Origin of the sequence: Stieleria neptunia, assembly GCF_007754155.1 — a bacterium.
GTDB classification, from domain to species: domain Bacteria; phylum Planctomycetota; class Planctomycetia; order Pirellulales; family Pirellulaceae; genus Stieleria; species Stieleria neptunia.
The window spans coordinates 9,687,524-9,745,194 of record NZ_CP037423.1 but is presented as its reverse complement, the minus strand read 5'-3'; the positions used below and the strand labels follow the sequence as shown (position 1 = coordinate 9,745,194).

The window sequence follows — 57,671 nt, the reverse complement described above, 5'->3', positions numbered from 1 at the left end:
AAGCCGGAACAGACTGCGTCGCAACGTCAGCCAGATCAGATGGTTGTGGGGGGACGACATGAAACAGGGGTTGGTCTAGCAGAAAAGAATGTGGGATAGGCTTCCAGCCTGTCGAGACAGACGATGCGGTCTGGAGGTCCAACACGTGGTAAGGTCATACGCTCAGCGCCGCGGTCGCTTCGAAATAGGCTTCCTCCAGCGATTGCGCACCGGGGAATTCCGCCCGCAGTTGATCGACGTCACCGAAGTACTGCAGTTTGCCGCGCTGCATGACGATCAAATGCGTGCAAACGTCCTGGATCATCGCCAACAGGTGACTGGAAATGATGATCGTCGCGCCCGCGGCGGCGCGTTGTTTGATCGATTCAAGCAGGCGTCGAATCCCGGGAGGATCGAGGCCCGTCATCGGTTCGTCCAGCAGCAACACGGCCGGGTCGTACAGGTACGCACAACAGATCGCGAGTTTCTGGCGCATGCCGCGCGAAAGCGTCGTCGCCCCGGCGTTGATCTTGTCGCCGAGCTGGAAATAATCGAGCAATTCGGCGGACTTGGCGCGGTGATCGGGCACGTCGTAGATCCGACCGATGAATTCCAGGTGCTGTGCGACGGTCAGGTCGTCGAACAACGGCGGGTCATCGGGCACGTAAGCCAGACGCCGTTTGAGTTCCATCAGCGTCGTCGCACCACCGTGGGACAGATCGCAGTCTGCGACGCACAAACTGCCGTCGGTCGCAGGGATCAGACCGGCTAAGCAGCGCATCGTGGTGGTTTTTCCGGCCCCATTGGGACCCACCAAACCGCCTATGTTTCCGGGGGCGAGCGAAAAAGAGACCCCGTCGACGGCCAAGTGGTCTTCGTACAGTTTGCGGAGCTCGTGGCAGCGGAGCATCAGGATTTGCAGTTTTTAGGGGACGTGGGCATACAGGCTGTTGAAAGGGTAGGTTACGCTTCAGCATGATGTCGGCGGACTCGAAATGACGTCCGGCGGCGGGCCGGCCCCTTGAGCTGCAAAAATTGGATGAATGAGAAACTCCCATTAAAAAAGCAAATGCAGGGGCTTCCCGCCGAACACCCACGACGGATTGCCTACAACTTCGCTCGCTGGCGTGAAGCGATGGAACTCTCGCACGCAATGTTGATCGATCAAGCGGATGTGCAAGAGCGTTTCGCGTTGCACAAGGATGACTTGAATCGAAAGTACCTTGATCACTGGGGAAAGCGGGTCGGGGTACGGTCTGAACTCAAGACGGCCATCGAGCGGTTTGAATCCCAATGATCAATCCCTATCAAGCTCCCACTGAGATCCAGAACTCCGCCGAGTCCGCAGAGCATCCTTCGGCAGAGTTTCTGGTCACCACGCGACAGCTTCGACATGCCGAGTCCAAGTTTCTGCTGTACCGATGCGGTGGGCGTTTGACGTTGGCATCGTTCGTGATGATCGCGTTGTCGTTCTTGGTCGCGTTTGATGGGCTACTACCATTCGGCCCGTCGGCGGCGACCGGGCAGTTCCAGGTCCCCTTGGTGTTTCGTCAACTCGCCGTGATGGGGCTGGCGACGGTCGTCTATCTGGGATTGATCATCGGTGTACGCAAGGAGTCCAGAGCACAACTTGCGTCGCACGGCATCGTCGAGGGTGCTGGAATTTCGGTTCGCATCATGGATGGATTGCTGCAATGGTCCGGCCCGGGCGGAACCTTCACCGTGCCGTTGACCAAGACTCGGCCGATCCGAACGCGCAAGGGGGTGATCGTGGTGGTCGATCGCGATCTCTATCTGTTCATTCCCCAAGAAGCCGCCTTTGCCGGCGGCCCCTATCGGACCTTCGTACGGGCCGTCGTGGCGTAAGCTTCGCTGCTTGCGATGCTTAGGCCACGATCATCCCGATCACCCCGGCGACGACGACGTAGTACAAAAACACCATCGCGGTGATCCGAATGATGTCACCTTCGCGGCCGACCAATCCCACCACGGCGCAGGCCGCGACGACGTTGTGCACACAAATCGTGTTGCCCGCCGCTCCGCCGACCGCTTGCAACGCGACGATCCAAATCGGATCGGCACCGATGTTTTGGCCGACTTGAAATTGGAACAGGGAAAACATCATGTTGCTGATCGTGTTGCTGCCGGCGACGAACGCGCCCAGTCCACCCACCAACGGTGACAACAACGGCCAGCCACCACCGACCAACGAGGAGACTCCGCCGGCGAGGACTTTGGGCATCGAATCATACCCCGCTTCGCCGCCCGTGCTGTTGATGAACAGTTGAACCATCGGCACGGCGAACAACAACGCCAGCGACGCCGACACGACCATTCGCATCGATCGCGTGGTCGCTTCGAGGACCGCCCGCTTGGACATCCGGTGCAACGGAATCGTCAACAGACAAACCAGCACAAACAGTGCGCCCGGCAGATACAGCGGCGCAACCGGTTTGACGCTGATGGCGGACCCGAACAGATTTTCCGTCAAAGCGGCGTCGCTCGGAATCGTGATCGACTTGAGCCACTGGCCGAGTTCAAGCGAGGGCAACCGCGTCAAAACCAACAGCACGGCGATCATCAAATACGGCGCCCACGATCGCACGATCGACAAGCGGTGACCGGCGTCCTTCAGGCGGATGTCCACGTTGCCGTTCCAATCGGCCGGCCAGTCCGACGCATCGGCAAACTGCCAGGCCGGTTCGGAAGGCAACAGCCAACCACGCCGCGCCAGCGGAACCGTCAACGACAATCCGACCAGCGCGCCGATCAGCGACGGGAACTCGGGGCCCAGCGTGTTGGCGATGATCGTCGACGGAATCGTCATCGACAGCGACGCGAACAACGCGAACGGCCAGATCCGCAACCCTTCGCGCCAGGAGCGGTTGACTCCAAAGAAACGTGTCATCACCGCAACGACCAGCAGCGGAATCAGCAGCCCGCAGATCATGTGGACAAACGCAACCCGGCCACCGACCAACGGCAGCAGCGTCGACCAGATGTCGCCGCCGGCACCGAGTTGATCCCGGGCATAGGCGACGACGGTGTCGCTGCCGCTGAGCCCATTTTTGACCCCGATTAAGATCGGCGTTCCCACCGCCCCAAACGAAACCGGCGTGCACTGGATCAACATACCGCTGACCACCGCCGACTTGGCGGGAAACCCCAGCCCGACCAACAACGGCACGCAAACGGCCGCGGGAGTCCCGAATCCGGCACTGCCCTCGATGAACGATCCGAACAGCCAAGCAATCAAAATGACCTGAACGCGACGATCCGGCGTGATGTCGGTGAAGCCTCTCCGGATCACCGCCAACGCGCCGCTTTCGCTGAGCGTGTTGAGCAGCAGGATCGCCCCGAAGATGATGAACAACAACTGAGCCGTGACGACCAGCCCATTGACCGATGCCGCCGCGATCGTTGCCGTGTCCAGTTTCCAAACAAAGTAGGCCAACACCACCACACTGACGTACGCGATCGGCATCGCCCGGGACGCCGGCATCCGCAACGCGACCAGCAAAACCGCCACCACCAAAATCGGCGTGAACGCGAGCAGAGGGGCGATCGTTTCCATCATGGGTGTCTTGAAAAGAGGTTAATAACTTCTGCAGTCACCCTCCCCCTGGGAGGGTCGAGCGAAGCGAGGGGAGGGTCAGTTGTGTAGTGAGATTCTCGGCGTCACCCTCCCTGGCAGGGAGGGTCGAGCGCAGCGAGGGGAGGGTCGGCTCACGCCATCAACGAGGCTTCGTTCTCGGACGCTGCCCACGCCCGGTTCTCGGTCTGAATTCGTACGGCACCTTCACCGACGCCGCGATCGCACGTGCGACTGCCTCGGGATCTTTTTCAACGTCTTCGGTCGCAAATCGGATCACGTGCCAGCCTTGGTCCTCAAGGAATCGTTGCCGTTCCAAGTCCTTTTCGTATTTCTCCTCGTGATAGCCTCCGTCTATTTCAACCACCAACTTTGGGGCAACGCACGCGAAGTCAACGATATAGGGATCAATGCGGTGCTGCTGCCGAAACTTCAGCCCAGAGACTTGCTTGGCGCGAAGAATGCTCCAAAGCAGGCCTTCGGATCTGGTTTTGTTTTGGCGCATGTCGCGAGCGTGATTGCGCAGTGACTGTGACGTTGGTTTCACGTCTTCGTCTTCATGATTCATTGCGGCTTTCCCAAAACCGAAGTTGAAGTTGGACCGGCGATTTACTGTTCGACCTCCCCTCGCTGCGCTCGACCCTCCTGCCAGGAGGGTGACTTAGAAACTTCCCTGCGAACGTCGAGCGAGGGGAGGAACGGCCCGCAATTCCCTATCGGCTTTTCTCATTCGCCAAGAACCGAAACAACTCCGCTCCGAGTTCCTGAGCCACCTCTCGATTCGTCTCCGCCACATCCTTGGACTCGGTCGGATCGTTGTCCAAATCGTACAACTGCCATGGTGTTCCGAACGGTTTGCCCGAGGGTTTCTCACGTCCGCCCGAACCGTCGCTAAGCACCAGTTTCCATTTCCCGTCACGAACCGCGAAAGTTCCATTGGCGGAATGATTCACGACCGCTGCTCGTCGGAACTGTTTTTCATTCCCTGTCAGCAGTGGGACGATGCTGAAACTGTCCGGCGCGGCCTGATCCGCCGGCGGCAGCTTTGTTCCCGCCAACTCCGCAGCGGTCGCAAACAGGTCGACGTGACAGATCGGTCGATCGCTGCGTGAACCGGGTTGGATCGTTCCCGTCCAGCGGGCGAAAAACGGGACGTGGTGACCCCCTTCCCAGATGTCCGCTTTGGTGCCGCGCCAGGGACCGTTGGCCGTGTGGTTGCCTTCGTAGTACGCCTGGATCGTCTCATCGCTGACGTGATCCGGTTGGTCGGCGTCACTCTGACGCCGCATGAACGAGCCGTTGTCGCTGGTGTAGATCACCAGCGTGTTTTCGGCGAGACCGGATTCGTCGATCGCCTTGATGACTTGACCGACGGTCCAATCGACTTGTGCAACGAAATCACCGTAGGGTCCCAGCTTGGTCGTGCCGGCAAACCGGCCGTGCGGCAAGACGGGTTTATGCGGGGCGGTGAGTGGAAAGTACAAGAAGAACGGCGCGTCTTGGTTGGCCCGGCTGCGGATGTGCTGGGAAGCCTGTGCGGTCAATTCGTCCAAGCAATCGACAATCGAAAAATCCGAACCGAGTTCGCCTTTTCGTAGGTACGCCGGAAATCCACGGGCCGGCTGAATCCGATCGGGTTGCCCGGTGATCTGATGGCCGTCGATGTAGACGTAGGGGGGGAAATCGAGCGAGGCGGGGATGACCAGTGAGCGATCAAAGCCGGCATCGACCGGTGAATAGCTGAGCGGTTTGGTCCAGTCCCATTGACCGCCGTCGTCTTTCTGGAACCCCAGTCCGAGGTGCCATTTGCCGATCACCGCGGTGTGATAGCCGTTGCGTTTCAGGTGCGATGCAACGGTCGGCCGATCCGTTTCGATCAAGGGCGTTCCGTAGCCGTTGAGCACCCCTCGCTTCAACTTGCTGCGCCAACAATAACGTCCGGTCAACGTGGCGTAGCGTGTCGGCGTGCACACCGCCGAGGGGGAGTGCGCGTCGGTAAATGTCATGCCCTCGACCGCCAAACGATTCAGATTCGGCGTGGCGATTTTGGAGTCCGGGTTGAGGGCTTGGACGTCGCCATAACCCATGTCGTCGGCGAGGATCAACACAATGTTCGGCCGATCGGCGGCTTGGACGGTGATCGCAAGGATCAGCGAACAGAAACAAAAAAAGGTCTTCATGGATGTCGTGGGGGCCTGCTGGTCAATCGCGATGTTGGAATGCTACGCGGCGTTATCGAGTTCATGCCACGCATCATACCCGGCTCCGATGTCGTCTGCTGGACTGTTCTCGGCCGCCACAAAGCGTCGCGCCTGCGGAAGCTGGGGTCTGCTGCGACGGTCCAATTCGTTCCCGGCGGCAGCAGTCACAACCGTCAAAGGCGGATCGGTCCTTCCAATCTGCACGGGGTCACGTGGCCGTTGCCCCGCATTGACGCGTCCTGTGGATGAGGCGTGTCGCCGCCATACCTTTGTGACTTAGGTATTCAGAGGTGAGAAACGACGAACACGGGGGTCAGTGGTGTCGTCTTTCGCCAGCCTCGCTCGCGTCCTACTGGATCTTCAACCTTGCCCGCGCATCACCCCACACGCGTTTTCGACTTCTTCTTGCTGGAGGACCGCATCCTGCTCAGTGCAGACGGTCCGGACGCGGGAGAATTGCCGGTCCACGCCGACGTCGAACTTCTTGACGCCGCGATGACGCAGATGCTGCAGTCGGGTGCGCCGAGCGCGTCAGACGGTTTGTTCGGCGCCCATCCGGTCGATTGGGGCGACTCCGAAACCGATCAACCCGATTCGAACGCGCTGTTTGGATCTGCTGCGCCTGATCCGTCGCGTCCGCTCGAAGTGGTCTTCGTCGACGACGGTGTCGAAGATGCCGAGACGTTGTTGGCCGGACTGCGGGATGGTTCCGATGACGGCACACAATGGTTGGTCGTTCGGCTCTCCTCGGACGAAGATGGCATCACCCGAATCACCGAAACACTGGGTGAACTGACGGGCGTCGATGCGGTTCATCTATTGAGCCACGGTGACGGCGGGGGGCTGCAGCTCGGCAACACCCGGCTGGATCTGGAATCCGCCGAAGGCTACGCCGGCGACATCGCCTCCTGGGCCGCGTCGCTCGATGCGGATGCCGACCTGTTGATCTACGGCTGCGATCTGGCCAGCACCGATGACGGTCGCGGATTGATCGATTCACTCGCCGCGCTGTGCGATTGTGACGTTGCGGCCAGCGACGACGCGACGGGCAGTGATTCGCTGGGCGGTGACTGGGACTTTGAATACAACGTCGGGATCGTGGAGGCACAGGTCGCCTTTACCCAGCACGCGCAAGCCGCTTGGGAAGGTGTTTTGGCGACCTACACCGTGACCAACACCAACGATTCGGGGGCCGGGTCGCTGCGTCAGGCGATCACCGATGCGAACGCCAACGCGGGGCTGGACACGATCGATTTCAATATCACCGGCACGGGCACGCACCTGATCACGCCCACGACGATGTTGCCACTGATCACCGAGGCCGTCTACATCGATGCGACGACCGACGACAGCTTTGCCGCCAATGGTAATCGTCCGGCCATCATCCTCGACGGCGCCAGCGCGGGCGGGAGCGACGAGGGATTCCGACTTTCCGCGACCGCCGACGGCAGCACGATCCGTGGCTTTGTGATCCGTGATTGGGGCGGCAACGCGATCGAACTCCAAGCCGGTTCGGAGAATAATTTGATCGCCGGAAACTACATCGGGCGTTTATCCACCGATGGAACCGACGCCGGCGCGGGGAAAGGGAATGGCGGCGACGGCATTCTTGTCGACGGAAGCAACAACACGATCGGCGGTTCGACGGCCGCCGATCGCAACGTGATTTCGGGCAATGGCGACGAAGGGATCGATATCGATCCTGGCGTCACCGGCACCGTCATCCAAGGCAACTACGTCGGAACCGATGCGACGGGGATGGTTGCGATCGGCAACGGGCAATCCGGTGTCGGCAACTGGGGCGGAATTCTCGTCGGGGGTGACAACACGACGGTCGGCGGTACCAACGCGGGCGAGGGAAACCTGATTTCAGGGAATAACTCTTGGGGAATCATCGTCGAAGGGAACAACAACACCGTGCAGGGCAACCTGATCGGCACCACGATCGATGGCTCGTCTCTGCTCGGCAATTCAGGACACGGCGTCTCCTTGGGTGACTTCGCCGGCGGCACGGGCAACTTGATCGGGGGAACCGCCGCGGGCGCCGGAAACGTGATCGCCGGCAACGGCCTGGACGGCATCGCCGCGACCGGGGCGTCGCAAGCCGCGATTCTGGGCAACACGATCTTTGGCAATACAGGCCTCGGCATCGACTTGGATAACGACGGTGTCACCGCAAATGACGCTGGCGACGTCGATACGGGAGCCAATGGTCTGCAGAATTTCCCCGTTCTGACCTCGGCCCAAATGGTTGATGGCACCGACGTCAACATCGTCGGCTCATTCAACGCGGTTGCCAACAGCTACTACCGCATCGAGTTCTTTGCCAGTGTGATCGGCGACGGGACCGGATACGGCGAAGCAAAGCGTTATCTCGGCTTTGCGAACGTGACGACCGACGGATCGGGGAACGCGACGATCAATGCGACGTTGACGGCCAATGTGCTCGCCGGCGAAGTTGTCAGCGCAACGGCGACCAAGAGCAACATCAGCTTTGATGCCTTCACCGAAACGTCTGAATTCGCTCAAAACGTCTCAGTCACCAACACCGCTCCGGTCGCCGCGGACGATGCCTATTCCACCGGTGTCAACACCACGCTGGACGTCGGCCCCACGACGAATAATCTGGCCAATCGATGGCAATTCGACGAAGGCACCGGACAGACCACCGTCGATTCGGGAGCCTTGGGCAATGATGCGACACTGGGGGCAACCGCCGGAGCGGATACGGACGATCCGACTTGGACGACCGGCTACGTGGGGTCGGGCGCGCTGACGTTTGATGGCACCGCGGACTACGTTTCAACCGCCAGCACGGTGCTGAAGACGGCCAGCAGTTTCACCCTGTCGACATGGTTCCAAACGACCACGACAACCGCCCAGCAGCACATCCTGTGGGAAGGCTACAGCGGCGGCAACGGGTATGGTTCGGCACCGGGGACGACCGCTGAGTCGGAAATGGGACTGACGATCGGGACCTACGACCAGGCCAACAAGATTGTCTTCTTCATGGGATATGAAGTCCCCGTCAATGCTGCGGACCCGATCTTCATCGTTTCGAATTCGGACTTCACCGATACGACCCAGTTTCACCACGCCGCGGTAACCGTGACCGATCTGGGCGGCGGCGTCTTCAGCGCGTCGTTGTACGTCGACGGCGTGTTGGAAGGCACCGACACGGGAACCCAGAACGACCGCTCCGCCTGGGGCGCCTTGCAAATCGGCAAACCCGGTGCCAACACTCGGCTGTTTAGTGGTCAAATCGACGAGGTGCGGGTTTACGACACCGCGCTGTCGGCTGGCGAGGTGGAAAGTCTCGCACATTCCGGCGTGTTACAGAACGACACCGACCCCGACGGCAACGCGTATCGCGTCAATACGTCGGTCGTCACGGGCCCCAGCAACGGAACGCTCAGCATCAATGCCGACGGTTCGTTCTCCTACACGCCAAACCTGAACTTCAATGGCGTCGACTCGTTCACCTACCAAACCAACGACGGCAGCCTCGATTCCAACGTCGCGACCGTCACCATCACCGTCAACGACGATCCGGTCATCACCTCGCCGGCTGCAGTCGAAGTGAACGAGAATCAGACTTCCGTCGTGACGGTCACCGCTAACGACCCCGAAGGCGGTACGCCGACCTATGCGATCACCGGCGGCGCCGACCAAGCCTTCTTCTCGATCGACACCAACTCCGGCGTCTTGACATTCATTAGCCCGCCCGACTACGAAAATCCCCTGGATGTCGAAGGCGACAACGTCTACGAGGTTCAGGTCACCGCCAGCGATGCCTTTTCCGGCAGCGACGTCCAGACGATCAGCGTCACCGTCTTGAACGTCACGGACACCTCCTTCGACGGTCCCTCCACCGTGATCTGGTCTCAAAACGGCCAAACCACTCCGCTGGCCGCCGATTTCAACGGCAACGACTTCAGTATCGAAGTCAACACCGCCGACATCGGCGGTCCGTGGCGCGTCATCGACGGAGCGGAGTCGCCCGACCGGGACGAAAAAATTGTCATCGGCGTCGACGCGGCCGGCAATTTGAGCGGTCAGATGTGGGACGGCTCCAGCTGGACGGCCTTTACCTTCAATGATTTTGCCACCGTCTCCGATTCCACCAAGTGGGGATTCGTCATCGAGTACGAATCGATCAGCGGGGATGCCGTGCTGGTCTGGAACAACGGCACGACGGGCACCGACGGACTGTCCTATCGGGTTTGGAACGGAACGGCGTGGTCGGCGACCAACACGATCAGCACACCGATCGCCGGCGAAGCCGAGCAGTTGCGATTCGCTTCCGATACCGGATCCGATGAAATGGTGCTGGTCGTTAGCAACGCCACCAACCAGGACTACGCCCTGGTTTGGGACGGGAACGCTTGGGGGAATGCTCAAACCCTGACCACGACCGCCGGAACCAGTAACACCGAAGTCGTTGTCACCTACGAATCCCAAAGCGGCGACGCGATGGTGGTCTACGGCGACAACACCGCCAACGCTTTGTATCGCGTTTGGGACGGCGGTACCTGGTCTGCCCAACAATCGATTGCGCCGCCCGCCGGCGTGACGGGACAAGTGACCTGGACCAACGTGGCTTCGGACCCGAACTCGGATCGGATCGCCTTTGCCGCCCACACGGACAACAGCGAAACCTGGCTGGCCGTCTGGGACGGGAACAGCTGGGGTGACAAGTTGCTGGCCTCCACGGCGGAGAACGACAACACTTTCCTGAGTGTCGCCGTGGCGTTTGAATCCCAGTCGGGTGATCTGCTGGCCGTTTACTCGGAGAACAACAGCCGCATTAGCTATCGCACCTGGGACAGCGGCGGCGGCTGGTCAGCCGAGACACAAGGAGTCGATCTTAAAGATGATGTGCGGACGCTCACGCTGACCAGTCGTCCCGAAACGAATCAGATCATGCTGACCGCACTCGACGCGGGTGGTGACCTGAACAATCCGCTGTGGGATGGATCCACTTGGAGCGAACGCAATGAAGTCGAAAACAACACCGGCGAAACGACCGTCCAGCCCTTCTTGTTCCTGTGGGACCAAAACCCACCGGAATTCGTGGCCGCCGCCAATGACACCGCGTTTTGGTTCAGCACCGACGGTGACGTGAATTCCAAAGGCGCCGCCGGTTTGAACGCCTGGACGGCCGGTGAAGTCGTTGCCCTGGGCGACCCCGGCCTCGTATTGGAACCGGTCAGTGGTGTGACCTCCGGCACCGCGACGTCGGTGTTCAATCTCGACACGTTCGGCGGCGACACCAAGATCGACGCCCTGCACTACGTCACAGCAGACATTCAGGTTGGTAGCTCCAACTTCAACCTGTACGAAGGCGACGTGCTGTTTTCGACCAGGGACAACGAAACGCTCGTCAGCACCAACACGCTGGCGATCACGGCGAACGACGTGATCGTGTTCCGTGCCGATACGGTGGGCGACTATTCGTCGGGCAGTTTCTATCTGCTGCTGGACGATCCAGTCGTCGCCGACGTGCAAGGGATCTCGCTGGTCGAACAAAACACGACGGTTGGGGACACGGTGCTACAGGCCGGCGATTTCTTGCTGACCTCCGGTACCAGTGGGCTCAATATGTCGCTGCTGCTGTTTGAAACGACCGATGTTGGTGTGGGAACGACAAGCGGTACGCTGCAGACACTGCTGGATGGATCGGATACCAATGTCAATTTGACAAAGTCAATCAACGGCGTCGAACTCTATGAAACCGACGCCGTCGTCGGCGGCCACACCATCCTGGCCGGCACGATCGTCTTCTCCGTCGATGGCGATTCGGGCGTCGGTAGCAACGCACTGGCCGTCAAAAAGCACGACATGGTCGCCTTGTCGGTCACGCAGACCACGTTGGTTGCCGGAGCAGGCAATGGCGCCGCCACGGCGGCTTTGCTGATGGATGGCTCGGATATCGGATTGACCTCCGGAGCCGAAAAGCTGACCGCCATCGCGGCGTTCCCGAATAATCAAACACCGACCGACATCGCGCCCGATAACCCAACGGTCAACGAATTCACCGACACTTCCGGCGGCGTCAGCGTCGCCACATTGGCCACCTCGGATGTCGATGTGGGCGAGACATTCACGTATTCGATCATCGGCGGGGCCGACGCCGCGAACTTCTCCATCGGAGGCGTCTCCAGCGACGAACTGGTGCTGACCGATGGAATCCTGGACTACGAGTCTAAGTCGTTCTACAGCGTGATCGTCCGCGTGACGGACTCCGCATCGAACTATTACGACGAAACCTTAATCGTCAACGTCAATGACTTGAACGATGCACCCACAGTCGCGGCCAACACCGGCACGACGGTGCTGGAAGGTTCGACCGGGACGGCGATCACGACGGCGATGCTCAACGAAGGCGACGTCGACGACTCCGGTGCCGGTTTGACTTACACGATCACCGACGTGACCGACAACGGGACATTGTACCTGGCCGGATTCGGCGCCTTGGGATTGAATGACACGTTCACCCAGGCCGACATCGATGCCGGTGATGTGACCTACGACCACGACGGCAGCGATACCGCGAGCGACGCGTTCAGTTTCTCACTGGCCGACGGAGGGGAAGACGGTGCAACACCCGCGACGGGAACGTTCAACTTCACTGTCACCGCCGTCAACGACGCACCGGTGGAAGCCTCCATCGAGGGTAGTGCGCTCGCCTACACCGAAAACGACGGCGCCGTGGCGATCACGTCGACGCTAGCCTTGACCGACAGCGACGACACCAACCTGGAATCGGCCGTCATCCAGATCACCGCCAACTACACCAATGGTCAAGACGTATTGAGCTTCATCGATCAAAACGGCATCAGCGGGGTTTGGAACGCCGGCAGCGGGACGCTGACGCTGACCGGCACCGCAACCGTCGCCCAGTATGAAGCGGCGCTACGCAGCATCACCTACACCAACAACAGTGACCTCCCGTCGACGCTGACGCGAACGGTTGCCTTCACCGTCAATGACGGCGACGTGGATTCCAACACGCAGACCCGTGACATCTCGGTCGCCTCGATCAACGATGATCCGACCAATGCAGGCGGACTTCCGACAGACATCACGGTGACCGAGGACGTCAGCAGTAACGTCGATCTGTCGGCGCTGAACCTGGCGGACCTGGATGACAACGGCGGTAACCTGACCGTCACGCTTTCGACGTCCACCGGCGGGGACTTGTCGGCATCGACCGGCGGCGGGGTGACCGTGGGGGGATCCGGGACGGGAACGCTGACGTTGACCGGATCGCTGGCGAACTTGAACACCTTCCTGGACACGCCGGCCAACATTCAGTACCTGCACGGCACGCCACACACCTTCGGTAACGACGCCGATACGATCCAAGTCGTCGTCAACGACGGTGGAAACACGGGGTCCGGCGGCGGTACCGATCAAACGCTCGGCACCGTCAACGTCGATATCACCGCGGTCAACGACGAACAAGTCTTGGCGACCAACACCGGTGACACGGTTCCGGAAGGCTCCGTCGGTAACACCGTGACTACGGCGATGCTGGAAACCACGGATGTCGACAACACGGACTCGCAGTTGGTTTACACCGTCGATGCGGTTCCGACCAACGGAACGTTGTTCCGTCTCGGTTCTGCATTGAACGTCAGTGACACCTTCACCCAAGCCGACATCGACGCGGGGCTGATCACTTATGATCACGATGGAAGTCAGACTGCATCCGACAGTTTCGATTTCACGGTCGATGATGGCGCGGGCACCACAACCAGCAGCACGTTCAACTGGACGGTCAGCAACGTCAATGATGCGCCGGTGGAAGCATCGATCGAGGGCAGCACGCTGGCCTACACCGAAAACGACGGTGCGGTGGCGATCACGTCGACGCTGGCTCTGAGTGACGTCGACGACACGAATCTGGAATCCGCCGTCGTTCAGATCACCGGTAACTACGCCAATGGCCAAGACGTGTTGACCTTCGTTGATCAAAACGGGATCAGTGGTGTATGGAACGCCGGCAGCGGAACAATGACGCTGACGGGAACCGCGACGGTCGCCCAGTACGAAGCGGCGCTGCGCAGCATCACCTACACCAACAGCAGCGACAACCCGTCGACGCTGACGCGAACCGTTGCCTTCACGGTCAACGATGGCGATGTGGATTCCAACACGCAGACCCGTGACATCTCGATCGCCGCGACTAACGACGATCCGACCAATTCCGGTGGATTGCCCACCGACATTACGGTGACCGAAGACGTCAGCAGTAACGTCGATCTGTCGGCGCTGAACCTGGCGGACCTGGATGACAACGGCGGCGATCTGACCGTCACGCTTTCGACGTCCACCGGCGGGGACCTGTCGGCATCGACCGGTGGCGGGGTGACCGTGGGCGGATCCGGAACGGGAACGCTGACGTTGACCGGATCGCTGGCGAACTTGAACACCTTCCTGGACACGCCGGCCAACATTCAGTACCTGCACGGCACGCCACACACCTTCGGCAACGACGCCGACACGATCCAAGTGGTCGTCAACGACGGTGGAAACACGGGCAGCGGCGGCGGCACCGATCAAACGCTCGGCACAGTCAATGTTGACATCACCGCGGTCAACGACGAGCAGGTGGTCGCGACCAACGCCGGCGACACGGTTGGCGAGGGTTCCTCCGGTAACGTCGTCACGACCGCGATGCTGGAAACCACCGACGTCGACAACACCGACACGCAATTGGTCTACACGGTCGATGTATTACCGACCAACGGCACGCTGTACCGCAACGCAGTCGCCTTGAGCGTCAATGACACGTTTACCCAGGCGGATATCGATGCGAATCTGATCAGCTACGATCACGACGGCAGCGAAACAGCAGGTGATTCGTTTGACTTCACGGTCGACGACGGTGCGGGGACGACGACCAGCAGTACGTTCAACTGGACGATCAGCCCCGTCAACGACGCTCCGGTGGAAGCCTCGATCGAAGGCACGACGTTGGCCTACACGGAAAATGATGGCGCGGTGGCGATCACGTCGACGCTGGCGTTAAGCGACGTCGACGACACGAACCTGGAATCAGCGGTGGTCCAGATCACGGGGAACTACGCCAACGGCCAAGACGTGCTGACGTTCGTGGACCAAAACGGTATCAGCGGGGTTTGGAACGCGGGCGCCGGCACGCTGACCCTGACTGGCACCGCGACGATCGCGCAGTACGAAGCGGCACTGCGGAGCATCACGTACACCAACACGAGCGATAATCCGTCCACTGCGACGCGTACGGTGGCCTTCACGGTCAACGACGGAGACGTGGATTCGAACACGCAAACCCGTGACATCTCGATCGCGGCGACCAACGACGATCCGACGGGCGCCGGCCTGCCGAGTGACATCACGGTGACCGAAGACGTCAGCAGCAACGTCGACCTGTCGGCGCTGAACCTGGCGGACTTGGATGAGAACGGCGGCAACCTGACGGTCACGCTGTCGACTTCGACCGGTGGCGATCTGACGGCTTCGACCGGAGGCGGAGTGACGGTCGGCGGATCTGGCACGGGTGCACTGACCCTGACCGGCACGCTTGCCGATTTGAACACGTTCCTCGATACCCCGGCGAACGTCCAGTACCTGCACGGCACACCGCATACCTTCGGCAACGATGCCGATACGATCCAAGTCGTCATCAACGATGGCGGCAACACCGGCAGTGGCGGCGGAACGGATCAGACGATCGGCACGGTCAACGTCGACATCACCGCGGTCAACGACGAACAGGTGCTCGCGACCAACGCCGGTGACACGGTCCCGGAAGGTTCCATCGGCAACACCGTGACCACCGCGATGCTGGAAACCACCGATGTCGACAACACGGACTCACAGTTGGTTTACACCGTCGATGCGGTGCCGACCAACGGGACGCTGTACCGTCTTGGTGCAGCGTTGAACGTCAGCGACACCTTCACCCAAGCCGACATCGATGCGGGGTTGATCACCTACGACCACGATGGCAGCCAAACTTCATCGGACAGTTTCGATTTCACCGTCGACGACGGCGCGGGAGCGTCGACCAGCAGCACGTTCAACTGGACGATCAGCAACGTCAACGATGCCCCGGTGGAAGCAGCGATCGAAGGCAGCACGCTGGCTTACACCGAAAATGACGGCGCGGTGGCGATCACCTCCACATTGGCTCTCAGCGATGTGGATGACACGAACTTGGAATCGGCGGTGGCCCAAATCACTGGCAACTACGCCAACGGACAGGATGTGCTGACGTTTGTCGACCAAAACGGCATCAGCGGGGTTTGGAATGCCGGCAGCGGCACGCTGACTTTAACGGGAACCGCGACGGTGGCGCAGTACGAAGCGGCACTGCGGAGTATCACGTACACCAACAGCAGCGACAACCCTTCCACGGCGACACGTACGGTTGCCTTCACGGTCAACGACGGAGACGTGGATTCCAACACGCAGACCCGTGACATTTTGATCGCGGCGACGAACGATGATCCGACGGGCGCCGGACTGCCGAGCGACATCGCGGTGACCGAAGACGTCAGCAGCAACGTCGATCTGTCGGCGCTGAACTTAAGTGACCTGGATGACAACGGCGGCAACTTGACCGTCACGCTGTCGACTTCGACCGGTGGAGACCTGTCGGCATCGACCGGTGGCGGAGTGACGGTGGGCGGATCGGGAACGGGAACACTGACGTTGACCGGGACGCTCGCCGATTTGAACACGTTCTTGGACGCCCCGGCGAACATTCAGTACTTGCACGGCACACCACACACCTTCGGCAATGATGCGGACACGATCCAAGTGGTCGTCAACGACGGCGGCAACACCGGCAGCGGCGGCGGAACGGATCAGACGATCGGCACGGTCAACGTCGACATCACCGGAGTCAATGACTCACCGAATTTGGTGAGCAACACAGGGATGACGGTTGCCGAAGGATCGACGGGAACCGCGATTAATTCGGGGATGCTCGCCGGCAGTGATCCTGATGACACTTCCACGGGATTGACGTACACCGTCACGGACGACGTCGACAACGGGACGCTGACGTTGGCGGGATTCGGGACGCTCTCGCTCGGTGATTCCTTCACTCAGGCGGATTTGGATAACGGAGACGTCACGTACAGCCACGACGACAGCGAGACCATCGGTGACAGCTTTGGGTTTACGCTTGCCGATGGCGGTGAAGACGGTGCGACGGTCGTCGTCGGGACCTTCGTCATCACGGTGACCCCCGTCAACGACAACGCGATTTCCGCGCTGGTCGATTCTGATCCGTCCGCCAATACCGTCGCCGAAGATGCGGCGGTCGGCAGTGTGGTGGGAGTGACTGCGTTTGCCAGTGACGGCGATGCGACGGACAGCGTGTCGTATTCACTCGACGACGACGCGGGCGGTCAATTTGCAATCGACGGTTCCAGCGGCGTGGTCACCGTTGCCGGCGGCCTGGACTTTGAATCGGCGTCGAACGCCAACATCACGGTTCGCGCGACCAGCACGGATGGATCGAGCGTGACCCAGGTGATCAGCATTAGTATTACCGATGTGAACGAAGCACCGACCGCCATCGGCGAGAGCTTTACCGTGAAGATAGGTGAAACGCTGTCGGTCAGCACGAGCGGCGTGATTTTCAACGACACCGACATCGACGGTGACGCGTTGGCCATCGTGTTGGTGACCGGGCCGACCAACGGCACGTTCTCGTTCGACCCGGGCAGCGGTTTTACCTACACTCCGAACGTTGGATTTTTCGGTCAAGATTCCTTTTTCTATCAGGTCACCGACGGAACGTTATCGAGCAACGTTGCTGAAGTTGTCATTGAAGTCCCTCTCGCCACGTCCGCTACCGGCACGTCCGATCCGGTTTCGGAGGACGAAGACGTGACGGATGAGACATCTGACCCGGATTCGTTGACCGAGTCCGAATCGGAGTCGGAACTGGAGACGGAAACCGAGAGCTCGGCCGATGAGAGTGAGACGAGTGATTCCGGCGACGGAGGCGGTTCATCGGCTGTTGCGGTGCCGCCTTCTTCACAGGTGGGGGCGGGAGAAGGACCGTTAAATGCCCCGGCCGATCGGGGGCTGGCGGAACGCACGGCCGACGAGTTGAGGGAGTCAGAACAGCGACTCTTTGCGGCCTACACGACGGTTCAGAACCCGGCAAATCTTGTTCTGTCCTATTCGCCGGAGCTCGAGCAACTCGAACGCTTGCTGCACCAAGACTTGCAGCAAGCCATCGTTTGGACACAGTGGGACGACTACCAAGAGCAAGAACAGTCTCCCATCACGGTGATGGTGGGGGCTGCCGGTGCGGGGATGAGCGTGTTTTCGATCGGCTATGTGTTCTGGGCATTGCGTGGAGGCGCCTTGATGTCGGTGTTCGCATCGAGCCTTCCGGCATGGCGGTTCATTGACCCGATCGCGATGCTCTCGGCCTATCGCAGTTCACTGCTGAAAACGGACGAAGGATTGGAATCGATGCTGGGCAGCGGCAAGTAAAGCACGAGCCGAAATCTGTTGTTGGCTCGTTCCCCCGCACAAGCTGCCTTCAAGGGCGCCCAGCTCGAGTTGCAATCCGTACCATTGGGCGGATCGCTGCGATCGACAAGATCTGCCATTGGGGTTGTCCCGCATCGGAGATTTCCACCGGGGGCCAAGCTCAATTCAACCACTTCGTGCCCTACCTTTGGAGGACGTTCGCCGATAAGTGTGAGGGCGATGTGCATTTGTCGACGCCTCAGTGATAGCCCGGGACGAAGCATTGACCGTGAAGAACCCCCGACGCGTATTCGACTTCTACTTGCTGGAAGAGAGAATACTGCTCAGTGCGGAGGGTTCTGGAGAGGGTGTTTGGGATACGCCGGCGGACGTCGAGATCCTGGACGCGATGTTGGAGCAGATGCTCGCATCGGGCCAGGCAGACGCATCGAACGAGTTCATCGGTTCGCCTGTCAGCGAGATTGCTTCCGCCCAACCGGATCTATCGATTGTAGGCGAGTCGACAGAAGCACCGCGTTTCGATCCGTCGCGCCCGCTGGAAGTCGTGTTTGTCGATGAAGGGGTGGAGGACGCCGAATCGCTGTTGGCCGGACTCCGCGACCAGTCGGTCGGTGGAACGCAGTGGTGGGTCGTTCGTCTGTCATCGGACGACGACGGGGTCAGCCAGATCACGCAAACGCTCGGCCAACTCTCCGGCGTCGACGCAGTCCATCTGGTCAGCCACGGCGACCGTCAGGGGTTGCAGCTTGGCAACGTGCGTTTGGACGCCGAGACGATCTCGGCCTATGCCGGCGAGATCGCTTCGTGGGGAGGCGCCATGGATGCTGACGCCGACTTGTTGCTGTATGGATGCGACTTGGCCGCATCCGATGACGGACGTGCTTTGGTAGATTCGATCGCCATTCTGTGTGACTGCGATGTTGCGGCCAGCGACGATGTGACGGGGCATCAAGCACGTGGCGGCGATTGGGACTTGGAATACGCGTTTGGCGCGATCGAGACGTCTGTCGCGTTCAACGGCCAGATCCAACAGAACTGGGCCGGCGCGTTGGCGACGTTTACGGTCACCAACGTGAACGACACCGGCGCCGGGTCGTTGCACCAGGCCATTCTGGATGCCAACGCATCGTCGGGTCTGGACACCATTGATTTCAACATCACCGGCCCGGGGCTGCATTCGATTGCACTGTCCACCGCGCTACCGACCATCACGGACGCGGTCATCATCGACGGCTACACCCAATCGGGATCATCGGTCAACACAATGTCGGTTGGTGACGACGCGGTGCTGCAGATCCAGCTCGACGGAACCGCCGCCGGATCAACGTTCGGTCTGAACCTCGGCGCGGGAAGCGACGGCAGCACCATCAAGGGATTGGTGATCAACCGGTTCGAACTCGGCGGAATCCAAATCGCCAGCAGCGGCAATTCGATCCTCGGCAACTTCATCGGCACCGACAGCGGTGGCACCGCCGATCGGGGCAATTGGCAAGACGGAATCACGGTCGTTGCCAACAACAACACGATCGGCAGCGCGGCCGTCGCCGACCGCAACCTGATCGCGGGAAACGACGATGACGGGATTGAGATCGGTGCCGGAGTCAGCGGCACCGTGGTGCAGGGTAATTTGATCGGTACCGATGCGACCGGATTGAGCGCCTTGGCCAACGGAGGTGAGGGGATGGTTGTCTCGGGCGACGGCAGCACGATTGGTGGGACGGGGGCCGGCCAAGGCAATGTGATCGGATTCAACACCGGTGACGGTGTTCAGGTTGACGCGTCGGGGACGGGAAACTCGATCCTCGGCAATGCGATTCATTCCAACGGCGGTTTGGCGATCGATCTGGGGGGCGACGGTGTCACGGCCAATGACGGCGAATTGACGCCGACGCCGGATTTAGATTCGGGGGCCAACGATCTGCAAAATTTCCCTGTTCTCACGGCGGCTTCATCGGGACCCTCGACGACGATCGTTGGAACGTTGGCCTCGACGCCGGGTCGCTCGTTCCGAGTTGAGTTTTTTGCCAATGCGACGGGTGACGCGAGCGGCCATGGCGAAGGCCAGCGTTTCCTCGGCTTCGTGAACGTCACGGCCGACGGAACGGGAGACGCATCGTTCAGTCCGACGCTGGGGTCGGCGGTCGCGATCGGTGAAGTCATCTCGGCGACGGCGACGGATTTGACGACCAACGCGACATCCGAGTTGTCGTCGAACCTGACAGTCAGCAACAACAATGCTCCGATGCTGGACAACACCGGCACGATGACGTTGAGCACGATCAACGAAGACGAATCGTCCAACGCCGGACACTCCGTGGCTTGGATCATCGCCAGCGCCGGTGGCGATCGGGTGACCGACATCGACTCGGGATCGTTGGAAGGGATTGCGGTCACGTCGACCGCCGACGGCAACGGTCACTGGGAATACTCGACCGACGGCAGCAGCACCTGGCTGGCCGTCGGCACGGTCTCGGACAGTTCCGCGCTGCTGCTACGAGCCACGGATCTGGTTCGGTTTGTCCCCGATGGCCGCAACGCAACCACGGCCAGTTTTGATTTTCGGGCCTGGGATCAAACCAGCGGTACCTTCGGAACGAAGGACGACGCGTCCGCCAATGGTGGCGGATCGGCATTCAGCAGTTCGATTGAAACCGCTGACATCACCGTCACCAGCGTCAATGATTCCCCCGTCCTGAACTCCGCCGCCAGCCCGGAAATGGAGGGCGTGCTCGAGAATGCACCTGGACCGGTTGGTGCGGTGGGCACGTTGATCACGGCGTTGGTCGACGACGCGACGCCGTCCGGTGAACTCGACAACGTCACCGATGTGGACGGCGGTTCGGTCTTGGGGATCGCGGTAACCGCCGTCGATGCGAGCAACGGATCCTGGTTCTATTCGATCGATGATGGAGCGAACTGGATCGCGATGGGAGCGGTCAGCGACAGCTCGGCTCGATTGCTGGCGGATGATGCGAACACACGTGTCTATTTTCAACCCAACCCCGGTTACACCGGCGAGATCGCCAGTGCGCTGACGTTCCGCGCCTGGGATCAAACGTCGGGCGGCAACGGTTCCTTGGCCGATGCGTCGATCAATGGGACGACGACTGCATTTTCCGCCGCGACCGACACCGCGTCTCAGTTGGTCAACGACGCTCCGGTCTTGGACGACAGCGGGGCGATGACACTGACGACGATCAGCGAAGATGAGGTGACCAACGCAGGTGACACCGTGGCGGCGATCATCGCCAGCGCCGGCGGGGACCGCATCAGTGATGTGAATCCCGGCGCGGTCGAAGGGATCGCATTGATCGCGACCAACAACGGAAACGGAAGCTGGCAGTATTCGCTCGACGGCGGCACCAACTGGTCGAGCGTCCCGAGCGTTTCGGACACTTCGGCACTGCTGCTGCGAGACAGTGACTTGTTGCGTTTCGTCCCTGATGCGGAGAACAGCACCGCGCCGACGGTGACGTTTCGGGCGTGGGATCAGGCGTCTGGAGTGGCCGGGACCGTGGTCGACGCTTCCAGCAATGGCGGCGCGACGCCCTTCAGCGCGGCAACCGAAGTCGCTTCGATCACGGTGACCGATGTCAATGACGCGCCGGTTCTGGATTCCACCGAGAGCCCCTTGCTGGACGGCCAATACGAAGATGCCCCGGCGCCGGTCGGCGCCGTCGGCACGTTGATCACCTCACTGGTGGATTTCAATTCACCGTCCGGTCAAGTCGACAACATCATCGACGTTGACATCGGGGCGCTGCTGGGGATCGCCGTGACGGCAGCCGACACCGCCAACGGATCGTGGTTTTATTCGGTCGACAACGGGGCCAATTGGAATCCGCTCGGGGCGGTCAGCGACAACTCGGCACGACTGCTTGCCGCCGACGCAAACACACGACTCTATTTCCAGCCGGACCCGGATTACAACGGCCAGATCGCCTCGGCTATCACGTTCCGTGGCTGGGATCAAACGTCCGGTGTCAATGGAGCGTTGGCCGATGCATCGGTCAACGGAACGACGACCGCATTTTCGATTGCCACTGACACCGCGTCACTGTTGGTCAACGACGCCCCGATCCTGGACAATTCCGGTGCCATGACGCTGACGACGATCACCGAGGATCAAGTCACCAACGTCGGCGATACCGTGGCTTCGATCATTGCCAGCGCCGGCGGTGATCGCATCACGGACGTCAATTTTGGACCGGTCGAAGGGATTGCGGTGACCGCGACGGATGACGGCAACGGTCATTGGCAGTACTCGATCAACAGCGGATCGACGTGGTCGGACGTCGGAACCGTGTCGGACACGTCGGCGCTGCTGTTGCGCGAGAATGATCTGCTGCGATTTGTTCCCGATGCCAAAAATGGAACGCCACCCACGGTCACGTTCCGGGCTTGGGACCAGGCGACCGGAACCGCGGGCACCACCGCCGACACCTCCATCAACGGTGCGACCACGCCCTACAGTGTCGCCAGCGAAGTTGCCTCGATCACGGTAACGGATGTCAATGACGCACCGGTGCTGGACAATAGCGGCACGATGACGCTGACGTCCATCACCGAAGACGAACTGACCAATTCGGGCGATACGGTCGCCAGCGTCTTGCTGAGCGCCGGCGGCGACCGCGTCACCGACGTTGACATCGGGGCAGTCGAAGGCGTCGCGATCCGTTCACTATCCAGCGGCAACGGCACGTGGGAGTATTCCACCGACGGCGGATCGTCCTGGGCGGCGGTCGGCAGCGTTTCCGATACTTCGGCCTTGCTGTTACGGGCGGTCGACCGCGTACGTTTCATACCCAACGGGGAATCGGGCACGACGGCGAGCTTTGATTTTTACGGCTGGGATCAAACCGGCGGGACGCACGGAACCAAAGTCGACGCCTCGATTCGCGGTGGTGTCACGGAATTCAGTAGCGCATCGGAAACCGCCAGCCTGACTGTGACCGATGTAAACGATGCACCCGTCACCGGTACGTCCGCAGGCACTGCGGCCTACGCGGAAGACGCCGTCGCGACGGTCGTGGATTCGCTGTTGACGATCTCGGATGTGGATTCGGTTGATTTTAACGGCGGCCAGTTGACGGTCACGATTTCGGCGGGCGCATCCGCAAACGATCGATTGACGATTGCGCCCGGCGGTGCGATCACCTTGCTGGGCACGGGGGTCTATCACAGCGGTACACAGGTCGCGACGTTCGCCGGTGGCAGCGGGGCGGCGCCGCTGGTGATCACGTTCAATGGCAACAGCACACCCTCGATCGCGCAGGAAGTGGGACGTCGCGTCAGCTATTTCAACGTTTCGGACGATCCCTCCCCGTCGCTGCGAACGATCGACTTCGCCGTGACCGATGGCGACGGTGGCACGAGCAACTTGTCACAGAAGTCGATCTCGGTGACGGCGGTCGATGATGACCCGATCGCAGTCGACGACCACCATGGGCTGAATTTCGACGGCATCGATGACGCGGTGAACATGGGCGCGGGTGCAGTGTTGGAAGTCGACGATTATCTGACGATGGAAGCCCGGATTCGACCCGACGCGTATCCCGCCGCTTACAGCATCGTCTTGAATCGAGAAGGCGAGTACGAAATCGGCATGACTTCGAGCGGCAATCTGCTGTGGGCGGTTGCAAACACCAACCCCGGTTGGGTCTGGCACGACACGGGCTATGTTATTCCGCTCAACGAATGGACCCACGTTTCAGTGGTCTATGACAACGGCACGATGAGCACCTTCGTCAACGGCAACCTGGTCGAAACGTATTACGGATCGGGCAGCATCGGTGATGCCCACGCAACGAAGGATGACTTCATCGTCGGCGGCCGACAAAACAACCCCGTCGGCCAGTATTTTTCCGGAGAGATCGACGAAGTTCGGCTCTGGAACGTTGCCAGAACCCAAAACGAAATTCGCACCACTCTCGACCAACCCTTGGCCGGAACCGAAACGGGCTTGATGGGTTACTGGAGCTTTGATGAAGGGAGGGGGGCGAGTACCGCTGACTTGACGGCCAATGCCAACACGGGCACGCTGATCGACGGCGGGGCCGGCACGGTCGGGCCCCAGTGGACCGGCTATCTGACGAACCAAGACACGGTCCTGAACATCAATGTCGCCGATGGAATCCTAGGCAATGATCTCGATGGAGAGAGCGATCCGCTGACCGTCACCCAGGTCAACGGCAGCGGGGCCAACGTCGGTTCGATGTTGATCCTACCGTCCGGGGCACTGTTGACGGTCGAAGTCGGTGGCGATTTTCTGTATGACCCCAACGACACATTCAATTACCTCGCGTCGGGGCAAACGGCGATTGATACGTTCGCCTACCAAGTGGATGACGGCAACGGCGGCACCGACACCGCAACGGTGAACGTGACGATCACCGCCATCAACGATGCTCCCGTTGCCACCGCGGATGCCTACACCGTCAATCCCGCCGCGACGTTGTCGGTGGCCGATCCGGGAGTGATTTTTAATGACACGGATATCGATGGGTATACGATGTCGACGATCCTTGTGGCCGGACCGAGCCATGGAACGTTTTCGTTGCAGCCCGGCGGCGGGTTCACTTACACGCCGAACACCGGCTTCTTTGGACAAGATTCGTTTTTCTATTCGGTGACCGATGGTACGCTGGTCAGCGGTACGGTCGAGGTGACGATTGAGGTGCTTCTCGCGCCGGGGCACTCGCCGCTGGCTGACCCTGATTCCGATTCGACACCGGACTCACAACCTGTAACAACGGCAGACAGCCAAGCCGAATCGGAGGACGGATCGGATCCCTTGTCCGAAAGTGAATCGTCTGACGAGTCGCAAAGCGACGAATCTGCCGGCAGCGATGCCACGGCAATCCAAACCGCATCGGGCGCAGCCGCACGAACGGAACGGAATAGCGGTCGGGGGAACGAAGCGGCCGCCAACGCTGGCGGACCTGACGAAGCGTACGGCGGTGCAGAGGGACGGCTTTTTCACGCCTACGGAGTCTCCGACAATCAGGTGTCCGCCGGAAGGTTGTCTTCGTTCGAGTCGACGCAACTGGAGCGTTTGCTTCAACAGGACATCCGACAAGCCATCCTTTGGACCCAGTGGGATGATTTGGAACAGCAGCCAGAAACTCCGATCCTGGTCTACGTGGGCGCCGCCGGCGCGAGCATGAGTATTTTTTCGATCGGATATGTGTTTTGGGCCTTGCGGGGTGGCGCACTGATGACGGTGTTTGCGTCGAGCTTGCCGGCATGGCGATTCATCGATCCGATCGCGATGCTGTCGGCCTATCGCAGCGTCGGGGCCGCGCCGGATGAGGGGCTCGACGCGCTGTTGAGACGGGGAAAGTGAAGGCCGCTGTCACAGACTGCGGTGTGCGAGAAATTCACATGCAAAAGCGTCCAGATTGGAGTGATCGTTACGGTCGCGTCAAAGCGAGATGGCTGTTTTCCTGCATCGATTCCCGACACGACCGATCCTTGCCCAACGATCCGCCGCCCGGCGTAGGTTGGAGAGGTGAATCGCGAGCGTCCCGGAGGACGCAAGGTTTCGTTTTCACCGGTCCCGTTGTGTTCGATTGGATCCCCGACTTTGCCTGTTCAAAAGAACGAACGCGTTTTTGACTTCTACCAGTTGGAAGACCGAATTCTGCTTAGTGCAGACGGTCTCGATGCTGGTGATGCGCCCGTTCATCGGGATGTCGAACTGCTTGACGCGTTGATGGGCCAGATGCTCGAATCGGGATCAGTCGCTGCTTCGGACGCGTTGTTCGGCGTTGATCACTTCGACTCAGCCGACGCAGCACCGGATCACGTCGAATCAAACGATCGGGTCGACACGCCAGAATTTGATCCGTCACGCCCGCTGGAAGTTGTCTTCGTCGACGCTGGCGTGGAGGACGCCGAGACGCTGCTGGCGGGGCTGCGCGACCCGTCGGCTGACGGCACGCAGTGGGTGATCGTTCGTCTGTCTGCTGACGAAAACGGGATCGCCCAAATCTCACAGACCCTGGCGGAGTTGTCTGGCGTGGATGCGATCCACATCCTCAGCCACGGCGATGGGGACGGAATCCAACTCGGCGACACGCGACTGGACCAGAACACCGCGATCGCTCATGCCGGTTCGATCGCCGGGTGGCAAAACGCACTCGACGCGGACGCCGATCTGCTGATCTATGGATGCGATTTGGCGTCCACCGATTCTGGACGCGAGTTGATTGAGATGTTGGCCGCGGTCTGCGATTGCGATGTCGCGGCCAGCGACGATTTAACCGGGCATCAATCGCTCGGCGGCGACTGGGACCTGGAGTACGCGGTCGGTTCGATCGAGACCCAAATCGCGTTTGATTCGCAAACGCAGCATGCATGGCAACATGTCTTCGCGGCGGCGGTGGACGCGACCTCAACGGGTACCAGCAGCGGCAGCGATTTCGTCGTCTCGCACACCACCTCCGGTTCCGATCGCTTGATGCTGGTCGGCGTCTCGATCAACTTGGCCGGTGCGGATCAAGTTTCGTCAATCACCTACAACGGCGATTCGCTCAGTCTGGTCGGGACACGTGTCGACGGCGACGCCCGTGTCGAAATTTGGTCGCTGGTCGCACCCGATGTCGGTACGTACAACGTTGACATCAATCTCACCGGCACCTCCGATGGCAACACGGCGGGCGTGATGACGTTTACCGGCGTCGACAAATTCAATCCGCTGGGGACCTTCGCCTCCGGATCAGGGGTTGGAGGCAGCGGATCGGTCACCGTCAGTTCGGCGACCGACGACCTGGTGTTTGCGGCCATCGCGGTAGACGATTCCACTAACTACGATCTCGTTCCGGGTGCCGGCCAAACGGAAGCCTGGGATCTGATCGGCGGGCCCGACATCAACGGCGGCGGCAGCACCGAAGCCGGCGCCGCCTCGGTGGTGATGGACTGGACCTGGAGCGGCAGCGACAACTGGGCCGCCGCCGGGGTGTCGATCAACTCGATGTCCTACGAAAGCACGTCGTTCCGCGAGGGGGTCGGAGGCTATACCGGAACACAGGACACCAGTTTCAACGGCGATTCGCCCGACACGTCGTACGGCAACGATGCTTCAATTGCCGTCGATGACGACCACGCCAACGGATTTGAGAGTGTCGGATTGATTCAATTTGATAGTCTTTTTGGCAATGGTCCCGGGCAAATCCCGCTCGGCTCGACCATCGTGTCGGCGAGCCTGACGATCAACGGCGTCACTACGGGCGACGCTGCCGGGACATTATCCCTTCATGAAATGCTGACTTCCTGGAGCGAATCCTCGACCTACAACTCGCTCGGCAGCGGACTACAGTCGGGCACCGAGTACGTCGCAGTGGCAGACGGATCGGTCACGGATCTGAGCACAACTGGATGGTACACGATCACCGGTTTGGAGGACGCGCTACAAACCTGGTCCGACGGAAGCACGAATCACGGTTGGGCGTTGTTTAACGACAATTCCAACGGATTCGACTTCGACAGTTCGGAAGAGGCCAGTGCCTCGTTGCGACCCGAGTTGAGCGTCCAGTACCTTGCTCCGGTTGCCCCCGTGGGATCATCGATCGAAGGCAGCACACTGGCCTATACTGAAAATGATGGCGCGATTGCAATCACGTCCACTCTGGCCCTGAGCGACAGCGACGACACCGATCTGCAATCGGCCGTCGTGCAAATCACCGGCAATTATGCCAACGGACAGGATGTGCTGACCTTCGTCGATCAAAACGGCATCAGCGGTGTCTGGAACGCCGGCAGCGGAACGCTGACGCTGACGGGAACGGCGACCATCGCTCAGTACGAAACCGCACTGCGCAGCATCACCTACACCAACACCAGCGACAATCCGTCCACGGCGACCAGGACCGTCGCCTTTACCGTCAACGACGGCAACTTGGATTCTAACACGCAGACGCGCGACATCTCGATCGCGGCCGTCAACGATGCGCCCACGGTCGCGACCAACACCGGTACGACGGTGCTCGAAGGTGCGACCGGCACCGCGATCACGACCGCGATGCTCAACGAAGGCGACGTCGACGACGGCGGGGTGGGATTGACCTACACCGTCACCGACGTGACCGACAACGGTACGCTGTACCTGGCCGGGTTTGGCGCGTTGGGGCTGAACGACACGTTTACGCAAGCCGACATCGACGCCGGTGACGTCACCTACGACCACGACGGCAGCGAAACCACCAGCGACGCGTTCAGTTTCTCACTGGCCGACGGCGGGGAAAACGGGGCGACCCCGGCGACGGGAACCTTCAACTTCACCGTCACGCCCGTCAACGATGATCCGCTCATCACGTCACCCAACACCGTCGCGGTGGACGAGAATCAGACTGCTGTGTTGACGGTCACCGCCACGGACCCCGAAGCTGCCACGCCGACGTATTCGATCAGCGGAGGCGCCGATCAGGCCTTTTTCTCGATCGATACCAACTCCGGCGTCTTAACGTTCATCAGTCCGCCCGACTACGAAAATCCATTGGACGTCGAGGGTGACAACATCTACGAAGTCCAGGTCACCGCCAGTGACGGAACGACAGGCAGTACCGTCCAGACGATCAGTGTGACGGTGTTGAACGTCACCGACACCTCATTCGACGGTCCCTCCACCGTGATCTGGTCGGAAAACGGCGTGTCGACTCCGCTGGCCGCCGATTTCAACGGCAACGATTTCAGTATCGAAGTCAACACTGCCGACATCGGCGGTCCGTGGCGCGTCATCGATGGAGCGGAGTCACCCGACCGAGACGAAAAGATTGTCATCGGCGTGGACGCAGCCGGCAATTTGAGCGGCCAAATGTGGGACGGCTCCAGCTGGACGGCCTTTACCTTCAATGATTTTGCCACCGTCTCCGACTCCACCAAGTGGGGATTCGCCATCGAGTACGAATCGATCAGCGGGGATGCCGTGCTGGTCTGGAACAACGGCACGACGGGCACCGACGGACTGTCCTATCGGGTTTGGAACGGAACGGCGTGGTCGGCAACCAACACAATTAGCACACCGCTCGCGGGCGAAGCCGAGCAGATGCGTTTCGCTTCCGATGTCGGATCCGATGAAATGGTGCTGGTCGTTAGCAACGCCGCCAACCAGGATTACGCCCTGGTCTGGGACGGCAACGCCTGGGGGAATGCTCAAACCCTGACCACGACCGCCGGAACCAGCAACACCGAAGTCTTCGTGACCTACGAATCCCAAAGCGGCGACGCGATGGTGGTCTACGGCGACAACACCGCCAACGCTTTGTATCGCGTTTGGGACGGCGGTACCTGGTCTGCCCAACAATCGATCACACCGCCCGGTGGTGTGACGGGACAAGTGACCTGGACCAACGTGGCTTCGGACCCGAACTCGGATCGGATCGCCTTTGCCGCCCATACCGCCAACAACGAAACCTGGCTGGCCGTCTGGGACGGAAGCACCTGGGGCGACAAACTGCTCGCATCCACGGCGGAGAACGACAACACCTTCCTGAGTGTCGCCGTCGCGTTTGAATCCCAGTCGGGTGATCTGTTGGCCGTGTATTCCGAGAACCACAACCGCTTTAGTTATCGCACCTGGGACAGCGGCGGAGGCTGGTCAGCGGAGACACAAGGAGTCGATCTTAAAGATGATGTGCGGACGCTCACGCTGACCAGTCGTCCCGAAACGAATCAGATCATGCTGACCGCGCTCGATGCGGGAGGAGACCTGAACAATCCGTTGTGGGACGGATCGAGTTGGAGCGAACGCAATGAAGTCGAAAACAACACGGGCGAAACGACTGTTCAGCCCTTCGTGTTCCTGTGGGATCAGAACCCACCGGAATTCGTGGCCGCCGCCAACGACACCGCGTTTTGGTTCAGCACCGACGGTGACGTGAATTCCAAAGGTGCCGCGGGCCTCAACTCCTGGACCGCCGGAGAAGTACTCCGCCTGGGCGACCCGGACCTGTTGCTGGAACCGGTCAGCGGGACGACCTCCGGAACCGCGACGTCGGTGTTCAATCTCGACACCTTCGGCGGTGACACCAAGATCGACGCGCTGCACTACGTCACCGCTGATCTCCAAGTTGGCAGCTCCAACTTCAATCTGCTCGAAGGCGACGTGCTGTTTTCGACCAGGGACAACGAAACGCTGGTCAGCACCAACACGCTGGCGATCACGGCGAATGACGTCATCGTGTTCCGTGCCGACACGGCTGGCGACTATTCATCGGGCAGTTTCTATCTGTTGTTGGAGGATCCGGTTGGTGCCGACGTGCGAGGGATCTCGCTGGTCGAACAAAACACGACAGTCGGAGACACCACGCTGCAAGCCGGTGATTTCTTGCTGACCACCGATGCGGTCGGGCTGGACACGTCTTTGTTGTTGTTTGAAACGACCGATGTTGGTGTGGGAACGACAAGTGGCACGCTGCAGACGCTGCTCGATGGCTCCGATACCAACCTCGGTTTCTCCGAAAAAATCAACGGCGTCGAACTCTATGAGACCAACACGATCGTCGGCGGGCATACCATTCTGGCGGGGACGATCGTCGTCTCGGTCGAACGCGATTCGGACGTCGGCAGCAACACGCTTGCCGTCAAAAAGCACGACATGGTTGCCTTGTCGGTCACGCAGACCACATTGGTTGCCGGAGCAGGCAATGGTGCCGCCACGGCAGCTCTGCTGATGGACGGTTCGGACATCGGATTGAGTGCCGGAGCCGAGAAAATCACCGCCATCGCGGCATTTCCGAACAACCAGTCGCCCACCGATATCGCGCCCAATAGCCCTTCGGTCAATGAATTCACCGACACCTCCGGCGGAGTCAGCGTCGCCACGTTGACCGCTTCGGATGTCGATGCGGGCGAGACCTTCACTTATTCGATTGTCGGCGGCGCCGACGCAGCGAACTTCTCCATCGGAGGCGTCTCGAGCGACGAACTGGTACTCGACGACGGAATCCTGGACTACGAATCCAAATCGTCCTACAGTGTGACCGTTCGCGTGACGGACTCCGCATTGAACTATTACGACGAAACACTCACCGTCAACGTCAATGACTTGAACGACGCGCCGACCGTCGCCACCAATACCGGAACGACGGTGCTGGAAGGCTCGACCGGGACGGCGATTACCACGGCGATGCTCAACGAAGGTGACGTCGACGACAGCGGCGCGGGGTTGACGTACACGATTACCGACGTGACCGACAACGGCACGCTGTCCCTGGCCGGATTCGGTGCCTTGGGATTGAACGACACCTTCACTCAAGCCGACATCGATGCCGGCGACGTGACCTACGACCACGACGGCAGCGAAACCGCGAGCGATGCGTTCAGTTTCTCATTGGCCGACGGAGGGGAAGACGGCGCGACACCGGCGACGGGAACGTTCAACTTCACCGTCACCGCCGTCAACGACGCCCCGCTGGAAGCATCGATCGAAGGCAGCACACTCGCTTACACGGAAAACGACGGCGCGGTGGCGATCACCTCGACGCTGGCGCTGAGCGACGTCGACGACACGAACCTGGAATCGGCGGTGGTCCAGATCACGGGGAACTACGCCAACGGCCAAGACGTGCTGACGTTCGTGGACCAAAACGGCATCAGCGGGGTTTGGAATGCGGGCGCCGGCACGCTGACCCTGACTGGCACCGCGACGATCGCCCAGTACCAAGCGGCACTGCGGAGCATCACGTACACCAACACGAGCGATAACCCGTCCACGGCGACACGGACGGTGGCCTTCACGGTCAACGACGGAGACGTGGATTCGAACACACAAACCCGCGACATCTCGATCGCGGCGACCAATGACGATCCGACAGGCGCCGGACTGGCGAGCGACATCACGGTGACCGAAGACGTCAGCAGCAACGTCGATCTGTCGGCGCTGAACCTGGCGGACCTCGATGAGAACGGCGGCAACCTGACCGTCACGCTCACCACCTCGACCGGCGGTGACCTGTCGGCTTCGACCGGAGGCGGGGTGACTGTCGGCGGATCTGGTACGGGAACATTGGCCCTGACCGGCACGCTGGCGGACTTGAACACGTTCCTGGATACGCCGGCCAACATTCAGTACTTGCACGGCACGCCACACACCTTCGGCAATGACGCCGACACGATCCAAGTGGTCGTCAACGACGGCGGCAACACCGGCAGCGGCGGCGGAACCGATCAAACGATCGGCACGGTCAACGTCGATATCACGGCGGTCAATGATGAACAGGTGCTCGCGACCAACACCGGCGACACGGTCCCGGAAGGCTCCGTGGGCAACACCGTGACCACGGCGATGTTGGAGACCACCGATGTGGACAACACGGACACGCAGTTGGTCTACACCGTCGATGCGGTGCCGACCAACGGGACGTTGTACCGTCTCGGCGTTGCGTTGAACGTCAATGATACCTTCACCCAGGCCGACATCGATGCGGGGCTGATCACCTACGATCACGATGGCAGCCAAACTTCATCGGACAGTTTTGATTTCACCGTCGACGACGGCGCAGGAACGACGACCAGCAGTACGTTCAACTGGACGATCAGCAACGTCAACGACGCCCCGCTGGAAGCATCGATCGAAGGCAGCGCACTCGCTTACACGGAAAACGACGGCGCGGTGGCGATCACCTCGACGCTGGCCCTGAGCGATGTCGATGACACGAACCTGGAATCGGCGGTGGTCCAGATCACGGGGAACTACGCCAACGGTCAAGATGTATTGGCCTTCGTCGATCAGAACGGCATCAGCGGGGTATGGAACGCCGGCAGCGGCACGCTGACGCTCTCTGGCACCGCGACGGTGGCTCAGTACGAAGCGGCACTGCGGAGCATCACGTACACCAACAGCAGCGACAACCCTTCCACCACGACGCGTACGGTGGCCTTCACCGTCAACGATGGCGATGTGGATTCCAACACGCAGACCCGTGACATCTCGATCGTGGCGACGAACGATGATCCGACGGGCGCCGGACTGCCGAGCGACATCGCGGTGACCGAAGACGTCAGCAGCAACGTCGATCTGTCGGCACTCAACCTGGCGGACCTGGATGAAAACGGCGGTAACCTGACCGTCACGCTGTCGACTTCGACCGGCGGTGACCTGACGGCTTCAACCGGCGGCGGAGTCACCGTGGGCGGATCGGGCACGGGCACACTGACGTTGACCGGGACGCTTGCCGATTTGAACACGTTCCTGGACACGCCGGCTAACATTCAGTACCTGCACGGAACGCCACACACCTTCGGTAACGACGCCGACACGATCCAAGTGGTCGTCAACGACGGCGGCAACACCGGCAGCGGCGGCGGAACGGATCAAACGATCGGCACGGTCAACGTCGACATCACGGCGGTCAACGACGAGCAGGTTCTCGCGACCAACACCGGCGACACGGTCATCGAGGGTTCCACCGGCAACACCGTGACGACTGCCATGTTGGAAACCACCGACGTGGATAACCTGGACAGCCAATTGGTTTACACCGTCGATGCGGTGCCGACCAACGGCATGCTGTATCGCAATGCGGTTGTTTTGAACGTCAGTGACACGTTCACGCAGGCTGACATCGATGGTGGCTTGATCACTTACGATCACGACGACAGCCAAACTTCATCGGACAGTTTTGACTTCACTGTCGATGACGGCGCCGGAGCGACGAGCAGTAGCACCTTCAATTGGACGGTCTCGGCAGTCAACGATGCTCCTGTAGAAGCGTCGATCGAAGTCAGCACGCTGGCTTACACCGAAAACGGCGGCGCGGTGGCGATCACGTCGACCTTGGCGCTGAGCGACGTCGACGACACGAACCTGGAATCAGCCGTCGTCCAGATCACGGGCAATTATGCCAACGGCCAGGATGTTCTGACCTTCGTCGACCAAAACGGGATCAGCGGCGTTTGGAACGCCGGCAGCGGCACGTTGACCCTGACCGGCACGGCGACGGTGGCGCAGTATGAAGCGGCGCTGCGGAGCATCACCTACACCAACAGCAGCGACAATCCGTCCACGGCGACGCGTACGGTGGCCTTTACGGTCAATGACGGCGATGTGGATTCGAACACACAAACCCGTGACATCTCGATCGCCGCGACGAACGATGACCCGACGGGTACGGGCCTGCCGAGTGACGTCACGGTGACCGAAGACGTCAGCAGCAACGTCGATCTGTCGGCGCTGAACCTGAGTGACCTGGATGAGAACGGCGGCAACCTGACCGTCACACTCAGCACTTCGACCGGCGGTGACCTGACGGCTTCGACCGGTGGCGGAGTCACCGTGGGAGGAAGCGGCACGGGCACACTGACCCTGACCGGTACGCTTGCCGATCTGAACACGTTCCTGGACACGCCGGCGAACATCCAGTACCTGCACGGCACACCACACACCTTCGGCAATGACGCTGACACGATCCAAGTCGTCGTCAACGACGGTGGAAACACGGGGTCCGGCGGTGGAACCGATCAGACGATCGGCACGGTCAACGTTGACATCACCGCGGTCAACGACGAGCAGGTCCTAGCGACCAACACCGGTGACACGGTTCCGGAAGGCTCCGTCGGCAACACGGTGACCACGGCAATGTTGGAAACCACCGATGTGGACAACACGGACTCGCAATTGGTTTACACCGTCGATGCGGGGCCGACCAACGGGACGCTGTACCGTGTCGGCGTTGCGTTGAACGTCAGTGACACGTTCACCCAAGCGGACATCGATGCGGGGTTGATCACCTACGATCACGACGGCAGCCAAACTTCATCGGACAGTTTCGATTTCACCGTCAACGACGGTGCGGGGACGATGACCAGCAGTACGTTCAGCTGGACGATCAGCAACGTCAACGATGCGCCGCTGGAAGCATCGATCGAAGGCAGCACACTCGCTTACACGGAAAACGACGGCGCGGTGGCGATCACCGCGACGCTGGCCCTGAGCGATGTCGATGACACGAACCTGGAATCGGCGGTGGTCCAAATCACCGGGAACTACGCCAACGGCCAGGATGTGCTGACGTTCGTCGATCAGAACGGCATCAGCGGGGTTTGGAACGCCGGCAGCGGCAGGCTGACTTTAACGGGCACCGCGACTCTCGCCCAGTACGAAGCGGCACTGCGGAGCATCACGTACACCAATACAAGCGACAATCCGTCCACGTCGACACGAACGGTGGCCTTCACGGTCAACGACGGTGATGTGGATTCGAACACGCAGACCCGTGACATCTCGGTCGCCTCGATCAACGATGATCCGACGAACGCAGGCGGATTGCCGAGCGACATCACGGTCACCGAAGACATCAGCAGCAACGTCGACCTGTCGGCGCTGAACCTGGCGGACCTAGATGCCAACGGTGCTAGCCTGACGGTCACGCTGTCGACTTCGACGGGTGGTGATCTTTCGGCATCGACCGGCGGCGGGGTGGCCGTGGGGGGATCGGGCACCGGCACGCTGACCCTGACCGGCACGCTGGCCGACTTGAACACGTTCCTGGACACGCCGGCCAACATTCAGTACTTGCACGGCACACCACACTCCTTCGGCAACGACGCCGACACGATCCAAGTGGTCGTCAACGACGGCGGCAACACCGGCAGCGGCGGCGGAACGGACCAGGCGATCGGCACGGTCAACGTCGACATCACCGCGGTCAACGATTCGCCGACCCTGTCTGCCAACACAGGCATGACGGTTGCGGAAGGATCCATCGGGGCCGTGGTCACTTCTGCGATGCTCAACGGCGCGGACGTGGACGATGCTGGTGCGGGTCTGGTCTACACCATCACCGATGCGACCGACAATGGGGTGTTGACCCTGAGCGGGTTCGGCACGTTGGGGTTGGGTGCGACCTTCACTCAAGCGGATCTTGACAACGGAGACGTCACGTACAGCCACGACGACGGCGAGACGATCGGTGACGCCTTTGACTTTTCGCTCGCCGACGGTGGTGAAGACGGTGCGTCGGCGATCACCGGAACCTTCACCATCACGGTGACTCCGGTCAATGACAACACGATCACACCCTTGGTCGACTCCGATCCGTCGGCGAACACCGTCGCCGAAGATGCAGTGATCGGAACGATCGTCGGGATCACCGCGCTGGCCAGCGACGCTGACTCGGGAGACAACGTCACGTATTCGCTCGACGACGATGCCGGCGGTCGATTTTCGATCGAGACGCTGACGGGGCTGGTTCGCGTTGCCGCAGCACTCGACCATGAAACCTCGGCCGTCGAAACCATTACCGTGCGTGGGACCAGTGGTGACGGTTCGACGACAACGATGACCAGCTCGATCAACGTCAGCGATGTCAATGAGGCGCCCACGGCGACCGGAGAGATGTTCACGGTGAATTCCGGCGAAACGTTGACGGTCGCAGTGACGGGTTTGATCTTCAATGACACCGACATCGATGGTGACGCGTTGGCGGTCGTGTTGGTCACCACACCGACTCAGGGCGCATTCACATTGGCTCCCGGTGGCGGATTCACTTACACTCCCAATGCTGGTTTCTTTGGACAAGATTCCTTCTTTTATCGTGTGACCGACGGGACCCTGTCGAGCAATGTTGTCGAAGCGGTCCTCGAAGTCCCCCTTGCTGCGGCAGCGACCAGCGGGGCCGGGGCGTCCCAGTCCGACGAACCTGCGTCCGATCCGACCTCGGGACTGGATTCCGAGAGCACAAGTGCCTCAGACGGTGACCCGGCATCGGAATTGGAAACACAGGTTGAAGAATCCGCTGGAAGCTCTGACGCGGCAACTGCGACGGTGACTGCCCCGGCAGGGACGACCGAAAAACCGGACGGACGTCTGGGGCAGAATCCCCATGGCGGCGGCGCGGAGGCAGACGGCCAGCTGCGCGATGGTTTGATTCAGACCGAGCGACAACTCTATGGCGTCTACGCGGTCACCGACAACGCTACGAATCTGACGCTCCGCTATGCTCCCGAACTTCAGCAGCTTGAGCGGTTGTTGCGTCAGGACTTGCAGCAAGCGATCGTCTGGACACAGTGGGATGATCCCGACCAGCAAGAAGAGGATTCTCCGATGCTGGTGATGGTCGGTGCCGCCGGTGCGGGGATGAGCGTGTTCTCAATCGGATACGTTTTTTGGGCCCTGCGCGGCGGTGCGTTGATGACGGTTTTCGCATCAAGCTTGCCGGCCTGGCGGTTTATTGACCCGATCGCGATGCTGTCGGCCTATCGAAGTTCGCTCGGCGCGGCCGACGAGGGGCTCGAATCGTTGCTCAGAGGTCGGAAGTGAGTGCCCGGATTGAGGAAGTCTCTCCGGAGCGTTTCATCTGTTGCAACCCTCAATGACCGGCCGACCGCGACAACCAGCACCGACTCGCTAGGCGGTTGTCCCGCAATACACTTTGGCGCATTCGCGCCATCGCACAGCGTTTTGATCATGACATAGGGTTGGGTGGTAACCAACGAAGACCGAGGCGGGGGCAGGAGTCTCGTTTTCACCGGGCACGAAACGTCAGATTGGATTCACAACCTTGTCCGCTCCGAAAAAACAACGCGTTTTTGACTTTTATCTGTTGGAAGACCGAATTCTCCTCAGCGCAGACGGGTTTGATGCTGATGATGCGCCCGCCAACCCTGACCTTGAGATCCTCGACGCGCTGATGACGCAGATGCTCGATTCAGGATCGGCCGCTACGTCGGACGATATATTCGGAGCCCATCCCGCTACCCCAACCGACGCAGAGCCACCCGTCGTTGAATCAAGCGATTGGGTCGACACACCAAATTTTGATCCGTCACGTCCGCTGGAAATCGTCTTCGTCGACGCGGGAGTCGAGAACGCCGAGACATTGCTGGCGGGGTTGCGTGACAATTCTGATGACGGCACGCAGTGGTCGATCATTCATTTGTCTTCCGACAAAGACGGGATCGCGCAAATCTCACAAACACTGGGCAATCTGTCCGGTGTCAATGCGATCCACCTCCTCAGCCACGGCAATGGCGACGGAATCCAGCTCGGCAACACGCAGTTGGATCAAAACTCGGCGAACGCCTATGCCGGTCAGATCGCGGCTTGGGCGGGATCACTGGACACGGACGCCGATCTATTGATCTACGGTTGTGACCTGGCAAGCACGTCAGAAGGACGCTATCTGATCGAGGCGCTCGCCGATCTCTGTGAATGTGATGTTGCAGCAAGCGACGATGCAACGGGACATCATTCTCTTGGTGGCGACTGGGACTTGGAATTTAGAGTCGGCGATGTGTCGACCGATGTGGCATTCGGATTCGCGTCACAAAGCTCATGGCGTGCCACGCTGGACATCGCGTCCAACCTGGTCCTTCACCATACGTTTGATAGCGATGCAAGTGATAGTAGCGGAAACAACCATGACGGTACGCTCACCAATGGTGCTTTGGTCGACACCAACTCAGGTACCAACCAGATCGGTGACGGCAAGCTCAGCTTGGATGGGTCCAACGACTACGTCGACTTCAGTCCGCACGCGACGAATTTCGACAATCTCACTGAAGGCACCATCGCGGTTTGGGTGTATCACGACGTCAACGACCGCGACGTCATCTTCGAGATGTCCGACAGTGGCGATTCTGACTCGCGACTGGCGCTGTTTCGTGATGCTGACGGATCGTTGGACTTCTACGTTCGCGAAGGAAACACGACGCTTGTCGATGTTCACACGACGCCCGGCGCGATCGCTCAAAACACGTGGACTCACGTCGCGGTAACCGTCAACAGCGGCGGGAACAAATTGTATATCAACGGAACGGAACAAATTGGCGTGACTTACGACGTGGGTTCCGCATCAACGAACGTGTTTTTTGATGACGTTTCACAACTGGACTTCGGCAGTTGGGGCGTCGATAAGTACGACGGTTCGAATTTTACTCGCCATTTTAATGGTTTTCTTGACGATGGGCGTGTTTACGACCGAGCGCTCAGCAGCACTGATATCGCCGAACTCTACAACTACAATGGCGTTTCATCGTCGCTATCCACGACCACACTTTCAGCCGTCCAAGACACCTATATTCAGCTGGGTAATCCGTCAACTAATGAAGGCAGCGACGGATCACTTTCCATTGACCGGGAATCGACCGACCTGCAACGGGCATTGGTGCAGTTCAACGTGAGCTCCATTCCTGTTGGAGCAACGATTACAAACGCGACGCTAACGTTGCAGGCCACAGACGTCGGCGGATTACTCAACATTGGCGCCTACCAATTGTTGGAAGGGTGGTCGGAGTCGTCTGCAACCTGGAATGAAGCGTCCCTGGGAACACCATGGTCCATCGGCGGTGCGACCTACAATTCCACGGCGCTCGACACGATCTCGACCAGTTCGATCGGGCAGCACCATTTCGATGTCACTGCACTGGCACAGGATTGGATCGACGGGTCGGCGCAGAACTACGGCATCCTTGTTGGCAGTCCAGATGGCGGTGGGAATCGCATGGCGACGTATGGCTCGCGTGAAGGGACGGTTGGTCCGGTTCTTGAAATCACCTATACGGCACCCGGCGTCAACACCATCACGTTTCAGCAGGGCGATACCAACGGATACAGCGGCACCCAAGACACCGAATTGAACGAGGATCATCCGTCAAGCAGCTATGGCAATGCCACCGTGCTCTCGGCTGATCAAGATGTGAACAATGGGAACGAATCACAAGCGTTGATTCGATTCGATTCGATCATCGGCACGGGCGCTTCGCAGATTCCAGATGACGCTTACATCACATCGGCGAGTTTGGTTGTCAATGCCACCAGCAGCAGTGCCAGTAGCGCCAATATTTCGCTCTATGAGATGTATGGGGCGTGGGACGAAACCAGCACTTGGAATTCGATGTCCAATGGCGTCTCGACCGATGGCGGCGAGGCGGCCAGTGTGGCGGTCGCCACACTCTCCAATCCAGACAGCACGGGAGTGAAGACCTTCACCGGGCTTGAATCCAGTATCCAGGCCTGGGTCGATGGTGCTTCTGAAAACTATGGATGGGCGTTGATCAACAGCAACAGCACCGACGGTTTTGATCTAGAAAGCTCGGAAGGGGGAACGGAGCCGTTGTTGACCGTCGACTATCTCTTGCCGGGGTCACAGTTGTCAACCGTTCACGTCCTAACCGTCGATACGTCCAACGATGTACTGGACGGCGACGCCTCATCAATCGACGCGTTGTTGGCCGACAAAGGTGCCGACGGATTGATTTCGTTGCGTGAGGCGATTTGGGCGACCAACAACACGGAAAATAGCGACGTGTCGACGCCCGACGTGATCCAATTCGCAATCGGTGCGGGGGCTCAAACGATTATGGTCGGTGCAGGTGGATTGCCGACCATCACCGATGCCGTCGTCTTGGACGCGTCCACTCAAGGCGCCAGCCAACTGATTACCCTCGACGGTACCAATGCGGTCAACGCCACGGGCGGAATCGTGCTTCGATCCAATGACAGTATTGTTCGCGGCTTCAACGTCATCAACTTCCCCAATCAAGGAATCGAGATCGATGGCTCCACCGGCTTCGGCGACGGCAACCTGATCGAAGACAACTGGGTCGGTCTCACCGCCGGAGGAGCAGCGGCGGGCAATGGCGACGACGGAATTCTGATATCCGAAAACGCCGACAATAATATCATCCGAAACAATGTCGTCGGTTCTAGCGGTGGTGACGGAATCGAAATTCGAAATCGTTCGGCGGGGAACTGGGTGTGGGGGAATACCGTCGGTTTGAGTAGCGACGGGGTGACGGTCCGGGCGAATACAGGCAACGGCATCCATCTCTACGGTTCGGCCACCACAAATATCATCGGGACAAACAGCGACAGTTCCAATGATGCGTTCGAAGGCAACGTCATCAGCGGAAATCTCGGTAGCGGAGTCCGCGTATCCGATGTGGGCACCGTGAACAACATCGTGGCGGGCAACTCGATCGGGACAGATGATGCGGGTACGCTCGATCGTGGCAATGCTGTTGCAGGTGTCTCGGTCAACAATGCTTCTGCAACGGAGATTCGCAACAATGTTATCTCCGGCAATGACACCTACGGCATTCAAATCACAGGCCTCAGTGCGACCGATTCGGTCATCACGGGAAACTACATCGGCCTGAACGCTGCTGGAACAGCGAGCATCCTGAACACGGACGACGCGATCTATCTGAGTACCACAGGCGCCACGACGATTGGCGGTGTCGGGACTGGCGATGGCAACGTGATCAATGCCGCCTTTGGCAAAACCGGGATCGACATCAGCAATACGTCAAACACGACCATTGCCGGCAACACGATTGGGACCAATGCGGCGGGCGATACTCGACTTTCCGGTGGAAGTTTCGGGATCAATGCTTTCGATGCCGCCGGTACAACGATCGGGGGCACGACCGCCGCCGCGTCGAACATTGTGGCGGGTTATTCAGTCACCGGGATCAATCTCAGCGGCAACAGTTCTGGCAGTTCTGTCCAAGGAAACTTCATTGGCACCAACAGCGAAGGATTGCTGGATTTGACGACGGGCTTCTATGGCATCACGTTGCAAAACTCGGCCGCCGGAATTTTGATCGGAGGAACTTCCGGAAATGCGGGCAATACGATCGCATACAACTCGACCAACGGAATTCGGATGTTCGCGTCCGCTGGGGACGGAAATTCTTTCGTCCGCAACCGAATCTATGGCAACGGTGCATTGGGAATCAATCTTCAAGGCGGTTCAGTCGAAGATGGCAATGGGGTGACCGAGAATGACGTGAACGACGGCGACTCGGGTCCAAACAACTATCAAAATTTCCCATTGATCACGCAAGCGGAGATGTTCGGCAACGAGTTGACCCTCGCTGGATCACTTGATACCGATGGCGTTTCCACGCAGTACCGAATCGAGTTCTACGGTAATGCGTCCGGTGCGCAACACGCAACAAATGGCGAAGGCCGTTACTATCTGGGGACGACGACCGTCACAACGGATGGCAGCGGAGTTGCGGCATTCTCAGGTGTCGTGCTCTACGGAGTCACATTGGGTGCGGGTGACTTTGTCACCGCCACTGCGACCAGGATCGATACGCCGGGAATGATCGGGATTGACGATCTGGCCGCCTACGGAAGCACATCCGAATTCGGCATCAATTACGCGATCACAGGAAACCAGGCGCCAGTCAACGGCGTGCCTGGATCACAAAATGTCAACGAAGACACGTCGCTCGTCTTCTCTGTAGGTAATGGAAATGCGATCTCAGTCAGCGATGATGGCAGCAATCCCATCGAGGTCACGCTGACGGCGACCAATGGCGAAATGACGCTCTCCACCACGTCTGGATTGACGTTTTCGGTGGGTGACGGAGCCAATGATGTGACGATGACGTTCACAGGAACCGAAGTCGACATCAACACCGCTTTGGAAGGCATGAGTTTCGTCGGTGATCCGGACTTCAACGGTGCTGCCGACCTTGCAATCACTGCGACGGACATCACACCTGAGATCGCCGGAAATGATACAGTTTTCGACACTGGAGAAACTCCCGGTGTGCATGACAAAGAACAACTGGCGACACAGTTTTCTGTCACGACCGACGGGAGGGTCGACAGCATCGCGGCGTACCTTTACATCGATAAAGTCCAGGACGTTCGGTTTGGCATCTACAGCGATGTTGCGGGTGAACCGGGGACACTGTTGGTCGAAAATGTCGCATCACTCAGTCCCGGCACCGGCTGGTATCAGATTGCGTTTCCGGCAACAGCGTTGACCGCAGGCGATTATTGGATTGCCTGGGCGCCAGGAAAGGAGGCGGCTCATTTTTATGAGGCGACGGGCGGTACAACGCGTTTCAGCAGTTACGATCCAAGCAGCGGGTTTGCAACAAGTTGGACCGGGACGTACGCGAGCAATAGCTACAACATTTCGATCTACGCGAACGTTACGCCCGATGCCGGGAACGGATTGTCGGATAGCGACAACATCAACATCACTGTCGATCCCGTCAATGACGAACAAGCGCTCGCAACCAACACCGGAGACACGGTCCCCGAAGGCTCGATCGGCAACACCGTGACCACGGCGATGTTGGAATCTACCGACGTCGACAACACGGACTCGCAACTGGTTTACACGGTTGATGCGGTGCCGACCAACGGAACGCTGTACCGTGTCGGCGTTGCGTTGAACGTCAGTGACACCTTCACGCAGGCTGATGTCGACGGGGGATTGATCACCTACGACCACGACGGCAGTGAAACATCAAGCGATTCGTTCGACTTCACGGTCGATGACGGCGCCGGGACGACGACCAGCAGTACCTTCAACTGGACCGTCTCAGCTGTCAATACAGCTCCTGTTGAAGCATCCATCGAGGGCGGCGCGTTGGCCTACACCGAAAACGCTGGCGCGGTGGCGATCACGTCCACCTTGGCGCTGAGTGACAGTGATAACACGAATCTGGAATCGGCCGTCGTCCAGATCACGGGGAACTACACCAATGGTCAGGACGTATTGTCTTTTGTCGACCAAAACGGGATCAGCGGCGTCTGGAACACCGGCAGCGGCACGATGACTCTGACGGGAACGGCCACCGTTGCCCAGTACCAAGCGGCGCTGCGGAGCATCACGTACACCAACAATAGCGACAATCCGTCCACAGCGACGCGGACCGTCGCCTTCACCGTTAACGACGGCAGCCTGAATTCCAATACGCAAACTCGCGGCATCTCGATCGCGGCTGTCAACGATGCGCCCACCGTCGCCACCAACACCGGCACGACGGTCTTGGAAGGTGCCACCGGCACCGCGATCACGACCGCGATGCTCAACGAAGGCGACGTCGATGACAGCGGTGCCGGGCTGACCTACACCATCACCGACGTCACCGACAACGGGACCCTGTATCTGGCCGGGTTCGGCGCCTTGGGACTCAATGACACCTTCACCCAGGCCGACATCGATGCCGGTGACGTGACCTACGACCACGACGGCAGCGAAACCGCGAGCGACGCGTTCAGCTTCTCACTCGCCGACGGTGGTGAAGACGGCGCGACCCCGGCGACGGGAACGTTTAACTTCACCATCACGGCGGTGAACGACAACAATCCGGTCATCACGTCCGACGGCGGCGCGGCAACGGCAGCGATCAACGTTTTTGAAAACAGCGTGTACGTGTCGACCGTGGTCGCCAGCGATGCCGATCTGCCCGCCGAGACGCTGACCTACTCCATCATCGGCGGCGTCGATTCCGCCAAGTTCGCGATCGATGGAAGCACCGGAGTGTTGACGTTCGTCGCCGCTCCGGACTTTGAATCCCCGACCGACGTCGGAGCCAACAACGTCTACGATGTGATCGTTCAGGCCAGTGACGGCACCTATACCGATACCCAGACGATCGCCGTCACCGTTCAAGATACCGCCGATGACGGACAGTTCCTCGATCTTTTTGAGGTCGATTCCTACAGCAACAGCGATGGTAGCGAAGCTTGGTCCACCGGATGGGTGGATTCGGACGACGGATCCGCCACAACCGGCGACATCAAAGTCAGCGGAGGTGACCTCCGAATCAATGCCAACAACGTCAACGACAACGTTTATCGTCAGGTCGATTTGAGCGGCGCGTCCTCGGCGTCGCTTGATTTGGTCTACAAGAACAGTTTGACCGGTGCGCGTACGATTCTCTTGCAAGTCTCCGGAGACGGGGGCAGCAACTACGACACCGTTGCCACCATAGATGCTTCCACGAATGTCGGGACCGGAACACTCTCGATCGACATCTCCGCTTACACCGCCGCCGATACGCGGGTCCGCTTCCTGGTGACTGCGGTCGGAGGCGGTGGGCCGGGCGGAAACGTCGAAATCGACAGCCTTCAGGTCGGCTACACTCCCAACTCCGCGCCAACAATCACCAGCAACGGCGCTGGCGCGACAGCCTCCGTCAATGCAGCAGAGAATGGAACAGCGGTCACGACGGTGACGGCGGTCGACGGCGACGTCCCATCACAAACGCTGACCTACAGCATCATCGGCGGGCTCGATTCGGCTAAATTCGCGATCGATTCCAATTCCGGCGTGCTGACGTTCGTTTCGGCGCCGAACTTCGAATCGCCGACCGACAACGGTGGCGACAACGTCTATGACGTGACGATTCAGGTTTCCGACGGCATCGACACCGATACCCAAGCGATCGCCGTAACGGTCACCGATGTCAATGAATCGCCCACGGTCGCGACCAACACCGGCACGACGGTCCTGGAAGGTTCCACCGGAACGGCGATCACGACCGCGATGCTCAACGAAGGCGACGTCGATGATAGCGGCGCCGGACTGACCTACACGATCACCGACGTGACCGACAACGGCACGCTGTACCTGGCCGGGTTCGGCGCCTTGGGGTTGAACGACACCTTCACCCAAGCCGATATCGACGCCGGTGACGTGACCTACGACCACGACGGCAGCGAAACCGCGAGCGACGCGTTCAGCTTCTCACTCGCCGACGGTGGTGAAGACGGCGCGACCCCGGCGACGGGAACCTTCAACATCACCGTCACCGCGGTCAACGACGAACAGGTGCTCGCGACCAACACCGGCGACACGGTTCCGGAAGGCTCCGTGGGCAACACCGTGACCACGGCGATGTTGGAAACCACCGACGTCGACAACACGGACTCGCAATTGGTTTACACGGTCGATGCGGTGCCGACCAACGGGACGTTGTATCGTGTCGGCGTTGCGTTGAACGTCAGCGACACGTTCACCCAAGCGGACATCGATGCGGGGTTGATCACCTACGACCACGATGGCAGCCAAACTTCATCGGACAGTTTTGATTTCACCGTCGACGACGGCGCCGGAACGACGACCAGCAGTACGTTCAACTGGACGATCAGCAACGTCAACGATGCGCCGGTGGAAGCATCGATCGAAGGCAGCACACTCGCTTACACGGAAAACGACGGCGCGGTGGCGATCACATCGACGTTGGCCCTCAGCGACGTCGATGACACGAACCTGGAATCGGCCGTGGTCCAAATCACTGGCAACTACGCCAACGGACAGGATGTCTTGACCTTCGTGGATCAGAACGGGATCAGCGGGGTTTGGAATGCCGGCAGCGGCACGCTGACTTTAACGGGAACCGCGACGATGGCGCAGTACGAAGCGGCGCTGCGGAGTATCACGTACACCAACACGAGCGACAATCCGTCCACGGCGACACGAACGGTGGCCTTCACCGTCAACGACGGAGACGTGGATTCGAACACGCAGGCCCGTGACATCTCGATCGCCGCGACGAACGATGATCCGACGGGTACGGGACTGCCGAGCGATATCGCGGTGACCGAAGACGTCAGCAGCAACGTCGATCTGTCGGCGCTGAACTTAAGTGACCTGGATGACAACGGCGGCAACTTGACCGTCACGCTGTCGACTTCGACCGGTGGAGACCTGTCGGCATCGACCGGTGGCGGAGTCACCGTGGGAGGCAGTGGCACGGGGACACTGACCCTGACCGGGACGCTCGCCGACTTGAACACGTTCTTAGACACGCCGGCGAACGTCCAGTACTTGCACGGCACACCACACACCTTCGGCAATGATGCGGACACGATCCAAGTGGTCGTCAACGACGGCGGCAACACCGGCAGCGGCGGCGGAACGGATCAAACGATCGGCACGGTCAACGTCGACATCACCGGAGTCAACGACGAACAGGTCTTATCGACCAACGCCGGTGAGACGGTCAGCGAGGGTTCGACCGGCAACACCGTGACCACGGCGATGCTGGAAACGACGGACATCGACAACACCGATAATCAGTTGGTTTACACGGTTGATGTTTTGCCGTCCAACGGCACGCTGTACCGAAGCGGCGTCGTGCTGAATGTCAGTGACACGTTCACCCAGGCCGATATCGATGCGGGGCTGATCACGTACGATCATGATGGCAGCGGCACGACGAGCGACAGTTTTGACTTCACGGTCGACGACGGTGCGGGGACGACGACCAGCAGTACGTTCAACTGGACGGTCGGCCCCGTCAACGACGCTCCGGTGGAAGCCTCGATCGAAGGCACGACGTTGGCCTATACCGAAAACGATGGCGCGGTGGCGATCACGTCAACGCTGGCCTTAAGCGACGTCGACGACACGAACCTGGAATCAGCGGTGGTGCAGATCACCGGCAATTATGCCAACGGACAGGATGTGCTGACCTTCGTGGACCAAAACGGCATCAGCGGGGTTTGGAACGCCGGCAGCGGCACGTTGACTTTGACGGGAACCGCAACGATCGCCGAGTATCAAACGGCACTGCGGAGCATCACGTACACCAACAGCAGCGACAATCCATCCACGGCGACGCGTACGGTGGCCTTCACGGTCAACGACGGAGACGTGGATTCGAACACACAGACCCGTGACATCTCGATCGCGGCAACCAACGATGATCCGACGGGTGCCGGACTGCCGAGTGACATCACGGTGACCGAAGACGTCAGCAGCAACGTTGACCTGTCGGCGCTGAACCTGAGTGACCTGGATGAAAACGGCGGCAACCTGACGGTCACGCTGTCGACTTCGACCGGCGGAGACTTGTCGGCTTCGACCGGCGGCGGAGTGACGGTCGGCGGATCTGGCACGGGTGCACTGACCCTGACCGGCACGCTTGCCGATTTGAACACGTTCCTCGATACCCCGGCGAACGTCCAGTACCAGCACGGCACACCGCATACCTTCGGCAATGATGCCGACACGATCCAGGTCGTCATCAACGACGGCGGCAACACCGGGTCCGGTGGCGGAACGGATCAGACGATCGGCACGGTCAACGTTGACATCACCGCGGTCAACGACGAACAGGTGCTCGCGACCAACACCGGCGACACGGTTCCGGAAGGCTCCGTCGGCAACAACGTGACCACGGCAATGTTGGAGACCACCGATGTGGACAACACCGACACGCAGTTGGTTTACACCGTCGATGCGGTGCCGACCAACGGGACGTTGTACCGTCTTGGTTCAGCGTTGAACGTCAGCGACACCTTCACCCAAGCCGACATCGATGCGGGGTTGATCACCTACGACCACGATGGCAGCCAAACTTCATCGGACAGTTTTGATTTCACCGTCGACGACGGCGCAGGAACGACGACCAGCAGCACGTTGAACTGGACGATCAGCAACGTCAACGACGCGCCGGTGGAAGCAGCGATCGAAGGCAGCACACTGGCCTACACCGAAAATGACGGCGCGGTGGCGATCACCTCCACATTGGCCCTCAGCGACGTCGATGACACGAACCTGGAATCGGCCGTGGTCCAAATCACTGGCAACTACGCCAACGGACAGGATGTCTTGACCTTCGTGGATCAGAACGGGATCAGCGGGGTTTGGAATGCCGGCAGCGGCACGCTGACTTTAACGGGCACCGCGACTCTCGCTCAGTACGAAGCGGCGCTGCGGAGTATCACGTACACCAACACGAGCGACAATCCGTCCACGGCGACACGTACGGTCTCGTTCAGCGTCAACGACGGTGATGTGAATTCGAACACACAAACCCGTGACATCTCGATCGCCGCAACCAATGATGATCCGACGGGCGCCGGCCTGCCGAGCGACATCGCGGTGACCGAAGACGTTAGCAGCAACGTGGATCTGTCGGCGCTGAACCTGAGTGACCTCGATGAAAACGGCGGCAACCTGACGGTCACGCTGTCGACTTCGACCGGCGGAGGCCTGACGGCTTCGACCGGTGGCGGAGTCACCGTGGGCGGCAGCGGCACGGGAACACTGACCCTGACCGGCACGCTTGCCGATTTGAACACGTTCTTAGATACTCCGGCGAACGTCCAGTACCTGCACGGCACACCGCATACCTTCGGCAATGATGCCGACACGATCCAGGTCGTCATCAACGACGGCGGCAACACCGGGTCCGGTGGCGGGACGGACCAAACGATCGGCACGGTCAACGTCGACATCACCGGAGTCAATGACTCGCCGAACCTGGTGAGCAACACAGGGATGACGGTTGCCGAAGGATCGACGGGAACCGCGATTAATTCGGGGATGCTCGCCGGCAGTGATCCTGATGACACTTCCACAGGATTGACGTACACCGTCACGGACGACGTCGACAACGGGACGCTGACGTTGGCGGGATTCGGGACGCTCTCGCTCGGTGATAGCTTTACCCAGACGGATCTGGATAACGGAGACGTCACGTACAGCCATGACGACAGCGAGACCATCGGTGACAGCTTTGGGTTTACGCTTGCCGATGGCGGTGAAGACGGTGCGACGGTCGTCGTCGGGACCTTCGTCATCACGGTGACCCCCGTCAACGACAACGCGATTTCCGCGCTGGTCGATTCTGATCCGTCCGCCAACACCGTCGCCGAAGATGCGGCGTCTGGAACCATTGTCGGCATCACCGCGCTGGCCAGCGATGCCGACGCCGGCGCCAGCGTCACATATTCGCTCGATGACGATGCCGGCGGGAAGTTCTCGATCGATTCCGCGACGGGGGTGGTTCAGGTTGCCGCCGCGCTCGATCACGAATCATCGGCCGTGGAATCCATTACGGTGCGTGGAACCAGCAGTGACGGTTCGACGACAACGATGGTAAGCTCGATCAATGTCAGCGATGTCAATGAAGCCCCCGTGGCGACCGGCGAAGCGTTCACGGTGAGCATCGGTGAAACGTTGACGGTCTCAGTGGCGGGCGTGATCTTCAACGACACCGACGTTGACGGCGATGCGCTCGCGATCGTGTTGGTCGCCGCGCCGGCCAACGGCACCTTCAGCTTGGATCCAGGCGGCAATTTTACCTACACGCCGAACGCGAGTTTCTTCGGCCAAGACTCGTTCTTCTACCGGGTGACCGACGGGGCGCTTTCGAGCAACCTCGCCGAGGTGGTCCTGGACGTGCCGCTTGCCGGCCTGGCGATCAGCGCGGCCGAGGCGACGTCGACGAGCGACCCGTCATCGGATCCAGATTCTGACGAACCCGAGTCGCAGGGCGCGACCGAATCGCAAGCGGACACGCCATCGGAGGCCGATTTAGAATTCGAAGCATCGAACGATCCCTCCGAGGCGACCATCACATCCAGCGAAGGCCCCGGCATCGCACCGGCTTCCGGGCTGCATGGTTCAGGCATCAAATCGGACGGCAACCTCGATGGGGCGTCCGGTGGGGCCGGCCCGCCGGGCAACGAGGGGTTGCCGGAAGAGGTTTTGCGTGCCGAACGACAACTCTATGGTGTCTATGCGGTCTCGAGCGAGGCATCCAGTTCGGCCCTCAGTCATTCCCCGGAAATGCAGCAGCTTGAACGATTACTGCGTCGGGACTTGCAGCAAGCGATCGTCTGGACACAGTGGGATGACCCTCAGGAGCAGGAAGACGACTCGCCGACGATGGTCATGGTCGGGGCTGCGGGCGCGGGGATGAGTGTGTTTTCGATCGGATACGTGTTTTGGGCGCTCCGTGGCGGGGCGTTGATGACGGTGTTCGCCTCCAGTTTACCGGCGTGGCGGTTCATCGATCCGATTGCGATGCTTTCGGCCTATCGCAGTGCTCGATCGGGCGTTGATGAAGGGTTGGACTCGATGCTAGGCTAAGACGCGGCAACGGCCGGCCGTCACTGGTCTTCGGTGGCGAGAATTTCTTCCGCGTTCCCAGCCACGACGGCAAGCTGATAACATGCAGCTTCCTGGGCGTTGCGAATGTACAAGCGGCTTCCGATCAGTACGGGATGATTCCACGTTTTCCCTTCGATCGCTTGGAACTTGGCCGTTTCGTCGAGTTTTTCGGGCGAGGCGTCAACAAGAACCACTTCGCCACGTTCGGTAGCGATGAGCAACTGTCCCGAGTCGTCGAGTAGGAGACACTGGCCGTTGCCGTAACGCCCACGCTTCCAGTGCCGCTTTCCCGTCTGGCCGTCCACGCACGCAAAGACGCCGCCGTCAAATCCATAGAGATTGCCGTCGTAGTACACGTAGTCGTTGTAGTCGGATTTCATGTCCCGCGTGGTCCAATCGTCGGCAATTTCCCAGGCACCGTTGTCGCCGCGCGCGGCGGTCAGTCGCCGTGTACCTTCTTGGGTGCTGGTCGTAAAGTAGACCGTCGGCCCGACGACAAGCGGTTGCAGGGCGCGATAGTTCTCCAGTTTCCACTCATGTTGCCAGATCGTCTGGCCGTCGGACACGCTGACAAACTGCAGCCCATCGTTACTGAGCATCAATACGCCGCGTCGGTCATCAAATGTCGCCAACTGTGCCGAGCTGTAACTGTGATTTCCCGAGGGAACCGACCAAACGATCTCGCCCGATTCGACGTCATAGGCAAACAGTCCTTTGTCGCCAGCGCCACCGGCATGCACGATCACCAGCGAATCGGTCACCAGTGGCGACGCGGAAAAACCCCAGGTCGGAGGTTTTCGATCGGCGTCCTGTTTCAGGTCTCGCCGCCAAATTTCTTTCCCGTTGACCGCATCGAGACGCAGTAAGATTCCGTCGGCACCGAGCGCAAAAATCCCCTCGTCGGCAATCGTCGGTGTGGCCCGCGGACCGGCTCCCGCGATCGCTTCCCAAAAGCGGCTCGGATAGGTGAAGTCCCAAATCATCGTTCCCGTGTCTGCGTCCAGGCAGATGACCGCTTCCATGTCGCCCCGTTGCTCCTGGGTGTACAGCCTGTTTGCGGCCACACTGAACGAGGACCATCCCGGACCAATTCTTTGCTTCCAGATCTGCGTCGGCGGTGCGCTGTCCCAATCCGACTGAAGTGTGACACCTCGAATCACTCCGCTTCGATCGGAACCGCGAAAAGCTGGCCATGGTGCGGACGCCAAGCTCACCGGGGTCGAATCGGAGATCAGTGGTTCGCTTGGTTGACGCTCGGCGAGTTCCTCCAGGTAACGCTGTTCGGCCGTCGGCTGCCAACGCCATAGCAATTGTGGCTGGAACGAACCGTTGGTGCCCTCGTTTTGTAGCAAATTCCAGTACCCGAACGTGACCATCGCGAGTGCCAACGCGATCGGTACACGCAATGGCGGCTTGCCCGACCAGACCACCAATCCGATCGCGAACGCGGCTAGCCCCGTCGGAATCACCAGCACGATGGCAAACATACCCCGAAGCGAAAAATGAAGCAGGGCGATCGAAACCACCGCGATCAAGACCACTGCGGCGGAACCGATCGCTTTTTCCCGCAGCGGTGCTCGGCTTGCGAAACACCACCAGAAGATCAGTGCGATTCCCAATCCTGCAGGCCCCATGAACGCAAGCATCATCACGGGTAAGCTGGGTGATTCCATCAACCACGGAACCATTCGCAGGGCGAACATCGCGGCAAGCAAAACGACAGCCGGCCACCAACGCAGGCTCGACCGCGTCGTCGCGACAGGTGCGTCCGATGGCGAAGCCTCGACAACAGACGCAATGTTTTCCGATTCGGATGAATCACTTTCGTTGGTCATTTCAAGCTCCTCGCTCGTCGCAGACTTGGTTGTTCTGCGGGATTCGTTCTGCAGGTTCGGATCTTCGTTCGTTTTCGACGCGTCGTGTGTTCTGATTTTCCGGTCACCGTTGAACGCTCTCCACCGTTGCGGATAGACTGCGGTAGCTGTTTCGTTCAACCGATCAAATGCGTGAAGGATGTTGGATTGATGGATGCTCAGAACACCACCCCATTAGCCGCCAGAAACGGATCGTCGTCAAGTTCGGACGACGTCACCTGCGGAGCCGCCGGACATGGCGTTTGCCCGGTCTGTCGCGGCAAAACGCTGATCGAAATACGCGGTAAACTGCAGTGTTCACGTTGCCATTCGATTTGTGAAACCTGCTGCGAAGGCGGACGCGGGTAATTTCCCATGAGAGCCATCACCCTCGAATCCGACGGCCTTCACTACCAGGCGTCGCACGCCGAACCGACGCCGGCCGAAGGCGAAGTGCTGGTGCAGGTTCTCCAAGCCGGGATTTGCGAAACCGATTTGCAACTCGCCCAGGGATACATGGGGTTTCGCGGGATTTTGGGGCATGAATTTGTCGGCATCGCCCAAGCGGGAACCCATGCGGGGCGTCGCGTGGTCGGCGAGATCAATTGCAATTGCCGCGTCTGTCCGACCTGTCAGGCCGGTCGACCGACACATTGTCCCCATCGGACGGTGATCGGAATCGATCGGCACGACGGGGCGTTCGCCCAATCCGTCGCGATTCCCGAGCATAACTTGCACGTCGTTCCCGAAGGCGTCACCGACGACCAGGCGCTGTTCACCGAACCGCTCGCCGCCGCTTTTGAAATCTTGCAACAGGTTGCGATCGAATCCACCGACCGAATCGCGATTCTGGGCGACGGCCGATTGGGCTATCTGTCGGCCCAAGTGCTTTCATCGGTTACCGACCGAATCACCGTGTTCGGAAAACATGGCGTCAAACTGCTGCGTTTCGGACATCGCGGATACGAAGTCGTCCAGATCCCGTCGACGGATCCGGTTGAGCTTCCGCATCACAAATTCGACGTGGTGGTCGATTGCACCGGATCGACGACCGGATTGCCGATGGCCATTCACCTGGTTCGGCCGCGTGGGACGGTGGTGCTCAAGACGACGGTCGCCGATCGGCATGAACTGTCTCTCGCCTCGATCGTGATCGACGAAATCAGCGTCGTCGGTTCACGATGCGGTCCGTTCGCCACGGCGCTCGACGCGCTGGCCGGTGGCCAAGTCGATGTGGACGGATTGATTACCGATCGCTATTCGCTGGACCAAGTCAATCCCGCGTTCGCGTCGGCCGTCAATCCGAACTCGTTCAAAGTCGTCTTTGAGATCGGTTCCGCATCGGATTAGGACTCGTCGCTTTTTAGCGGCAGGGCGCGAGCCCTCCGGTCTTTCAAGGGGGCAAGCTGGCACCGGGCGGCTCGCGGGCTGTCGATTGAGTCGGGATCTGCTGAGTCCATGGTGAGCCGCTGGCCGTAAGGCCTCGGGCAGCGTCGCAGTGCCCGGCCGCTTACGCGTCGCGGCTCACAAAATCGACAGCCCGCTTGCGCCGTTCCGCTAACGAGGTCGTTTGTTTGCGCTTTGAGTCCTTGAATCCGGGCGGAAACGCGTTGTCATCCTGTCGTCGGAGCGCGGCGGCGACGCAGCACATAAACCACATCTTCGCTCGTCGCATCGACGGTGATCGGATCCGACAGGTCGTAGCCAAAGTCGAACGTTTCGACGATCTCCCACAAACCGCTGTGATCGATCAACGCCTTCATCTGACGCATCGTGTAACTGCGCAGCACCAGTTCATCGACGATCCGTACCGATCCTGATGGCCGGTGGATGTCAAACCGAATGCCGAACCGTTCGACGCGGCGTTTGGGGTCGCGTGCATTGGTCCACATGTGCGTGTTGACCGTCAGATGACCGCGCCGCGCCGACCACGATTCCCCCTCGCTCGGGATCGCTTGGGTCGGCGTCAGGTGCACGCCCAGCAGATACAGTCCCCCGACGCGGACGGCATCGGCCATCGACTCGAAGTGCCCGCGGGCGGCCGCTTCGCTGGACAGGTGGCGAAAGCTGTTGATGGTGTTGAAGGCGACGTCCGCTTTTTTTCGCAGCTTAAAATCCGACATGTCCGCCACGAAGGCGCGATGCGGCATCCCGTGACGCTCAAACCTGGCGTTGCAGAATTCGATCGCCTTGGGGTTCAAGTCCAACCCATCGACGTCGTGACCCCGGCGGGCGAGGGAGTACAGCAAACGCCCGGTCCCGCACGCCGGCTCGAAAAATCGTTTCGCCGGTCGGCTCGAATACTGCGCCGCACATCCGAGAATGAACTTGGTTTCCGCGGCACAATCGGCTCCGAAGACCAGATCGTAATACTTCGGGTGATCGTAGATGGATTCGTTGAGTTCTTGCACGGCGTGTCCATGGACGGGTGAGACGAAAAGCGCTTCGGTGATTGGCAAGGCTTTTACTCGTTCTACAATCCTCCGTCTACCACCGCAGTCGACCGCCACCGCGTGAATTCCCCTCCACACCACTTCCCATCGACATCATGCTGATCGTTCTCTCACCGGCCAAAACACTGGACTATGAATCCCAACCGAAGGTCCCGGCGCGGACGACTCCCGAGTGGATCGCCGAGAGCGAGAAGCTGGTCGAGCTGTTGAAAAAGAAGACGCCCAAGCAGATCCAGACGCTGATGGGGGTCAGCGACAATTTGGCCGAACTGAATCACGGGCGCTATCAGGACTGGCAGCTCCCGATGCCCGAAGCAGCGTCTCGGCCGGCAGTCCTGGCGTTCAAGGGAGACGTCTATCTGGGGCTGCAGGCAGACCGGCTGACGGAAAAACAATTGCAATATGCCCAGGATCATCTGCGGATCCTCTCGGGACTCTACGGTGTGCTGCGGCCATTGGATGCCATGCTGGCGTACCGATTGGAGATGGGCACGGCACTGAAAACACGTCGTGGCAAGGACCTGTACGTGTTTTGGGGGACACGGATCACGCAATCGATCAACGAGCAACTGGCCGCGTCTCACTCGCGATACCTGTTGAATCTGGCATCGAACGAATACTTCCGCAGCATCCAAAAGAAAAGCGTCCAGGCGGAAATCATTGCGCCGGTGTTCAAGGATCAGAGCAACGGCAAGTATCGTGTGATCAGCTACTTTGCCAAAAAGGCGCGGGGGACGATGGCGTCGTGGGTGATTCGAAACAAAGTCAAAACGCCCGCCAAGCTGGTGAAGTTTGCCGAAGACGGTTATCGCTACGACTCCGAATCGTCGACCGAATCCGCACCGGTGTTCTTGCGCGGGTAACGGAATTCAGCCCCCGTGGTGTTCGATCAGATGGGCAAAGAAAACGGACTTGTCGTCGGCGTACTTCTGTGGCTCTCCGGCTCCCTGACGCCAGCGGGTGACCTTGGTTTCCTCGAACCTCAGCGAAAGCTCGCGATCGGAACGCAGGGCATCGCGGACCGCAATCGAACTGCGGTAGAACGGGCTATCCAAATAGGTCAGAAAGACGCGATGGGTCGGATCTCCGCTCCGCGGCTTGCAAAGCACGATCGCTTCGGCGGCCCACATCGGTGTCGTGACGCGTCGAAAATTCAGCCCCTCGATCATGTCCGATGATTCGGCGATCGCTTGTTGGGAATCATCGTCGTCGCGGACCGCCGCGACCACATCCAGCACCGGGCGGGCGATCATCCCGCCGATCGCGGTGCTGCCGATGTGTTGAACATCGATCACCCAACCGAGACAACTGTGCAAAATCCCGCTCCGCGTTTGCTCGAACTCCTGCCGCCAGCGCGGGTCGTAATGCATCAATCGAACGGTGTCAGTCATGGCGTCATTTGCAGCTGGGCCGAAGAGGCCTGTTGATCAAGGGGCCATCAACAAAAAAAGCGAGCCCATCGCGGATGCGATAGGCTCGCCGTATCGTTTCACGATGTCAAGCTTGGACGCTACTTGCTGCTCAGCAAGGGCAATCGCGATTGCTTGATTTCATCGCGGATCGAATCGACGTACGACTCATCGGCCGGGCACAGTCGTCCGGCGGGGACCGTGCAGGTTCGGCCGTTGGATTTGAGCAACCGGACGTTCTCGCTGTTGATTTCGATCAAGCGACCTTCGACCTGATACTTGCCCGTGTTGTCGATCCACGTTCGCACGTGAGTCTCATCCAGCGGGTTGATCGCGACGGCGGGGGCGACGGAGACGACTTGAACGCTCAGCGAACCCTCGGCGGCGGGCATTTTTCCAAACAGGTCGTCCAGGTTCTCCGCTGCATCGTCGGCCGGCTTCGCTTCGCTGGCCGGCGCGTCATCGCTGGCGCCCGGATCACCGAACAGGTCGTCCAGGGACTCGGTGGCCGAGGACGCCTCGGAAGTGTCGGCTGCTGGTTCGGTTGTGTCACCGAACAGATCATCCAGTCCGCCGTCGGCCGCTGCGGGTTCTTCGGTAGCCGGAGCCGGATCGCCGAACAAGTCGTCCATCGCTTCTTCGGCTGCCGGTGCGGCGTCGGCGGGGGCGTCCGCAGCGGGCGCGTCGCCGAACAGATCATCCAGTCCGCCGTCGGCCGCTGCGGGTTCTTCGGTTGCCGGGGCTGCGTCAGCCGGAGCCGGATCGCCGAACAGGTCGTCCATCGCTTCTTCGGCTGCCGGTGCGGCGTCCGCGGGGGCGTCCGCAGCGGGCGCGTCGCCGAACAGATCATCGAGTCCGCCGTCGGCCGGTGCGGGTTCTTCCGTTGCCGGGGCCGCGTCAGCCGGAGCTGGATCGCCGAACAGGTCGTCCATCGGTTCTTCGGCTGCCGGTGCGGCGTCGGCGGGGGCGTCCGCAGCGGGCGCGTCGCCGAACAGGTCATCGAGTCCGCCGTCGGCCGGTGCGGGTTCTTCGGTTGCCGGGGCTGCGTCGGCCGGAGCCGGATCGCCGAACAGG

17 protein-coding genes (2 of these 17 running past the window's edge) are annotated in these 57,671 nt (G+C 60.1%); 8 read left to right on the top strand and 9 right to left on the bottom strand.

Going from position 1 to position 57,671, the window contains the following annotated elements:
• Together Enr13x_RS33845 and Enr13x_RS33840 are read right to left on the bottom strand one after the other, a co-directional pair.
• Positions 1-60, bottom strand: partial view of a hypothetical protein gene (locus Enr13x_RS33845; protein ID WP_145391321.1) — the 5' end (the start) only. Its footprint begins 1,620 nt before the window's first position; the window shows 60 of its 1,680 coding nt (coding positions 1-60); its start codon is at positions 58-60; its stop codon lies beyond the left edge, outside the window.
• A 94-nt stretch (positions 61-154) separates the two neighbouring features.
• On the bottom strand, positions 155-889 hold the full coding sequence (locus Enr13x_RS33840) for an ABC transporter ATP-binding protein (RefSeq protein WP_145391320.1): 735 nt from the start codon (positions 887-889) through the stop codon (positions 155-157).
• Between the two features lie 129 nt (positions 890-1,018).
• On the opposite strand from Enr13x_RS33840, the gene Enr13x_RS33835 reads away from it, so the two are divergent.
• Positions 1,019-1,276 carry a hypothetical protein gene (locus Enr13x_RS33835; RefSeq protein WP_145391318.1) on the top strand — a complete coding sequence of 86 codons (258 nt, stop codon included), beginning with the start codon at positions 1,019-1,021 and terminating at the stop codon, positions 1,274-1,276.
• A complete protein-coding gene (locus Enr13x_RS33830) occupies positions 1,273-1,845 on the top strand; it encodes a hypothetical protein (RefSeq protein WP_145391316.1) in 573 nt (190 codons plus the stop codon). The genes Enr13x_RS33835 and Enr13x_RS33830 overlap by 4 nt, the downstream gene beginning before the upstream one ends.
• Positions 1,846-1,864: 19 nt before the next feature.
• On the opposite strand, the gene Enr13x_RS33825 is transcribed toward Enr13x_RS33830, so the two are convergent.
• The 3 genes from Enr13x_RS33825 to Enr13x_RS33815 all read right to left on the bottom strand — a co-directional run bounded on the left by Enr13x_RS33825 (position 1,865) and on the right by Enr13x_RS33815 (position 5,751).
• Complete coding sequence (locus Enr13x_RS33825; RefSeq protein ID WP_145391314.1) at positions 1,865-3,556, bottom strand: L-lactate permease; 1,692 nt, start codon at positions 3,554-3,556, stop codon at positions 1,865-1,867.
• Between the two features lie 157 nt (positions 3,557-3,713).
• Positions 3,714-4,076: an endonuclease domain-containing protein gene (locus Enr13x_RS33820; RefSeq protein WP_231744469.1), complete on the bottom strand. Its 363-nt coding sequence runs from the start codon at positions 4,074-4,076 to the stop codon at positions 3,714-3,716.
• Between the two features lie 208 nt (positions 4,077-4,284).
• Positions 4,285-5,751 (bottom strand): sulfatase family protein, encoded by a 1,467-nt coding sequence (locus Enr13x_RS33815; protein WP_145391310.1) that lies wholly within the window; start codon positions 5,749-5,751, stop codon positions 4,285-4,287.
• Between the two features lie 387 nt (positions 5,752-6,138).
• Between Enr13x_RS33815 and Enr13x_RS33810 the strand changes: the two genes are divergently transcribed.
• From Enr13x_RS33810 to Enr13x_RS33795, 4 genes are all read left to right on the top strand, one after another.
• A complete protein-coding gene (locus tag Enr13x_RS33810; RefSeq protein WP_145391308.1) occupies positions 6,139-18,279 on the top strand; it encodes a cadherin-like domain-containing protein in 12,141 nt (4,046 codons plus the stop codon).
• Between the two features lie 268 nt (positions 18,280-18,547).
• Complete coding sequence (locus tag Enr13x_RS33805) at positions 18,548-25,624, top strand: DUF4347 domain-containing protein (protein ID WP_145391307.1); 7,077 nt, start codon at positions 18,548-18,550, stop codon at positions 25,622-25,624.
• A 240-nt stretch (positions 25,625-25,864) separates the two neighbouring features.
• Positions 25,865-37,537 carry a cadherin-like domain-containing protein gene (locus Enr13x_RS33800; RefSeq protein ID WP_145391305.1) on the top strand — a complete coding sequence of 3,891 codons (11,673 nt, stop codon included), beginning with the start codon at positions 25,865-25,867 and terminating at the stop codon, positions 37,535-37,537.
• Between the two features lie 241 nt (positions 37,538-37,778).
• On the top strand, positions 37,779-50,861 hold the full coding sequence (locus Enr13x_RS33795; protein ID WP_145391303.1) for a cadherin-like domain-containing protein: 13,083 nt from the start codon (positions 37,779-37,781) through the stop codon (positions 50,859-50,861).
• A 20-nt stretch (positions 50,862-50,881) separates the two neighbouring features.
• On the opposite strand, the gene Enr13x_RS33790 is transcribed toward Enr13x_RS33795, so the two are convergent.
• On the bottom strand, positions 50,882-52,717 hold the full coding sequence (locus Enr13x_RS33790; RefSeq protein WP_145391302.1) for an outer membrane protein assembly factor BamB family protein: 1,836 nt from the start codon (positions 52,715-52,717) through the stop codon (positions 50,882-50,884).
• A 393-nt stretch (positions 52,718-53,110) separates the two neighbouring features.
• On the opposite strand from Enr13x_RS33790, the gene Enr13x_RS33780 reads away from it, so the two are divergent.
• The gene (locus tag Enr13x_RS33780) at positions 53,111-54,085 is read left to right on the top strand and encodes an MDR/zinc-dependent alcohol dehydrogenase-like family protein (protein WP_145391298.1); all 975 of its coding nucleotides are present in this window, start codon (positions 53,111-53,113) and stop codon (positions 54,083-54,085) included.
• Between the two features lie 263 nt (positions 54,086-54,348).
• Here the strand turns inward: Enr13x_RS33780 and Enr13x_RS33775 are convergent, their stop codons facing one another.
• Complete coding sequence (locus Enr13x_RS33775; RefSeq protein WP_231743942.1) at positions 54,349-55,194, bottom strand: class I SAM-dependent methyltransferase; 846 nt, start codon at positions 55,192-55,194, stop codon at positions 54,349-54,351.
• Between the two features lie 89 nt (positions 55,195-55,283).
• Here Enr13x_RS33775 and yaaA point away from each other — a divergent pair, with 89 nt between their 5' ends.
• Positions 55,284-56,051: a peroxide stress protein YaaA gene (gene yaaA / locus Enr13x_RS33770; RefSeq protein ID WP_145391296.1), complete on the top strand. Its 768-nt coding sequence runs from the start codon at positions 55,284-55,286 to the stop codon at positions 56,049-56,051.
• Between the two features lie 6 nt (positions 56,052-56,057).
• Here the strand turns inward: yaaA and Enr13x_RS33765 are convergent, their stop codons facing one another.
• Together Enr13x_RS33765 and Enr13x_RS39510 are read right to left on the bottom strand one after the other, a co-directional pair.
• Positions 56,058-56,579, bottom strand: a complete 522-nt coding sequence (locus tag Enr13x_RS33765; protein ID WP_145391294.1) for a GrpB family protein — start codon at positions 56,577-56,579, stop codon at positions 56,058-56,060.
• Between the two features lie 119 nt (positions 56,580-56,698).
• Positions 56,699-57,671: the 3' portion of an SHD1 domain-containing protein gene (locus Enr13x_RS39510; RefSeq protein ID WP_145391293.1), read on the bottom strand. The gene runs 578 nt beyond the window's last position; the window shows 973 of its 1,551 coding nt (coding positions 579-1,551); its start codon lies off the right edge, out of view — the gene reads right to left on this strand; the stop codon is at positions 56,699-56,701.

Bases quoted from the DNA above. Each gene is read 5' to 3' on its own strand.
- Enr13x_RS33840 (WP_145391320.1), bottom strand. From the start codon at position 889: ATGCTCCGCTGCCACGAGCTCCGCAAACTGTACGAAGACCACTTGGCC.
- Enr13x_RS33835 (WP_145391318.1), top strand. From the start codon at position 1,019: ATGAATGAGAAACTCCCATTAAAAAAGCAAATGCAGGGGCTTCCCGCC.
- Enr13x_RS33830 (WP_145391316.1), top strand. From the start codon at position 1,273: ATGATCAATCCCTATCAAGCTCCCACTGAGATCCAGAACTCCGCCGAG.
- Enr13x_RS33825 (WP_145391314.1), bottom strand. From the start codon at position 3,556: ATGATGGAAACGATCGCCCCTCTGCTCGCGTTCACGCCGATTTTGGTG.
- Enr13x_RS33820 (WP_231744469.1), bottom strand. From the start codon at position 4,076: ATGCGCCAAAACAAAACCAGATCCGAAGGCCTGCTTTGGAGCATTCTT.
- Enr13x_RS33815 (WP_145391310.1), bottom strand. From the start codon at position 5,751: ATGAAGACCTTTTTTTGTTTCTGTTCGCTGATCCTTGCGATCACCGTC.
- Enr13x_RS33790 (WP_145391302.1), bottom strand. From the start codon at position 52,717: ATGACCAACGAAAGTGATTCATCCGAATCGGAAAACATTGCGTCTGTT.
- Enr13x_RS33780 (WP_145391298.1), top strand. From the start codon at position 53,111: ATGAGAGCCATCACCCTCGAATCCGACGGCCTTCACTACCAGGCGTCG.
- yaaA (WP_145391296.1), top strand. From the start codon at position 55,284: ATGCTGATCGTTCTCTCACCGGCCAAAACACTGGACTATGAATCCCAA.
- Enr13x_RS33765 (WP_145391294.1), bottom strand. From the start codon at position 56,579: ATGACTGACACCGTTCGATTGATGCATTACGACCCGCGCTGGCGGCAG.